A 57,355-nucleotide genomic window follows, 5' to 3' on the forward strand; every position below is an offset into this window, starting at 1 on the left:
GATTAGTAAGGACGCCTCCACTGTGCATCGCCTCATATATCGAAGTTAATTTTTCCTGAGAAATTCCAGGACCATCGTCTTTCACTTCCACCTTCAGGAACCCTTCATTACCCGTTGGCTTGATGGAGACAGAAATCGTACAAGGCTCAGTCGTATTTCCAGCCCCATGAAGTACGGCATTTTCGATGAGCGGCTGGATCAGCAGCTTCGGAATCTTAACTTGATCCAGCTGTGGAGCTAGATCCAGTTCCCAGTTCAGATGGTCATCAAAGCGCATCTTCATGATGTCCATGTAATTTTCGATATGCTGCATCTCTGCTTTGATCGTAACCCAGTCTCCGTTCGTCTGTTTCGTAATGGTATAACGAAAAAGTTCTGACATGGAAACGACAAATTCAGCTAGTTCATCTTCATCCTTGTCCTCTAATGCCCATTTGAGTGCATCCAGAGTGTTAAATAGAAAATGGGGATTAATCTGCGCCTGCAATGCCTTCAGCTCACTCCGGCTGCGTGTAATTTCTTTTTGATAAACCATCTGTATTAAATGGTTGGTCTGCTTCGCCAGCTGATTATAGGTGCTGTTCAATTCATTGATTTCGTTTACGGTCGTCACACTTGGATTCATTGATAATGAGCCTGCACTGGCCTGCTGCATCGTTTTTGTCAATTTGATGATCGGCCGTGTGATAAAAGAAGAAAGTAACAGCGAACTGATTAAAAAGATCATGAACCCGATGATCCCCGAAATGATCATGACCATCCGCAGCACGCTGATTCCGGCCGTCAATTCCTTGATCGGCGTCAGGATAATCAGGGTCCAATCCGTGATTGGCGATGTCTTCCTTGTCACGATGTACTCAACATTATTCAAGATAATGCTTCCATCTTTATTTTTAACAATCGGTGTCAAAGGTTCTTCGTAATTGGATAGGATCGGCTCCATATCTTTATCAAATAAAAGCGAGTATTGGTTCGTCTGATGTGCTACATTTTCAAATTGCAAATAGTTGCGGTAGATACTGATGAGAAGATATCCACCTGTATCATAGCCCTTGCCCATCAAATTCACCCGGCGCAAAGCCAGCAGGTTATCGGAATTGCGAGGATCATCTCCTATCCAGATCAAGCCGCCGTTTGCCTTGTCGGCCTCGATGATCCATTTCTTGTCGATTCTTGTGACAAGGCTGGTATCATCCAGAGGCAGCAGGCGATTCATGTCGCGGGTATACATCTCAAAGGAAAAGATTCCATCTGTGTTGGCCTGGATATTGTTTACGACCCCTTCCAACTCCTGCCGCTCATTAAAATCAATGTCTTTCCCTTCATATGCTCTTTCAAGCACACCTTGAATGGTCCTGTTCGTCATCACCAGCTTGGAAGCGGTACTGATTTGTTTATACAGAGACTCCAGACGTCCGTTCGCTTCCATGGCGGTTTGTTCAATTTGTTTCTCTGCATTATTTTTCAGCAGGTTCGAAACCTGGTTGTAGGTAAGGATGCTGACCAATGCCAGTACAGTTGCCATGACAACCAAAAACACAAACGATATCTGATTTCGGAGTGTATTTAATTTGCGTAGTTTCTTCAACATGAGAATTTCGCCTTTCTACTTTTCTAAAATAGTTTTTTAGTTAACTATATCTTATTTCTTCAAAAACGTTAACACTATTCCTAAATATCAGAATTTGGTCTATAATGATAGACAGACTAAAATGTAAGCGCATAACGAAGGGGTCTTATCTTATGAATAATCGAGCAATGAGGGGGCTCTATTCCCTTACCGAGTGGATTACAAAGTTTGCCTATTTAAACATTTTATGGATTTGCTTCACCCTTTTGGGGCTCGTCGTTTTTGGATTGTTGCCGGCTACCGTTTCACTGTTTACTATTCTTCGCAAGTTGATCATGGGAGATTACGAGATTTCGATCCTGCAAACCTTTTGGACAACCTTTAGAAATGAGTTTTTCAAAAGTAATCTTCTAGGGGCAGTCTTTGCAGGAATGGCCGGCATTGTCTATCTGGACTTGCATTATATGAGTGTCAATGGCACCGATGGTTTCCAGGTTACTCATATTCCGCTTTACCTGATGATCGTCGCGATCGTGATGACTGTACTGTATACCATCCCGGTTTATGTTCACTACAATGTCGGATTTTTTCAGGTGTTAAAAAATGCTTTCCTGATCATGCTGTTGAACCCTGTCCCCACTATTCTCATGCTTGCAGGGGTCACCGCGACCCTGTTCGTCATGAATGCCCTGCCCGCTCTGCTGTTCATCTTCGGCGGCAGTTTCACGGCAGCGATCATCATGGCAGCCTGTTACCTGGCTTTTCAGCGAATCGATAAGAAACAAAAGGAAGCACAAACAACATAATGTGCTTCCTTCATCCATCAACGCTTTAAAGCACTAGGGGACAGTCCCCCGCTGCTTTAAAGCAGTAATGTGTTTTACTTTGCCAGTTTCATAAGCTCACTGACTGTGACGAGCTCATATCCTTGTTCCGTTAATTCTTCAACCAAAATCTTTACGGCTTCTATTGTCTGCGAGCGGTCCCCATATCCATCATGGAAAAGGAGGATGCTGCCGTTTTCAATGACACTCTTTGATTTTTCGAGTATAAAGTCCACTCCTGGCAGATCCCAGTCGGCTGCTTCCATGTTAACTGCCCCGATCATCTTCTGATAACCTTTTCCCTCAAGCAGCTGTGCCGTATGCTCATCAAAGTCGAGATAAGGCGGCCGGAAAAGAGCTGGCCTTTGCCCTGTCCATTTCTCTATTATCTTTGCTGTTTGATCGATTTCCGATTCTGCCTTTTCCCGGTTGATTTCCGTGAGTTTGGGATGTGAGTATGTATGATTCCCAATTTCATGACCAAGCTCTGCAGCCTTCTTGACCAGCTCAGGCGAGGTTTCCATTTGTTCTCCGATTATGAAAAATGTCGCTTTTCCGTTTACCTTTTGGAAGATTTCAAGGACCTGGGGAGTATAGACAGGGTTAGGCCCATCATCGAATGTGAAGGCGATGGCTTTTTTCGTTGTAGTCAGTTTGTTTAGTATGCAGCCGGACATTTGGATGCCCCCTTTTGAAATGTGGATATTTTTTTGACGCTTCTTGCCGGTGTTTTAACACACGAAAGTCATCCAAGACGCAATCGCTTGGCTGATTTAATCCGCTACTTCCCTAGCAGACACAAAAACAATAGAATCTGACGCAATTCCTGAATTGTGATTTGGATGAACTTGTCCAATCGAGACTTTTTGCGCTTGATACAAACCAGGGGTTTGGTGCCAGGTACACATTCAATGGTATAGTACCTGGCACGCAACGATTCACCCCTTTATATGCTAATCAATAAGCCCCGCGGATGAAATCCTTCACATTTTCTTCATAAAAACGCTGAAGCCTCTGCTGTTCTTCTGCTGTAAATGATTTTGTTTCCAGCGTGGACAGATTATCCTGCACCTGCTTCAGGTTTTTGAATCCCGGGATGATGGCTGTGATTTCTTTTTGATCCAAAATCCAGCGTAAGGATGCACTCGCCATTGAGTTTCGTCCTTCAGCAATCCACTTCAGCTGTTCAGCCAGCTCCACTCCTTTTTTGAATCCTAGGCCGGCAAATGTTTCCCCTACATTGAAGGCTTCCCCGTTCTCATTGAAGTTGCGGTGATCATCCTCTTCAAACACATGGTCCTTGCTGAATTTTCCTGTCAGCAGCCCACTTGCAAGCGGCAGTCTGACAAGAAGGCCGACTCCATTTTCATGTGCTTGCGGAATCAGTTTTTCCAATGGTTTCTGGCGGAACATATTGAAAATGATCTGCAGGCTTTTCACATTTGGATTCTTTAAGCTGATCAGGCCTTCTTCAACCGTCTCGACACTGACACCATAGTGGCGGATTTTCCCTTCTTCTTTCAAGCGGTCCAGTACTTCAAACACACTGCCATCTCTTAAAATTCCGGTTGCCGGGCAATGGATTTGATATAAATCGATGGCCTCCCTGTTCAATCGGCGCAGGCTGTCTTCACAATAGCTTCTTACCTGCTCATAACTGTAGGTCTGCGGGTCGAAGATGTCACCTTGGCGGCAGAATTTAGTGGCAATATAGATCTCGTCTTCCTTCCCTTTTGTCGCCTTTGCCAGTAATTCCTCACTGTGTCCGTCGCCATACACATCGGCCGTGTCAAAGAAATTGACACCGTTGTCCATTGCATATTCCAATGATTTCAATGCTTCAGCATCACTTGTCTTTCCCCAGGAGCCGCCGATGGCCCACGTCCCGAAACTGACCTCACTGATTTTGATTCCTGTGTTTCCCAGTTCACGATAATTCATATTATTTCTCCTCTCTTTCAATTCCAAATATAAAAGTGGTCGCAGAAGAATACTTTTCATGGACATCCAGAATCGTCGATGGAAATTGAGGATGATGAATGGCATCCGGATACCCTTGTGTTTCAAAGCAGATACCAAGATACTTCTCCCCTTTTCTACCGCCAACCTCTCCAGCAGAGTCCAAGGAATTTCCTGAATACACTACGACAGCCGGTTCATCGGTCTCGACTGTCAGGGTCCTCCCGCTCGGCGGATCGTATAAATGGATTTCCTTGTCATGGTGTGTGTTTAATATAAATGGATGATCATACCCATTCCCAACTAAACGATTTTGAGGATGCTCTGAAACCGTTCCTTCCCTGATCTCCCTGCTGTTTCTAAAATCAAAAGGCGTATCCTCGACATCAAGCAGAGTGCCTGTTGGGATGAATTCCTCATCAAGCTCCAGAAATTGGTCACTCTTCAGCTGAAGCCTATGCTGCAGGACATTTCTTTTTACATTTCCGCTCAAATTAAAATAAGAATGGTTGGTCAACGTCAAAATCGTCTTCTTATCCGTTTCCGCTTCATACTTCATGCTCAATCGATTCTGTTCATTGAGAGTATAAGTAACCCCGGCTTTCAAATTTCCAGGATACCCTTCCTCACCATCACGGCTGACGTAGGTAAAACGAACGCCGCGGTCCAGAATCTCCGCATTCCAGATTACTTTATTAAATCCTTTAACACCCCCATGCAAATGGTTATTTCCATTGTTCTGTGCAAGTGTATACGTTTCGCCATCAAGTTCGAACTCGCCTCCCCCGATACGGCCTCCAACTCTTCCTGCGACAGCTCCGAGGAACGCAGGATTGTCCGCATAATCGTCGAGGGAATCATAACCAAGCACAATATTCTCAAAGTGTCCCTTTTTGTCGGGAACAAGAATTGTGGTGATGATACAACCGTAGGTAATGGCTGTGATTTCTATCCCACTCTCATTCTTCAGTGTAAAAGCTTCTACTTCCCGGCCATCAATTTCTCCAAAGCTTTCTTTTAGAATCTCCATCATCTGTCCCCCTTTTTTTACCGATTCCAGTCAAAACCGATCTCTGCCAGAAACGCCCTGGCCAGCACCATGTGTCCGGCAGTTGAAGGATGCACCCGGTCCCAGGCAATGGCTGCAGGATAAAGGTTTGACAACACCCGATTGAATGCTGCCTGGGTATCGACGAACAAGCACCCTGTCTCCACGGCAATCTTCTGTGCAGCACGCCCAAACTGATCCATCGTATTACGCATGGCATCCTCTTCATTCGGTTCCAGGTAAAAAGGTGTCATCAGGATGATTTCTTTTACCTGAGGCTTGGTCTCGTCAATGAGAGATCTCAATGTAGTCTCATACTCCTCAATGTACACATGGCCCTCCGTTATGGATGGTGTATCATATTGACGCCAAACGTCATTAATGCCTATCATGACCGCCAGACAGTCAGGTTTCTGCTCCAGTACATCCTTTTGCCAACGGCTTTTCAAATCACGCACCGTATGCCCGTTGATTCCTTTATTCACCACACGTATCCCCAATTCCGGGTATACCGCCTGCAGCAGTCCATCGACAAATGATACATAACCGTTTCCCAGAGAGCCCGGAAGTCCTTCGCCTGCAGGTTTTGCCCGTTCACAATCTTTTACAGAATCTCCGATAAACAAGAGCTTGTGGCCATTTTGCAATTTCATACTTTTCCTCCTGTAAAAAAACAGAAGAGACCGTCAAACCGAGGGCATGAAAGGCTTCATCTGCTTCGTGTTGTGGGGCGGGCCTCACTTTCTAAACGCTCTCAACTGTTCATTCATTTCTTTTGTCTGATTGTAGACCTGCTGATAAACCGAGAAAACTTTTTTGTACGCTTCTACATTTTCAGGAATCGGATGATAGGTTTTGGATGACTGGATAAAGTCATCCGCACACTCCTTTAATGAGGAGTACCAGCCGCATCCGTACGCTGCCAGCATTGCAGCTCCCATTCCTGGTCCCTGTTCAAGCTTGAGTTTCTCCATTTTCGCATTGAAAATATCGGCCTGCATCTGCAGCCACGTTTCGTTCTTCGCCCCGCCGCCTATAGAGACGATGGTTTCAATCGTTTTTCCGCTGCTGCGGAAGATTTCCAGCGATTCATTCAAGGAGAAGGTGATTCCTTCAAGGACAGCACGGGAAAAATGCTTCCGATCATGCGATGCATCGATTCCGATAAAACTCCCGCGAATCGTTGAATCGGCATGCGGAGTCCGTTCCCCGACAATATAAGGAGTGAATACCAAGCCGTTGCTTCCCGGAGGTACAGCTTCGATTCCTTCTAAAACCCGGTCAAAAGAATCTTCGTTTGCAAATGTATCTTTATACCAGCTCAAGGAATAACCGGCAGCCAGCGTCACTCCCATAGTATAGAAAGCATTTTCTTCACCGTGGTTGAAGTAGTGGACCTTCCCTTCAAAATCAAGATCACTTCGGCCTTCATAGGAGAGCACGACCCCTGAAGTCCCGATGCTGCACAATGTCTTTCCTTCAGATAATATCCCTGACCCGATCGCACCGCAGGCATTGTCAGCGCCACCGGCAAAAATTTTCAACATATTGGATAAGCCGGTCTTTTCAGCTACCTCAGGCTTCAGGGTTCCGACAAAATCATGCGAATCAACCAATGGCGGGCAAAAATCCTCTGAGAGATTGAATTTCTCAAGAATTTCACTGCTCCACTCCCGTTTGGCCACATTCAGTAATAGTGTCCCTGCTGCATCCGAATACTCCATATGTATGGTTCCTGTCAGCCTGAATCGAAGGTAATCCTTTGGCAGCAAGAACACTTCGACGCGCTCAAACAACTCAGGTTCATTTTCTTTCACCCAAAGAATCTTTGGCAGTGTGAAACCTTCCAAGGCCGGGTTCTTGGTGATGTCCAGTAAATGGTCTTTACCGACTCTGTCGTAGATTTCCTGGCATTGCGGAGTGGTTCTGGTATCATTCCAGAGGATCGCATTCCGGAGAACTTCGTTTGTTTCATCGACTAATACAAGCCCGTGCATCTGTCCCGAGAAGCTGATTCCTTCTATATCCGTCACATCCCCGTCGAACTGCTGGGTGAGTTCTTTTAACCCTGCTATTGTTTGGCTTACCCATTCTTCAGGGTCCTGTTCACTGTAGCCTGATTTTTCAATGATGAGGGGATACGATTTGGATATTTCATTCGTGACTTCCCCGTTCTGATTGACAAGCAGGATTTTTACCGCACTTGTACCGAGGTCTACCCCGATGACATATTTCATTTCCATCTTCCTTTCTATGAAAATGTGCTGGAGTATACCTACTGCCAGCACATTCAGGTTCTATTAAAATGAGTTACGCCGTCACACTTGAAAGAGTTTCCAGGATGTATTGGTTGATGACCGCTTTCAGGCGTTCCGTTCTGCCTGATGTATTCTTGATTTCAGTTAACTGAAGGGCATGCTCTTCCAGTTCACGGAAACTCGTTCTGCCTTCGACGATGGCAAGCCCGATTCCCTCATTATAACTGCTGTAGCGGTCCTCTACGAAGCTATCAAGCACTTTATCTTCAATCAGTTTGTTCGCTACTTTCAAGCTGATTGCGAATGCGTCCATTCCAGCAATATGCGCATGGAACAGGTCATCAGCTTCAAATGAACCTCTTCTTACTTTTGCATCAAAGTTGAGGCCGCCTTTGCCAAGTCCGCCATTCTTAAGGATTTCATACATAGCCAGTGTGTTGGAGTAAATGTCAGTCGGGAATTCATCTGTATCCCATCCAAGCAGCATATCTCCCTGGTTGGCGTCAACAGAGCCCAGCATATCGTTGATGCGTGCCGTTCTTAACTCATGTTCAAATGTATGGCCGGCAAGTGTTGCATGGTTTGCTTCAATATTGAACTTGAAATAGTCTGTCAGATCATATTTTTGCAAGAATGCCAGACCCGTAGCCACATCAAAGTCATATTGATGCTTTGTCGGCTCTTTTGGTTTCGGTTCGATCAGGAATGGAACATCCAAACCGATTTCCTTCGCATAATCAACCGCCAAATGGAAGAAGCGTGCCAGGTTATCCTGTTCCAGTTTCATGTTGGTATTTAAAAGAGTTTCATAGCCTTCACGGCCGCCCCAGAATACATAGTTTTCCGCACCAAGCTCTTTCGCCACTTCCAAACCTTTTTTCACTTTCGCAGCAGAGTAGGCAAATACGTCTGCGTTTGGAGAAGTCGCAGCACCATGAACATAGCGAGGGTTCGTGAACATGTTCGCCGTGTTCCAAAGAAGCTTTGTTTTGCTTGTTTTCATGTACTCCTTGATCATGCCAAGAATGACATCCTGGTTTTCATTTGTTTCTTTCAGTGTTCTTCCTTCAGGTGCGATATCGACATCATGGAAAGCAAAGAATGGAACGTTCAGTTTTTCAAAAAGTTCGAAAGCCGCTTCAACGCGAGCTTTTGCCATATCCATTCCTTTCAGGTTATCCCATGGGCGAATGGCAGTACCTGCACCAAACGGATCAGAACCGTCTGCTGTAAACGTGTGCCAGTATGCAACGGAGAAACGCAGAATTTCTTCCATCGTCTGTCCACCGATCGTCTCTTCAGGATTGTAATACTTAAAAGCAAAAGGGTTTTTGGATGAAGCTCCTTCAAATTCAATTCTGTTAATGTTTTCAAAATAGGCCATTTGGTTTTCCCCCTATAAGTTAATCGTTGATTTAGTGGTATGTAAAGGCTTTCAAAACCTTTAGTTGAACTCATTATAGCACCGCTAACTTAGTTTGTCTATTAAATAAACTAAGTGATCATGAATATTTTTTGTCGGTTTTTTGCCGTCTGGAGATGCCTTTAGATTTCTCGTGCTGCCCAGTAAATCCAATTTACCTCTTTTACATTTGGGAAGTACCGCCGAGCTATTATAAGACGGATCCTTCCCATCATTCTTTTTTGGTTGCTGCCTGAGGCATTCATAAGACCAACTTTGCATCCTCTTTCTCTTTGCGTGTTTACTGAATTCTTCAAAGAGCTATTAAGATCATACGATCGGATACTGATGAGAGGGCTATCTGCTTTACTCCCTGAAACAAGCATCCAAGCTCCCTGGTTTGTATACCCATTAAACTAAGTGTGTGATATCATAGAGTTACTAACATATAAGGGGATTGACCATTGGGAACTATGACATGGAATCAGCAGACAGTTAAGAAAAATAACAAAGCACTCGTTTTACAACTCATTATGGAAAAGGAACCTATCTCCAGAGCCGATATCTCCCATGTCTCTGGTTTGCATAAAGCAACCGTCTCTTCATTAGTCAGTGAACTCCTTGAAGAGGAACTTATTTACGAATCAGGACCAGGTGCATCAAGCGGCGGCCGCCGTCCTGTGATTCTTCACTTCAACAAAGCTGCCGGGTATGCCATCGGCGTGGATATCGGGGTTCATTATGTCCGTTGCGTGATGACAGACCTGAAAGGGAATATTGCCAGCGAAAGACATCAATCCGTGGAGGAACCCCTCTACCCTGCAATCTTGGACGTGGTCCAGTATATGATAGAGTCACTCATGAAAGAAATGGCGGACAGCCGCTATGGTGTTGTCGGAATCGGTGTTGGAGTTCCAGGAATCATAAACAAAGAAGGATCCGTGCTTCTCGCCCCCAACCTTCATTGGGAAAATGCCAGTTTAAAAAAAGACCTGGTGGAAAGGTTTCATGTGCCGGTTGTCATCGAAAACGAGGCTAATGCAGGCGCAGTCGCTGAAATGCGATTCGGAGCAGGACAGGCAGACGAAACCATCCTCTACATCAGTGCTGGGATCGGCATTGGTGTCGGCATTATTTTAAATGGTGAGCTATTTCAAGGAAAAGACGGTTTTTCAGGGGAGATGGGCCATATGATCATTGATATGGACGGAAAACCGTGCAGCTGCGGCAGCCGGGGCTGCTGGGAAGCCTACGCTTCTGAACATGCCCTTCTTGACGATGCAGGCGGTGATGCATCATTGGAATCACTGATTGAGATGGTAAAAATGGGGAATGAACAGGTAAAAGCGCTTTTTGAAAAGATCGGTACCTATCTCGGTTTTGGCCTCAATAATATCATCAATACCTTCAATCCCGATCAGGTGATTATCGGAAACAGACTGGCTCTTGCACAAGAATGGATCCGCCAGCCGATCCTGAACACCGTCGAAACCCATACACTTGCGCTTCACCAGGATGAAATCCGTATCGGTTTTTCCCAGCTGCAGAATTATTCTACTGCTTTAGGCGTTGCTGCTTTTGTAGTGGAGAACTTTATCAAGGAAGAAGCAAAATCATCCTAATGCATTCGCCAACCCTGCTTAACCATCAGCAGGGTTTTCTTTTTATTACCCAATAAATAATCCAGCAAGAACATTCCGGTTTCACACTACATACTATATTCCATCCTGTAAAAAGGTGGTGAAGTGAATGAGTGCTGGCGGATACGGTTATGGATCAGGATTTGCTCTGATCGTTGTGTTGTTCATCCTTTTGATTATCATCGGTGCTTCCTGGGCAGGAGGCGGTTATGGATACTAAAAAAATCAATATTAATGATGAAAGGCAGGTCTGTTCAGACCTGTTTTTTTATGTTTTTTTCGGTCATTGCCTGGCCGATTATAAATGAGCTGAATTTTCCCGGGTCGGATCATATTAGGTTCCTCTTCCAGGATTAGACCGAATTTTTTCAAGAATAAAGAAGAGTTGGTCCCTTTCTTTTTGGAATGCACCATTTTTTCTTCACTTCCACAGAAATTTGGTTCCATTCCCTCTAGAATGCACCATTAATTAGTCCCTTTCTCTCCCCAAAAACCAATTCCCTGCATTCCCCAAAATAAGTTGATCATACTCCAGGGAATTGACCAAAATCCAGAATGCCTCCCAATCCCCCCTATTGATCCTTTTACTCCAAAATGGACTCTATTCCATGGCCATTTGACCAAACCCTTTTGAGGCTGCCTCATACTATGTATTATCCATCCCATACTTTTTTCTAGTTGCAATGAAAAATCCCCCAATGCCCGGGGGATTTTTTTGCTTCTCTATGGAAATTGTAATGATCAGCAGCCGCTTCCCGCGAAGGCTGCCCCTGTGATAATTAACGGCACATCGATCTGCACAAACGTAGATCCAGCGCCGTCTCCGCCGCAGTACTCATCATTGCTTTCCTTTCCGAGAGGATTGCACCGGAATTTTTAAAACTATATATAAAGATTGTCCTTGAGCCCATTCAATTCTGACACTTTACGATCCAGCCGAATCGGAAATCCTTTTCTGAGGTTTATTTACCAAAAAGATCCCGCAAAGAATGATGCTTCCGCCAATCAATGTGTTTACATGCAGCTGTTCATGTAATAGAAACCAGCCAGTGAGAACACCGAATAACGGGGCAAGGAATAAGAACGAACTCACCTTAGCCGGATCTTCTTTCTGCAAAAGATAAAACCAGATGGCGAATTGCACTATCGATGCCATTATCGCAAGCCACAGAATGATCATGATTGAGGTTGGAGTCAATCCAATCTTTACAGGCTCAAACAAAAGACTAAGAACCAGCAGGATGATCCCGCCGAATAACATTTGGTAAGCCGTCAACACCCACGTATCAAAGGCTCGCCCCCATTTCTTCATCACAAGTGTTGCAGACGCCCAAAAGACGGCACTCATCAATCCAAGTATGAAACCGGGCTGTCGGAAATCAAGGTCCGCACCCAGCGTGATGAAGACTCCCATTATCCCCAGCATCACCCCGAGCCATTGAATCCTTCGGTATTTCATCCCCATAAACAATGTTCCAAACACCACCACAAGGAGGGGATTTGTAAACGTAAGGATTGAAGACTCACCCGCTGTAATCGTTCGTAAGCTCAGAAAGATACAGCCCATGACCCCAGCCGTCTGCAGGCTTCCAACCAATAAGACTTTTGCCCACTCTTTGATCTCAGCGGGATGTGTCCTTCTGAACATTTTCACTGCCAATGCCATTATGATCCCTGCTATCGTGAACCGCAATGCAACCAGCATCAGCGGAGAAACGTATCCCAATCCGATTTTGCCGACAGCGAACGATGAGCCCATCAATCCTGTAGTGGTGATTAATAAAATGACAAACAATGTCCTATTCACGTTTTCCCAACCCCTATTTATCATCCATTCAATATCTCTTTACCAAGATATGTTTTTAAAAGTATATCAGGACAAGAGGGAACGTGGTAAATGAAATGACTTCACATCCTAAAAACACCTACATTCAGCCAGGGCTGTATACATATATTGTAAAAAAAGGCTGTTTTGTGTAGTGATCGCTGCTTTTTGAAAAATCACCCCGACTGGATTTCCCCCTTGATTCTAAGGCTATTCCTTCTTTTCTGGGCGGTAGATCCTATCAAAAAAGTTCACCAATAGAGCCTGGAAGAAACATTTTCTCACCTGAACCAGCACATTTATCCGTATCTGCCCATAAGGTAACTTATCTTTAAATTAGACTTATAAAAAGCAGCATGAATAAATTGGAGGATGATGTCATGACAAAAACGTTCAAAGTACCGAAGGGATACCAATCCAAGCTGGATTTGTTATATACGGAATTTGCTATCAATGAAGTGAAGAATCACTTCGAAGCAAAGCTGGCTAAGGCATTAAACTTGATAAAGGTGTCCGCACCGATACTTTTGAAGAGAGACAGCGGGATCAATGACAATTTGAATGGTGTGGAGCGAGTTGTTTCCTTTGACGCTCGGGATGTAATGGATGGAAATGTGGAAATTGTCCAGTCCCTGGCAAAATGGAAGAGGATTGCCCTTGCCCGGTACGGACTGCCCCTTGGCCAGGGACTCTATACCCAAATGAATGCGATAAGAAGAGATGAAGAGCTGGATAACCTCCATTCCATATATGTAGATCAGTGGGACTGGGAAAAGGTCATATCAAAAGAGGAACGTAACCTGATTACATTAAAAGAAGAGGTTGAAAAAATTTATGCTGCGATAAAAGCAACCGAGCATTACCTGTCAGAATTGCACTCATCCCTCACTCCGGTACTGCCCGATGACATTCATTTCATCACCTCTCAGGAGCTGGAGAACCGATATCCTGACCGGTCTCCAAAAGAAAGAGAAGACCTGATAGCCAAACAGCATGGAGCGGTCTTCATCATGCAGATCGGCGGCTTGCTGAAGTCCGGTGAGAAGCATGACGGGCGCGCACCAGATTACGATGACTGGATGCTGAACGGAGACATCATCCTCTGGAATCCAGTCCTTGAAACAGCATTCGAAGTGTCTTCTATGGGGATCCGCGTCGATGAGCAGTCGCTTCTGTACCAATTATGGGAAGCCGGAAATAATGAGCGAAAGTCCCTCCCTTATCACCAGGCAGTATTAAACGATGAGCTCCCTTATACCATTGGCGGGGGCATCGGACAGTCGCGCCTGTGTATGTTCTTGTTAAGAAAAGTGCATATCGGAGAGGTGCAGTCGTCTGTTTGGAACGAATCAATATTAAAAGAATGCAGGGAAAAGAATATCGAACTGTTATAAGCATGGCTCAGGGATTCAATCCCTGGGCTTTTTATATTCAAAAAAAGTTATGCATGAGTAAATATATTCAGGAAATACTATGGAAAAAATTAAAAGGTGAATGTACATTGGAAAAGCAAAGGCAAATGATTGATACACTTAATGAAAAACAACAAAAATTCACACAGGACTGGAATGAATACTGGCACGCGTTCTCTGCATACGATACATGGCAATTCTGGTTCCTGATCCTTCTTTTTGTCCTTCCGCTTATTGTTCTCTTTTTTAAACTGGATAGGATGCGGGCATTTCAAATCGGATTCTTCGGATTCAATATTCATGTCTGGCTAGGGTACATAGACCGTTTCGGTGTCAGCGAAGGCTACTGGGAATATCCTTATCAATGGTTCATCTTCCTGCCAAGCAATGTCTCATTGGATGCTTCTTTAATTCCTGTTTTATACATGCTTCTCTACCAATGGATCCTCGCTCATAAGAAAAATTATTATCTGTATATGATCCTTTTAAGTGCAGGGCTTTCCTTCATCTTCAAGCCGCTGCTTGTGCTTCATTACTTTCTGGCCTTTTATATCGACATGCCCTATCTTTTCTTATTTTCAGGGTATCTGGTCATCATTTTGCTTTCTAAATTGATAACAGATATTTTCCTCGGATTTTATAAAAAGGCTGCGACTTCACATACAGAGAAAAGGTGATGGTGGGTCCCCTTTTCCTGAATGTGATCGTGATACCTATTATTTAATTGAAATGAACCCCGGATTTCCTTTCAGAACTTTTCAGCCCTTTTTGATTCAAAGTCCATTTTCCATCCGCAACTTCCATTATAGGCAGGATAAATTCCTGTAAGAGTCCTTCACTTTATTAATCGGAATGACAACTCTTCCCTGCTCGTCTCCTTTTCGTACATTCTTGCCGATTTCATTTATACCTCACTTATTTCAACTTTATAGAAGGTAGAACACACACTTCCCTATCCATTTTAAGTTGTTTAGCCTTATTAAATCACACAACGTGTATAGCACCAGAACCGCAGCAGACTCTTTGCTGTATCACAAACCATCTTATGGGTTATTTTTCCTTTTCCCAAGAGTCCTTTGATTCCACTATGTTGTAGAAAGTTCAAGACAATTGACAAAAGATGGATTTGCTAAGAATTTTGTATTATGCAAAATTGACATGTGCTTTTTCAACTATAGGTAAACATCTATAGGGGCTAACATAATGGCCCACCACCTATTCTTTTGTGCTCTCGTCCATGTGAATACTAACGATCATTCACGAAAGGATCCAACGAAAAAAAGCTTATCTCTCAATGGATAAGCTTCCGGAATGATATTCCCGCTAGTAATGTCCTTATTTCTGTTGTAAACCAAACGAAGACTTCAACAACTCCCTTAAATCATCATCCATAGAGAAGTTGGTGCTCTTCCCTACAGCTGAGGTAAAAAGCTCCTTCAACTTCTCTGCTGCATACCGGACATTTTCAACTGATATGCGTTCCGGATAGGTAGAAAGGTACTCTTGTATGAATAAAGGGTTCAATGTCTCATATGCCTTGAACTGATGCAGCTTCTTGTCTTCGTTCAAGGCTTGGACGATCAGGGTGAAATCCCTCATCTCCTCGAGCATCCGTAGTGAATAAATCAAATTGTTCCGCTTCAATTCCTTTTCCAAGGACCTGGCATAGTACACAAATTCAAATGGCAAATCAAAACCGACATTATATTTTTCTGCTTTGTTATGAAACTGCTCATTCTCTACATTCATTTTCTCTGTCACCTTACCGGTTTTATCCACTATCACCTTCCACAAAGGCGACCGGACTGTCAGCCTATCTCTTGGGACAATCGAGATGTTGAATTCCATATCGTCTTTTAAAATCATAATCAATAAAAATATGTCTTGACTGAACAGTTTTTCTTTTATGTAAAGCGGCTTATACTCATTGAACACCTGTTTCACCAGGTCTTTTGTCTTCTCCGCATCCTCTACTCTTGCTGCCGCCACCATTAAGTCGATATCTGAAAACTCATCTTTATAGTTTTCGACTCCGGAACCAATCTGGATGATTCCTTCCACCGCATGAAAGGAATTTAGTTTATCGATTATATTTTTAAAATAAGCACTTCTTTCTCCTGGACTATACATAGAACACCTCTTTGTTTTTTATTTTGAAATTCAACTGATACAATCCTGTGCTCCCAAGGGCTCAGCCTGCTTGTCCCAATCCATTCTGTGAAAGGCCATCCCTCTTCCCGCATCATGAAGTTAATAACCTGAGACTTTCTCTTTTGAAACCAAGTCAAAATCACTGGAGATCAGCGTATTGCCCCGTCCTTCAAGGTTGTCCTTATCTTTTTTGTAAACTTTCTCATTTTTTCCGCTTTGAGAGATCCCTTCGAGTCCTTTAGCTATCCCGTTAAGTGACAGGATTGTCAAAGAGAAGAAAAGCATCGGAGCCATGAATATCCACCAGGCGTTGGAGATCGATTTGTAACTCGTGGCCATCAAGCCTGCCCATTCAAATACGATCGGTTTTGGCCGATCACAAAATGCGCCGTAACATACATCGGTCCCTCCGAAGAAAAGACTGAAGAATCCTAAATGGGCAATGATGAGTAATGCCTGAATGAGGACCTTCGGAAAGATGATGAACAGCCTTAGTTTCAAATGTGGAAGCAAATGTTTACGAAAAAGAAAGAATTTGCTCCCGCCCAGCACTCTTGCGCTTAGAATGAACTCTTTTTGTAAAATCTCCCTCGTTTCATTGGCGATCAATATCGCTGTCGTCGGAACGGTAATCACAGCCAGAATGATGATCTGCCATACTACCCTCTCGGTGAATGTCGTTGCAAAGCCTTCCATGGGTTCCCACAACAATGGATGCAAGACATTGTAAGCAATTATGGACTGCGGGATGAAATAAAAGGATGTGAATAGGGTCTGTGTTATGTAATTCGAGGTACTCCTGATGAAGCCGCCGGCTATTCCAATAACAAAGGAAATCAGGAAGCTCAGCAGCGAAATGACAATCGCCGCCCCCAGTGTATACTGCGCACCCTGGACAACTTTGTAGAGCATATCGTAGCCATCCCGGTCTGTACCTAACAGGAATTCACGTGAAGGTTCAAAAGGTGCTCCGTCGATGATCTTTCCATCCGCACTGTATTTAAGAATTGTCTGCGGGATTTCCGCTTCCAAAATATAGTTGAATACCAAGCTTCCTGTTACCATCAAAACGACAAAACCTGTGCAAAGAATGACAAGCCACTTATAAAATCCCTTTTCCATCACAGACTCATCTCCTTTCCGATCCTGCGCTTGATCAAGAACTGCAGTCCCTTGAGAAGTAAATATATCGGGATGAACAGCAGAATTGCCGTGATGGCAAAAATGGATGGCGTATTATAGGTAAATAAAAATGAAGTGACGCCAAACACATTAAAAAGATATTCCAAGATCAATAGATTTGACAGCATCATCCAGACGATCTGCTTCGCATGATAAGTCAGGCTGATGAGAATGTTTCGGATCATATGAAAGAAGAGCAGCCTGAACTTGCCCAAGCCCTTCCCTCTTGCAAGCTCTACATAAGGCAGATTCTGCTCTTCATTTATGAAGGAGACCATCAAGCCCAAGAAGAAAAAAGCAGGAACGATACTTAAAACTGCCGCCGGAAATAAAATGATCTGCTTCTCTCCTACAGACGCCACATCCACCAATAAGATGCCGGATTGCTTAAAAAACCAAATAACAAAAATCTGCATTGCGGAAATCACAAAAATATCAGGCAGTGAACTGATTAAAAATGCGAAGATATTAATCAATCCCCTGAACCACTTTCCTGCAGTGTAATAGAGTACAAGAATCAGCAGTGAAACTGAAATCGCCATGATCAAAGCTAAAAAAACGATCCTGATACTGCTGAAAAAAGCAACAAATATAATCGGAAAAAGGTTTCTTTCGATATCAGAATTCACATAAACGATGTCAGCAGGGTTTCCTAAATCCATTAAAACACTGATCAGGCTGTCCCAATAGGTAAAAAGCGAAAAGGATTGATCTTGAAACAAACCTGATGTGGCGCTGACTATTACGATGCCAAGTATGATGAGTAATGGTTCGAACAGGTTCTTCCCCGAGGCTTTCACCAATCTGCAAGCCCCCTTTACTTGTCTATAAATTTAAAATATTATTACAATAGTAACACATTTTTGTCATATTAAGGGAACTAAAATCCAATTTCCTTGGCTAGTCTTCTTTGCCTATCTCCGGCCCGGATATTCCTTTCAGCGTGCGGACGGGATACTGAAGATGACGGAATAGCAATGTCAACCAGCAACCGGATTTACAAGAAGGAGGACTAAAATCCTCCAGGATCTGGACTAGCCGCACTATTCCCCCAAAAAAATCCCCGCAATTCTTATACTCGGTATTGATATCAAAATAGTTAATAATCAAGATGGTTTCCTATCAATCAATCGAAAAGGACAAAATCATAAAAGATTTCGTCCTCCCTTCGTTCCTTATTTGAGCTGCAGCGTTACTAGGCAGCCCTTCGTAATCATGGACTATGTTCTACCATAAGCTTTTAAATCATTTTAAACGCCTGCCGTGATAATAAAGTGTCCACTACTCGTTAGATAAGATTTTCATCTAAATCAATTAGCGTGAAACATGGTTGGAGTACTTTATGGCTCTGTTCCAGCTCCTGCCCTCTGCCCATCCTCTGATGATTCTATAAGGTTTGTATATACCCCCTTCTTGTGCTAATCCCTCAGCCATTTTTGAGAACAGATGGAATACCCACATTCAGTGATTTTACAACTCGGGAAAACCTTGCATGCCATATTCAAGAACAGCATAATAAATTTCTTCTGGGGGATCCGCCTTTTAGCACCCCTCCCTAAATGGCTTCTTCAGAAACCATCTTTCTTCTTACCCATTTTTTAATTATAATTCCATGTGTTGGTGAGAAGAGGAAAACAAGCATAAAGATTCCCCCGGCAACTGCTATCATTGATCCGGCAATGGACGCATCTAGGATGTAGGCAAGGTAATAGCCTGCAATGGAACTGATGATGCCAATCACCATGCTGATCAGGATCATTCGGCTCAATTTTTCCGTCAACAGGTAGGCTGTCGCAGCCGGTACGATGATCATACCGACAACAAGGATGGCTCCGACACTTTCGAAAGATGCCACAGTTGTCAAAGAAACCATCCCCATCAAGATATAATGAAACAAGACAACCGGTATTCCCAGTGCTGCAGCCATGGCAGGATCAAAGGAACAAATTTTGAATTGTTTAAAAAACAAACCGACGATGAACAGATTTAAAAGAAAGGCCCCGCCGATCCCCCAGACGGCGGTCGGTCCCAGGCTCATGCCTCCTATGTGGAAGGTATCCCACGGTGCATAAGCGATTTCCCCGTAAAGGACACAATCCAGATCGAGGTCCACCTGTCTGGTAAAAATACTGACCAACACCACACCGACAGCAAACAATGCTGTAAAAACGACCCCGATGGAGGCATCTGACTGCACACCATTGTTTTGGAACATTTGAATTAGAAATACCGTCACTAATCCAATTGCTGCTGCCCCGATCATCATGAAAAGCGAGTCTCTTGAACCACTGAGCAAAAATGCAAGGACGATCCCTGGCAGTACCGAGTGGCTGATGGCATCTCCCACCATGGACATTTTCCTCAGGACAAGGAAACACCCCAAAATGCTGCACGAGCAGGCAACAAGAGCACCAATCAAAATAATCCAAAAATCATTCATGATGATTTCTCCTCTACCTTGGCATTTACATATACTTCTTGATAGTGCTGTTTGGCTTGGGTTCTTAATTTCACCTTGGCAATGACCCCTCTTGTTGGAGAAAATATGACGCTGATGACAAATATGGCCGTTGCTGACAAAACGACGAGGGGCCCAGTCGGCAGGTTGGACGCCATGGTACTGACAATTGTACCGGCAAAACCGCTTAGCGCCACGAACATCCCGGCCAGAATGACCATGATATGAAGCTTTTCTGTCCAGTACCGCGCAGCGACTGCCGGCGTGATCAATAAGGCTGCCATCAACACTACCCCGACGGCCTGAATTCCAATGACGACGGCTGTAACCAGCAGAATCATAATGAACTGATCCAGCAGAAAGACGGGCAGCCCTATCCCCTTCGCAAACCCCGGGTCAAAGGACAACAATTTGAATTCCTTGAAAAACAGAGCGGAAATCCCCACCAGGAAAAGACTGATGGCGGCCATTGTGTACACATCCGACTGGACCATCGACGCAGCCTGACCGAATAAGAACTTATCCAATCCGCTTTGGTTCCCGCTGTTGCTGTGCTGAATTTGGGTGAGCAGGACGATCCCCACCCCAAAAAAGACCGTTAATATAATCCCAAGGGCTGAATCCTGTTTAATTCTTGAGAAGTTGGTAATCAAGCTGATCAACAATGTTGCCAGCAGCCCTGCAACTATAGCTCCAATTAGAAAGAATACGATTGATTTAGTCCCTGTTAACATGAAAGCAACACACACACCAGGCAAAGCTGCATGCGACAGGGCATCCCCCATTAACGACTGCTTCCTCAAATAAGCGAAGCATCCGATAACCCCGCTGCTTAATCCAAGGAGCATTGAGCCCATGAGGATCCATTGTGTATTAGGATCTTGAAAGAAAGATAGCCATTCCAATTCCATCCACCTCAACTTCCTGCTGGAGTTGCAGATCCGGAGTCCAGCATCGTCAATTTCCCACCGTAAGTCTCTTGTAAAAACTCTTTTGTAAAAAGTTCTTCCGTAGGGCCAACTCCAATCAACTCTACATTCAGCAGCATGATCCAATCAAAATATTCTTTCACCGTATTAAGATCATGATGGACCACAAGCACCGTTTTCCCTTGTTGCTTCAGTTCGTTCAATAAGGAAATGATCGCTTTTTCTGTGGCTGCATCCACCCCTACGAACGGTTCATCCATAAAATATAAGTCTGCATCTTGTGCCAGTGCCCGCGCAAGGAAGACACGCTGCTGCTGCCCGCCTGAAAGCTGGCTGATCTGGCGGCTGGCAAAGTCGGCCATCCCGACTTTTTCAAGACAATCCATTGCGATCTGCCTATCCTTCTTCTTTGGGCGGTTCACCCATCCAAGATGACCGTAGCGTCCCATGGTCACTACGTCCAGTGCATCTGTCGGAAAATCCCAGTCGACGGATTCTCTTTGCGGAACATATCCAACTCGTTTTCTGGCTGCTTTATAAGAACTGCCGAATATCTCGACTTCCCCCGTTAATGAAGGAATCAGTTCGAGAATGGATTTGATCAATGTGGATTTACCGGCTCCATTAGGGCCGATAATTCCAATAAGTTTTCCTTCAGGCACACTGAATGTTATTTCTTTTAATACTGGCTTTTTTTGATAAGCGACAGCTAAATTTTTTACCTTTAAAGGTGAATTCATCATTATCCTCTCCTTCACTTCAATGCATTGACGATCGTATCAACGTTATGGCGGACCATTCCCAGGTACGTTCCTTCTTCGGTTCCAGCTTCACCCATTGCATCCGAGAATAGTTCTCCTCCGATTTTCACATCATGGCCTTTCTCTTCAGCCCCTTCAATGACCGCTTCAATCGCTTTTTTCGGAACACTTGACTCGACAAAAACGGCTTTGATTTCGTTGTCAACAAGGTAATCGCGAAGTTCGCTTACATCCCTGGAGCCTGACTCGGATGCCGTGCTGATTCCTTGCAGGCCCATCACTTTGATATTATAGGCAGTTCCAAAATATCCGAAGGCGTCATGGGCTGTGACAAGGACTCTTGTTTCGGCAGGAATGGCGGCGATCTGTTCTTTTGTATATTGATCAAGTTCTTCCAGCTTTTCGATGAATGCTTCTGCATTTTTTTTATAGTCATCTGTATTGGCTGAATCAAAGGCGGAAAGTTCCTCTGTGACGGTTTTCGCAGCGGTGATCCAGTTCTGAACGTTGAACCAGATATGCGGATCATATTGATAAGAACCGTCTGCAGGAGCTTGAAGGTCCGCTTCGGATATATCTTTCGAAACAGCGATGGTTGGCTTTTGATTCTCCATTTTCTCGAATATTTCCGTCATTTTCCCTTCCAAATGCAGCCCGTTATAAAAGATCAAATCTGCTTCTTCCAATTTTCGGATGTCCCCTTGGGATGCCTTATATAAATGCGGGTCTACTCCCGATTTCATCAAACCGACAGCTTCCACATGCTCTCCCCCAACATTCTCGACGATATCGTTAATCATCCCGATTGTAGAAGTCACTTTGATCTTTCCTGAATCTCCTTCATCCTCTGAGGGATTTTGTGAACATCCGCTTAACATCAGCATAATGGCTGCACCCGCAACAGCTGCATATCTCAATCGTTTCATGGTTTCATACCTCTTTACGCGTTTTTTCTTTAGACAATTCAGTTTCCTAACCGCCTAAAAGTTTGCCTGGTGCAACTTTTAGGCAAAAAAATATAAGCTGCTCTTCCAAGCTACACTTTACTCCTTTAAAGCACTGGGGGACAGTCCCCTATCGCTTTAAAGCGTTAAAATACTTTCTTCTTCTTTGATGATTCTTTTACAATTGTAGTCTACATAAACAAAATGTTTCCTTCAACCAAAATACATTATTAAATCCAATTTATTTACCTTAATGCAATTTAACACTCCCTTTTTAGCCTATTCCTTTCTGTCATTACCTTTACTTCCTTGTCTGTTAGTATTCCTAATGCTTTACATACACCAGCATATGTGTTGATCTTCTTTTGAATTCTGCCGGAAGGATACATCCCTCACCACCCCTTTACTTTGGTTTTAATCAATTATATTCATTGAGCTAAAAATGTTTCCTCTAACCAAAAAAATAAACATTGGTAAAGCCTATTGCAAGTTCATTAAATGACCTGAACCATTTTGCTGTTTGGAAAGTTGAGGTTGTGAATAGGAATATTGGTAGGGAAGAGGTAAGGCGTTGGAAGTTTCAATCAAAACGAAAAAGTTCATGGGCTGAAGTATGTGTAAGGCGAAAAAGAGTAATCAATTCGCCCTTCTTTCTAAACTTTGCCATCTGCAGCTTGCTAAGAACAGCAAAAAAGGATCAAGCTGTCAGCCTGACCCTTAGTATATTCAGGAATACTGCTGTGCAATCTTCAGCAGCCTCATCATCTCCTGTTTCTTCACCTTTCTCATTTCAGTACGGCACTCGCTGCAGTGCATCAAAATATTACCCTTATAATAAAAGGATTCAATTGAAAAAATATCTTCGCATCGCCTGCATATCTGTTCTTTACGATATCGCATGATACCCCTCCCAGTGACTGGATACATTAAATATTTTTTGACATCTTTCGGAAATTATTCCAATTTTGATTTTAAAGGTATATCTAATATAAACGTAAATAGAACACTGCTTACCTGGGAAAGATACTATCAACAAACCTACGGGAGGAAAAACAGTTATGAGTGAACGGCAGCTATCGATACTGGCCCTTGGCGGCTGTAATGAAATCGGAAAAAATATGTATGTGCTTCAATATGGAGACGACATCATCATTATTGATGCAGGCGGCAAATTTCCCGATGAAACCCTTATGGGCATTGATTTAATCATCCCGGATATCAGCTACTTGCAGGAGAATGCCGACAAAGTGAAAGCCCTTCTTGTCACCCATGGACATGAAGATCATATAGGCGGGGTACCGTATCTTTTAAAAAAATTGAATGTTCCCGTGTATGCAACCAACTTTACACTTGGACTCATCGAGCTGAAATTGGAAGAACACAAACTCCTGAGAGACACGACATTGATTCCGATAGATGCCGGCTCTACAGCAGAATTCGGTGAAATCAAAACATCTTTTTTCAACGTCAGCCACAGTATCCCCGATTGTCTGGGAATCGCTTTTGAAACCCCTGAAGGTACAGTTGTCCATACAGGCGACTTCAAGTTTGACTGGACTCCCCTGAATAGCCAGAAAGCAGATATACATAGGATGGCCGAGATAGGAAAAAATGGGGTCCTGGCACTGTTGTCGGAGAGCACAAATGCCGAACGTGCCGGGCTCTCGCCTTCAGAGCAAATCGTCAGCAGCCACATGGATGAAGCCTTCATGAAAGCAGACGGTAAAATTTTTGTATCAACTTTTGCTTCTAACGTTAACCGGGTGCAGCAGGTCGTCCATGCAGCTATGAAAACCAACCGGAAACTGGCGCTGTTAGGCAGGAGCATGGTGAATGTTGTCGGCGTTGCGATTGAAAGAGGTTACCTGAATGTCCCCGAAGGAATGATCATCAACCACAGGGATATTGACTCTTTTCATGCAGAAAAAGTAGCCATTCTATGCACAGGCAGCCAAGGAGAACAAATGGCTGCACTAGGGCGCCTGTCTTCTGGCCAGTTCCGCGATGTGACAATCGATCCTGGAGATACCGTCATTCTCGCCGCTTCCCCCATTCCCGGGAACGAGAAAGATGTTTCGAAAATAATTGATAATTTGTTTACTATCGGCGCCCATGTGATTTATGGAACGGGAAGCACGACCGGCATGCATGTTTCCGGTCACGGCTACCAGGAAGACCTGAAGCTGATGCTGACACTGATGAATCCAAAATATTTCATTCCTATCCATGGGGAAACCCGCATGCTGCATCATCACCGAATTCTGGCAGAATCGGTTGGCGTTGAACCGGGGAACACCTTCATCATTAAAAACGGGGAAGTCGTTGATATCGAACATGGCGAAGCTGTCCAAACCCGTTCCGTTCCAGCCGGTGATACCTATGTCGATGGAGTGAGCGTCGGGGATGTCGGTAACGTAGTGCTTCGCGACCGCCGGTTATTATCGGAAGATGGCATCCTGGTAATCGTCCTTACGCTGAGCAAACACGACCAGCGGTTATTGTCAGGACCGGATACCATTACTCGCGGTTTTGTATATGTAAAAGATTCCGAGGGCCTCATCAACAAAATCAATAACCTCGTCAGGGATGCCCTTGATGATCTTCCACCTGGCCAGCTTCAATGGAAGGTCATCAAACAAAGCATCATGAAATCAGTCGGACAGTACTTGTTCAAACAAACCAAACGAAAGCCGATGATTATACCGATTATCATCGAAGTATAAAAATAAAGAGACTTTCCCACTGGCTGATGCATGATGAGAAAGTCTCTCTTTTTAGGTTTTAAATGTATTTGGCATTACAACGGCAACAACTTCCCCCCGTGCACAAAGCTGATCCTCTGCATACACCTCTGTTTCCACCTTCCACTTCTTAGGATGGATTTCCGTCACGGTGCCGTATGCTATCAGCGGCACCTCTGCTGGAGTGGGCTTCAGAAAATCAACCTTTAAGGAACCGGTGACAAATCGGGGCGGCTCTTCTCCATCCCCGATCTCATGGCCATTTTTTTGGTGCAGGGCTATCGCTGCAGAACCAGTCCCATGACAGTCAATCATCGAGGCAATCACTCCGCCATACACAAACCCGGGCATTGCCATATGCTCTTCCTTCGGCTCATAAATAGTCAGGGTCTTTTCGCCGTCCCACCCAGTCCTGAAGTGGTGGCCCTTCTCATTCAATCGGCCGCACCCATGGCACCAGGCAAAATCATCCGGATAGCTATCTTGAATTGCTTTTTTGATTTCCTTCATTATAACCTTCCTTTTTGGTCGATTTTTTCACTTATGAATAGTACTTCTTTTAAACATCGTAGATTCCTGCCTTTTATGGGAGGTATTTCACTTTATATGGAGAAATAAGGGACAGGAGGTGCAAAATGATTTTCAAAAAGAGATCGGAATCCAAGGAATTACTAGCATTAAGGTCACTGAACATTCGCATGACATTAAGCCAAAAAGAAAAGCATTACTTTCTAAATCTTGAAAAAGGTTTTGAAGGTGAAGTGAAATTCGACCATCTGTCCGAAAAAGCTCTGGATAATAAGTTTGTCCTTAATGATTTACTCATCGAAGTGAATCACTCTTATTCTCAAATTGATACATTGAGTATTTCGGACGGGGCGGTCCATCTATTGAATATCAAAAATTATGAAGGCGACTGCTATTTCAAAGGCGATAAATTGTTTAGAATCCCCAACCAAAAAGAATATCAAAACCCACTCCTGCAGCTGCAAAGAAGTGCGACAATCATGCGACAGGCCCTCCACGATATCCAAGAAGATTATCTCGTAAAGCCATACGCTGTCTTCGTCAACCCGCAGTTCACTTTGTACCAAGCTCCTCTTCATCAGCCCATCATCTACCCAACCCAACTCACCAGCTTTTTGAAGGAACTTGAAAACAGCCCCTCCACGCTGAGTGCAAAAAACCGAAATCTCGCGAATAAGCTAGTCGCCATGCACCGGACTAAAAATCCTTTTACCCAACTGCCGAAATATCAGTATGATCAGCTGCAGAAGGGGGTGTTTTGTGAGGGGTGCCGTTCCTTTTCCGTTTCCAAAGTGAATTTTCGGTTTGTTTGTGTAAAATGCGGTAAGCACGAAACGTTTGAAAAGGCCATTTTAAGGCATACCGAGGAATTCAAATTGTTGTTTCCGGAGCGGAAAATTACTACAACCCGTATTCTTGAGTGGTGTGGTGGAGACTTACACCGGAGAACTATCTGCAGAGCATTAAGAAGAACCTTTACTTCTAAGGGAAGCACCAAAGATTTTTATTTTGAATGATTATAGTAATAGATTTATTTTCAGTCCGAACTACTTAGGGTTCGGACTCTTTTTATTTTTTTTAAATTAGAGTGGCTTTTCAACTGCCGTGATTGCTATTGGATCTTTTTAGTCCCGATTTCTTTAGAATCGCGACTCCCTCCACTCCTCTCCGGCCATGTCTGTCCCGATTCCACCCGAATCGCGACTCCCTCCACTCCTCTCCGGCCATTTCTGTCTCGATTCCACCCGAATCGCGACTCCCTCCACCCCTCTCTGGCCATTTCTGTCCCGATTTCTCCAGAATCGTGACTCCCTCCACCCCTCTCCAGCCATTTCTGTCCCGATTCCACCCGAATCGCGACTCCCTCGACTTCTCTCCGGCCATTTCTGTCCCGATTCTACCCGAATCGCGACTCCCTCCACTCCTCTCCGGCCATTTCTGTCCCGATTCCACCCGAATCGCGACTCCCTCCACTCCTCTCCGGCGGATTCTGTCCCGATTCCACCCGAATCGCGACTCCCTCCACCCCTCTCCAGCCATTTCTGTCCCGATTCCACCCGAATCGCGACTCCCTGACACTTTTCTACATTTTTTTGTCCCGATTCAGACCAAGTGTTTGCCCCCACCAAACAACCCCCGGTTTGTATACTATTTCCGAAGATTTCTGCATAAATTGTACAAGCGATTCCTTTTAAAGAGTCGCACTATATTTTTACATATCACACTCTGAATAAGCGAGGAGACGTTTGATGTTTGTTTTTATAGAAAAGGCCTTATTAGCTATGGTGGCGTTGAGGATTTTATCAGGGAGTATCGAGATCGGGGCGGCCCTGCTGATGTTGAAATTCAATGATTTGGAAAGGGCGTTTGCGATTAATTCTCTGCTTGCGCTTGTAGGGCCGACGATTTTCTTTTCGACCACGGCGATTGGCCTGATGGGCTTGTCCGGAAAGATTTCGCTGATGAAATCCGTCTGTTTGGTAGCCGGGGTTCTTCTGATTGGGCTCAGCCTGAAGATGAAGTAACTTTGAACAATGTCATATCCGCCTATTCCATGATCGGACATTCACCTAATTCTGTGACGGTAATATTCTGTTTACAGAGAGGAGGGTGTTTGAGATTGGCGTTATACCGCGAAGACGATCCTGAGATCAATGAATTGCCTGTTTGGCAGAGAGATGCCATCAGCCTTTTTTCAGATAAAATGACAAACCAAAAGAAGTTTCCCTGCATTCCCGCAACCCAGGCGTATGCTTTAAAGCAGCTGCGTTACGGATTTGCCGGACTTCCAACCGCAAGCTCATCAGCAGGCGAACTCGCTGAGATTTTAAAACAATTCACACTAAACTGCAGGGAATTCGGAAAATATACCACACTTGTCGTATTTTTTGACACACCATCCGCTCTGGTTAAAGAAACGACTGTAGAAGAATTCGAATGGATGTTTTGGGATTTGCTGAATCAATTGAATGAACTGGATGAGGTCGATTGGCCGAGCCACATTCCCCCCGATCCCGAAGAAAATGAGTGGGAATTCTGCTTTCACGGAGAACAGTACTTTATGTACTGCGCCACTCCTCGGCATCAGAACAGGGACAGCCGCTATTTTCCGTATATGATGATGGCCATCACGCCAAGATGGGTACTGCAGGAGTTCAATTCAAACCCGGGATATGCGGAAAAAATCCAGAAACAAATCCGAAAGAGACTTGAGGTTTACGATCAAGTCGATGCCCATCCTGAACTCAAAAAGTACGGGAGTGAGGATAATTTTGAGTGGAAGCAGTATTTTTTACGGGATGATGATACGGCACTCTCAAAGTGTCCATTCCATCAAATGATGAAGGCACAGAAAAAAAGCTGAGAGCAGCGCCGAACTTTTTGGTTCGGTTACATAAAAATGTCCCACAGCAAAAAAAATGACCCTCAAGAGAGTCATTTCATCCTTCTTTTTCAATCGAAATCCTTTTTACCAGAATGCGGTCAATGGATTTCATCCCAAGGACACTGACCTTATACCATAATGCACTATATAGGATAGAGAATGCCAGTGTTCCAAGAACCACATTCAGATTTAAAGAAGAGGAAACAGCAGGTCCCAGGATCGGAAAATGAATGATATACAAGAGGACCAAAATGCCTGCCGCCAGCCCCGTTCCCCCAAATAAAACTGCTCCATATGATTTTTTAAAAACTCTAAGGCCTACACCAAGACACACCCCTAACAGACCCGTGGTGAATGGAAACACCAGCAATTCACTTGGCTGCAAGACAATCAAAAGAAAAATTGTCACTACATAGGAAAGGACCCCGATACGGATGGAGATCATCGTTGCCAATACAATCGGAAAGGTCGTCAGGATACTGATGGCATATCCGATTCCTGAAAAAATCCCTGCGGACTGAAAGACGGCGGCCATTAATGCCAGCAAGGATCCCATAACAATCCGGGTCGTCTCGGTATAGTCAGTTAAGTACTCACGGTCATTGCTTTTCCATTTCATCTTTATCACCTCATATTAGGTAAATGCTAAAATGAGCGACTTTATACCAATCATGCGTTTTCCTTATATAGAATCGAGATCGGTGCCATTTCCAGCATATACTCCTGCAGAAGCAGCTGGTGCATCGTTTTTTCATGTACAACCGGAAAGGCCGCTAATGTGAGCTCCTTGTTTCCAAGAGACAAGCCAAGCTGCTCAGCAACCGCAAATGCGCCCATCGCCTTTTGGTTCATCGATAACAGCAGATGCATTCCCTGCCAAGAGCCGACTGCTCCACCAAGTGTATCCTGAAATGTCATCAACCCCTCTTCGATAACTGACAGAGTTGATCCCAATATCTTGTCTTTAACGCCATCTGCAGTTCTGCCAATCGTCTTGAACAACTCTTCTGCTGCCTTGGTATGATGCTTGGTTGCTCCGTGCATTTTTTTCAAGGCTTCTTTAATATGCGGTTCTTCGATGTCTCCAACTGCCTTAGGCATCAATGACTCAAAAGCGATTTGAGCTGTCAGTACGTGCTCCAGCCACTTTTCCGTTTCATTCAACTGCATAACCCTTGTAGCTTCATCTAATTCAATTAGTATAATTGGATTGTTTGCACTCATTGTTTTGTCACCTTCCATAAAACACCTGTGTGGCCATATGCTTGGATGTATCCTTTTGTTACCGGAGAATAGCCGAAATCAAGGACGTATAAACTCTTTCCATCGGGATGGAATTTGCAGTCGACCGGACGCTCGATACCACCATTTTCATGATATGAAGCAGGGCCGGACTGCCTATTCTTCAAGAAAACGTCGGATTTGCCTGTTTTTACATCAACACTGACAATTTGAAAACCGTTATCCAGGTCTTTTTCATGAGGACTGTTCAATGGTGCATAGGTTCCCCACTCTGTTACAAACAGCTTGCCTTTGTGACCAAAATTGTCCGATTGACAGAAATCCATCTTTGTCATAGCTGAATGAGGCTTTTCTAAATAGACAGGCGGACCTGCCCACTCTGGAGTGTTCTCGATCAGCTTTTCAGGAGGCTTTCCTTTCGCTGGTTTGCAACGCTCATCCCATACAGGTACTCCATCGGCCCTCATATCGGGAAAGCCGTACCAATCCGGTTTTTTCACCGAACCATGGGGAGTTTTGGCATTGCGGATGTGCCAGATGCGATCAGGATCACCTGCAATTGACCGCTCGCCCTTCTCTTCCAGGCAATTATCAGAAGCATACAGCTCCCCTTCCTCATTAAAAGCAAGTCCGTACGGATTTCTCAGCCCCCAGGCAAGCAGCTCCACTTCGCTGCCATCCGGTTTGGAACGCCAAAGCCCTGTTGAACACCACAATTCCCCTTTCAGTTTCTCCCCCTTTTCAGCTGGTGTACCAAATGGCTTGAATGCCCCCGTCTCTGTAAGAAAGGGAAATGGCATCAAAGGATTCCTGGAAGTCACATTGTGACCTGTCAATGTGATATCTTCACCCGGTACATCATGAGCATGAGGGTGTTTGGCTAAATCCACGGTAAATCCTGCTGGCAGGCAGATCCCGTTCTGTGAAACAGAGCCATTGGCGAAATACATGAGCCCATCAACCGGACTGAAAACCGGCCCGCCTGGTTCATGCCAGCCTCCGCTTGGAATCTTTTCAATAAGCACTTCCCGTTCACGGGTTTCCACATTATAACGGACCACACGTGCCAAGTATCCACCTTTGCAGCTGACATAGATGTATCCATCTTTATAGGTGACACCACGCGGCCCCCCAAGTGTTTCAACCGCAAACACTTCGAGGTTCCCATTCGGATGCAGCCTTAGAATCCTTGGAGGGAGTGCAGGCCTCGTCGGCCATGTACTTCCCCCTTCCAAAATATAGAGGGTCCCGTCATCAGCGAATCCCATTCCCGTGGGAAAGGATAGTCCAGCGGCCACAACCTCCACTTTATATCCTTCCGGCGCCTCCACATCATCAGGATTCACCACCGGCCTGGCACTCATCGGCAGCTTCAATACTCTCTCATTCACTTGGCTTGTCGCAATCTGTTTCATGTTTTCTTACACCCTTTCAACTGGATCCGTTCTAAATTTTTTATACTATATCAGTGATATCCAAGGGCGGCGGTATCTATTCTTATAGAAAAATTTCATGTGTGTTATTGTAACTACTTTTGCAGGCTTGGTATGCGGCTTTGGCGGAAAATTGAACAAAAAGGAAAACCTGCCTGATGGGCATTCAGACAAAAAGACCAGCCTCGTTTTACTTTAAAAAACGATTCTGCCTTTTTCATTTCCCGTTTTATGAAAAGGTGTAGATTTCCGTTCCAGGTGTGCGCCTCCGCGGGGCGGGCGTTGAGCCTCCTCGGCTTCATAAAAAGCGGAAGCGGCCGTTCAGCGACGTACAGAATGGAGGGCGCTCGTATGAGATAAAGGAAACACGACGAACATAGTGAGTCGATGCTGACTTATCGCAAGAAGAGAGTCCGAAATCTGCTAGTCGCTGGCCGCTGGAGCTGGCTTCGCCTGCGGGGTTACGTTCCAGTGGGTACGTAACCTTGGTCTCACCTGTCCCGCTAGTCCCGCAGGAGGTCGCACACCTTCCACTCCAATCAACGCAGCAAAAAAAAGAACTACCTACTAACAAAGCCTTACTTTATAATAGAAATATCAATAACAGTGGGTGGTTTCCAATGATTCAGCAACAACAATCAATGATGTTCAGTAAGTATACGGATCTATATGATATCGTCGTTCCCCAGGACAATATGTTACGCATAATTAATGATTTAATCGACTTTTCCTTCATTTTTGAAGAGTTGAAGGATAAATACTGTCATGATAACGGACGGAATGCCATTGATCCTATACGCATGTTCAAATATCTGTTTTTGAAAACCATTCGCCTCGACCTGTCCGTTTTGCTTGGCTGGACCCTTGCTATTATCTGCCTGATAGGCTTTGCTCCCCGTTTTTCTCCATCCTTGCCATCCCGGCCCGGGGTATCGTTGCATTCCTCTACCTGTTCAATCTCTATTCCCTGCTTCTTAAGCATCCATCGAACGACCTAAGATCAGTCATTCTATTTTTAAAACCATTCTACTTCTCGTATTATTCTTAATTATATCCCCTCTTATTTTTATCGAGACGACTGCGGCCTTATAAAAAGTCTGTTTTCGCATTCATTGTTGCTTTCCGAAAGATCCCAAGAACCGGATTTTCCCCTGTCTTCCATTGATTTCCCCTCGAAAAAGGGAGGGGAGCCCTTTTTGTTCCTGCTTACAGGGGGTATAAGGTGAATAGCCAAAAAAGTATTTGACATACCTATTGAGTAGCAACAAAGGTTACGAAAAGATATTGTCATTCCTCGTATTTCAGGCTTGTTTCTGTTCCAAATACGTGAACTTTCATTTAAAGTCCATAAAAAAAAGCCTGACTAATATCATCAGACTTTCATGACTTAAATTTTCGTAACAAACTCTTGCGCCTGCTTGTCCAAATCGCGAGCAGAATTGGAAATCTCATCGAATTCCTGCATGGCAGTATCGATCTGTTCCTGGCTTTCATCGACACTATGGGTTATGCGGGCTATACTGTCTGTAACTTTTCCAACCTCTTTTACAATGCTATCGATGTTATCCTTTACTTCGGTAATGGACAGTGCCACTTTTTCCGAAAGTTTTCGGACTTCTTTGGCGACAACATCGAAGCCTCTACCATGCTCACCGGCACGTGCGGCTTCAATAGCGGCATTAAGTGCAAGGAGATTGGTTTGAGAAGCGATGTCTTTGATCGTTTTGACGATTCCGGTGATGAAGTTAGCCTGATTTTGGAGGTTTTCCAGATTGGTTCCATTTTCCTTGGATTCATGAGAGATCCGCTCGATCGTAGACAGGAGCTCCTTACTTCTGATCATCCCCATTTCAGAACGGCTATTGAGCTGCTGCGACATGTCTTTCAGGTGGTCAGCCATCTTGACGATTTGGTTTTGCCTCTCTGTAATATTAGTGGCAACTTTTGATACCCCGATCACTTGACTTCCGTCTTCTGAATAGACCGGCATATATGTTGCTTCCAGCCACAGCCTGTTGCCATGGGCATCGATTCGTTCGATTTTCCCCTGATAGCTTTTGCCTGCTAACAGATGTCCCCAGAATTCTTCATACTCAAGGCTGTTTGCAAATGACGGATAGCAGAATTTCTTATGATGCATGCCCTGCATTTCCCTTGAATGGTAACCCATCGTATTTGCGAACAATTCATTCACAAATGCCACACGGCGATTCACATCAAAACGTATGATGGCCAAATGTTGTTCTATTGCCCTTACGACTAATTCGTCTGTGACTAAATGTTGATGCTGTTCCTTAAATGTCCCGTTCATATAAGTCCCCCCTATCAAAATCAGTATAAAATTTTATTATTTTGTCTATTGTTTTATAGTATATTATACCCAGGACTTATTCAACATGCGATGTGCTGAGACATGTTGGATAACCGCCGCTTGATACTGAAGAAAGATCATGACCTTTTAAAGGATTGCTGCTCCTGGAAAATACCAAGGGACGGACTTTCCCTTGGATACCGGGCTTTGCTACCTGAAAAACAGCTCTCTTTTTCTTTGCCTTTCTGGAGAGTTTCGGTAAATCACGACGAGATATTCTACCTATTTAATAGCGACAAAGTTTACCAAAGGGCAAAAAAAAAACCGGGAAGCGGATACTTCACGGTTTAAAGTCTATTATTCTTGCATCCATTCCGGCTTGCCAAATCCTTTGAATTCATCATCGATTGTGGCTTCAAATCCATCAGATTCCACCACTTCTTTTATATCTTCAGCTAATTGTGAATCGATATCGGAAGTATTCATCACGACACGGTTACGGTACTGGTCAGGCATGTTTTCCAATTGAAGTGCATCCAGCAGATCCATTTTTGCCGCCAATGCAAAATTCCCCGGTACTGCCGAAAGGTCTGTGCTTTCCACTGATCTTGGAAGCTGAGCTGCTTCAATCGGCTGGAACTTTAGGTTTTTTACGTTTTCCTTTACATCTTTTTCAGAAACTGTCAGTGGATCTGAGTCCGGATTCAGTGTGATCAATCCAGCATCCTGAAAAATTTGGAAAGCGCGGGCAGCATTCGTTGGATCATTCGGAATGGCAATCGCACTTCCGTCCTCAATCGCATCTAGAGAATCAAATTGATTGGAATAGATGCCCATTGGTGCTGTCGGTACAACAATCAATTCTGAAAGCCCCAGTCCGTTTTGTTCTGCGAAGGTCTCCATGTAAATTTTATGCTGAAACAAGTTGGCATCCAGGTCGCCTTCAGCAAGAGCATTATTCGGCTGAATGTAATCACTGAATTCTTTTACCTCGACTTTGTAACCCTTGTCTTCAAGACCCGGTTTAATTGCTTTGGTGACCATATCACTGTATGGCCCTGCTGTTGCGCCGATTGTGATTTCCTTGCTTTCACCTTCCGAACTATCAGCTTCTTCTCCTCCACAGGCAGCCAATAGACTTACAATTGATGCAATTGTTAAAAATAAAATCCATTTCTTCATATAAATCTCCCCCTACTATGTTTATCTCTTATCTACTAACCTTGCAAAAATATCACCTGCGTACTGGATGACCTGCACTAAACAAATCAGGATGACAACTGTCGTCACCATGATGACATTGTCATAGCGGTAATAACCGAACCGTATCGCTAAATCCCCGACACCCCCGCCGCCGACAATGCCTGCCATTGCCGAAAAGGCGACAAGGCTGATGGTCGTGATGGTAACCGCCTGAATAATAGCCGGGCGTGCTTCTGGAAGAAGGACATCCTTTATGATCATCCAAGGGCTCGCACCTACTGAAACTGAAGCTTCGATGACCCCTTTGTCAATTTCCCTTAAGGAGGTCTCCACCATCCTTGCGAAGAAAGGGATCCCTGCTACGGATAAAGATACGGAAGCAGCTGTAGGTCCTATCGTCGTTCCTGTCAAGAGTTTTGTCAGCGGCAGGAGGGCCACAAGTAAAATGATGAATGGAACAGAACGGATCATATTAACGATGAAACCGACGATTTTTTTGATGAATCTGTTCTGAAGAAACAGTCCTTTATCCGTTACAAACAGCAGGATTCCAAGCGGGAGCCCAATAAGGATCGAAACGGCAAGCGATATGCCCACCATGTAAATGGTTTCAAAGAACGCTTTATTCAACTCAGGTAGAATCGCTGTCAATGATTCAGGCAGCATGATTCAGCACCTCCAGACTTTGTGTCCTAAGGCTGATATAGCCCAAGGCTGCTTCAATCTCTCCCGGGTCCCCAATCAGTTCCATGATAAAGATTCCAAGCGGGACATCCTGAATATATTCAATTTTTCCGTGAAGGATGTTACCCCTGACTTTGTATTTTTGGAACACATCCGAGACAATACTTTCTTCAGCAATGGATCCTTTGAATTGTATTTTAATCAACTTGCCTTTCCGTGCCTGAAGCAAATGCGGAGGCAGTTCAAACTGCAGGATGTTCTCAATGAACTGCCTTGTCAATGGCTGGTGAGGATCTGAAAACAATTCATACACCGGCCCTTCTTCCACGATTTTCCCATCCTGCATGACCGCCATTCTGTCACAGATTTCTTTTACCACTTCCATTTCATGAGTGATCAGAACAATTGTCAGGCCCATTTCTTTGTTGATCTCCTTCAGCAATTTCAAAATTGCCTTTGTCGTGCTGGGATCCAGGGCGGATGTCGCCTCATCACACAAGAGCACTGAAGGGTTGTTCGCCAAAGCCCTGGCAATCCCTACCCTCTGCTTCTGCCCCCCGCTCAACTGGGAGGGGTAGGCATCTGCTTTATCGCTTAGCCCCACCTTTTCAAGCAATTCTGTGACCCTTGGTTTAATTGCGGATTTGGGGACACGTGCAGCCTTTAAAGCAAACGCGAGATTATCAGAAACCGTCTTCGCCTTGATTAAATGAAAATGCTGAAAAATCATGCTGATTTTTTGCCGCGCCTTTCTTAACTCTCCTGAAGGAAGCTTTGTCAGGTCCTGCCCATCAATGATGATTTCTCCCGAAGTTGGTTTTTCCAGAAGGTTCAAGCAGCGGATCAGTGAACTTTTTCCCGCGCCGCTGTACCCGACGATTCCGAAAATCTCTCCCTTATTAATTGTTACTGACACATCATCGACCCCGATGACAGTCTGTTTTTTAGTCTTGTATTCTTTTACAAGATTCTTGATCTCAATCATTGGATACACCCCTCATATTTAGAAATTGGCTCAATTAAAGGTATTATCTAATTAAAAAATGAAGGCATCGTCTCATGGGGCCAAGCGGGACAGCTGAACCCAACATAACACCGCTGGCTTATCTGCCTCCACCAAGCACGGGAAGACGGGTACTTAAAGACTGAATCAACAGCTTTTTCCAGCGCCTAAATAAAAAAATGCCCCTTTCAACTGAAAGAAGCATCTGTATATCGATCACTTATCTTTCAGAATGAAATCATTCTGCAGGACTTGGCACCGTTCCTTTACGGAGGTTGCCGGACGTCTTAGGGCCTGATCCCTCGGTCACTCTTGATAATTGAATTTATGAAATTGTCAAATTAATTTGCCTACATTGGATATTAATCCCTTTAGCGCTGTAAGTCAATAAAGATTTTTCCACTAAATTGATGTAAGCGTTGTCTTTGTTTCTATATCAATGAAAAAAATTTTATAGTTATAAGCCATGAAAAATGATGAGGAAGGTGATCCTGACGTAGAAAATAGCACTGTTAAGGAATGAATGAATGATTCTTCAGAAAGCTTGGCCGCCATCCCACTTTCAATACTATGACCTATGAAACCAGAATGGTGCCTTCTTTTAAAAGTACTGCCTTGTTTCAGTATAGGATGGTGAACAAATAGTCGGATATGTATACACGAATATTCCTCCAAAACAAGCTTTAGATAATAGTTTTCTACATTTTTTGATCTTTCACCAGCAGTGGGTGACTATGTTGGATACTTGTCTGTTTTTCATTAAAGCAGGATGCAGGCAGTATGAGGCAGAATCAATCCTTTCCGTATGTCAATGGTATGGCTGAAACAATATGCTGATATTCATGATGCCCTTATCAAAGTTTTATCGGTCATCAACACGCCTTGGAGTTTTACAAGCGGTCAGGGTTCGAAGCAGCCATGACATTTTGGATGGAAGTGAACGAAACAAGCTCAGCACTGACGCAGAGCTATTCAAGTCAATAATAGGTGCTGCTGCTTGGACGGATTATGTTTTTCCAGCCATCTATCGGCCTCCTCAATCATCCAACGGCCAAACCGCTCCTTCAGAAATACGGTTAGCCTCCTGCTATCCTCTGTAGGGTTAATGGCATAATGCAAAGCTTCTTCCATTTCTCTTTCTTTTCCAGGGTAATGGCGTGAGAATAGTTGGCATGCCGGGTACAGGTCCCTGGTGTAGGTATTTTCTTCTGCCACTACCAGCGCCATTCCACAACGGATGATTATCTTCATAATCCATGTGCAGCAATCTTTAATATCTTCCTTGTCTTCGTTTCCCTCTAAGTCCTTTAATGCCATTTCCATTTGGGACTGAAGATTCACAATGTGCTCGTTCGCCAGCTTTTCATCAGCTTTGTACTGAGGCAGTTTTTCCTGCAGGTTGATACCAAAAAGGGGGATGCTGTATGACTTGATCATAAATGGGACCATTTGAAAATGAGCGTTATCACTTACTTCTTCTATCGTAATAAAGCCTGCCTCTATCCCGTTGACAAAGGGAAACTTCTTTCCTATCTTCTCCTCCATTTCTGCAACACAGTCTTGGATAACCCTTTTTTCGGGAGAATTGTATACCACGACGAGAAGGTCTATGTCTGATACTCCCTCCATTCCAAGTCCTCTCGGCAGCGATCCTCTTAAATAAATGCTATGTAATTGATGGGTGAATCCTATTTTCACTAAATCAACGACCTGATGGATGGCAGATTGGTAGTTTTGATTCACTTTTTCCCAGCTGGTTTCATTAAGAATGTATCCATTTAAATCAGTTTTTGCCACATTTCCAATGTTTTTGATTCTGATCATTTCAGTCCTCCTTACGAATGTTTTCATATTGACAAGTTTAGGAAACCCATCGTGATTTATGAACCCCTTGCAAATAGCTGTCTCTTTTGCAAGGGGTTTACTAAATTGCCTGAAATTTTCTGCAAAAAGCAGGTGAATAGGTGTGTCCTTCTGTTTTTACCGTAGCCGCTTGCTACTTTATACTTATCTGTACTATGAGGCATGCACTCCGAAAACGAACTCTGCTGCTTATACTACATAACTTCCATTCGGTTTGTCTTTTGAATGTGATTCCCCTCCTCAAATAAAGTGGCCCCCTCCAAGACAGGGAGATGAGCCAAAGATTCATCCCTGAATATCCCGCCGGTTGTAGCCTGCAAATCCTGCAGCCGTCACAACCAACGCAATTCCCGTAAGGATACTTATTTTCACTAAATTCATCTCTTCTATCGGCAATTCCGGTATATGCGCGAAAGGAGAAAGATTGCCCACCCATTCGTCAAACTGGAACATTCCTCCCAGGTAAACCACAAAGAAGGAATAGCCCAAATACAGCCAGGCAACCCCTGTCAGATTGGGGAGGAAACCAACCAGCAGGACGCCAAGCGCCAGCGATGCCCAAATGGAAGGAAGGTAAACCATACCAGCTCCAAGGAACGTCGTAAAAGGTATTCCATCCTCCATCACAGATACAGCGGCTGCCCCAAGCCCAATTGCTGCTGCACCTTGCATTATGGCTGAAATGATAAGCGCAAGAGCTAGATAACTTCCCAATAATCTGGTTCTCGAGATGGTGCGTGCAAGGAGATGTTCCGTTCGGTACGCCTTTTCTTCTCCTTTAAGCTTAAAAATGACCATAAGAGCAGGCACTGTACTGATCATGGCGATTATGGACATGATTTTGGCGGTGAATTGTTCTGTTAAAGAAAACCCGTCGGCTGAAGGAAGCAGCTGCTGCATCATCTCTATTTCGCTGAAAAAGGATTCTAAATCACCAAAAATCGAGCCATAGGATGCACCGATCAGAAACATTCCGACTGCCCAGGATATCATCCCGGTGCGCTGCAGCCTGACGGCAAGACCAAAAGGACTTTGCAAAAAATGTGAAGCGTATTTCTTGCCTGGTTTTGAAGGCAGAAATCCCGAACCCATATCTCTGAGAGCGTTTAGATAAAAAGACAGTATCATCAACAGCAGGGAAACAACGGCAGTCAGTGCGATCGGCCACCAGTAGTTGCTGACATACACTTCAGAACCAAGCACCCATCCCAGCGGTGAAATCCAGGAAAGTGCCTCATTGCTGACGTCACCTACCGCCCTGACCAGGTACGCAACCCCTAATAATGTAAAAGACATACCGATTGTCCCTCTTGAAGATTCAGAAATCTGTGCAAATACAGCAGTGGCCCCTGCAAAGAAAAGGCCAGTGGCACCAAGCGCAAAACCATAAAGAAGGGAACCATTCAATTCCATGCTTTCTATCCCCATTGTGTATAATCCCAACCCGACTAAAAGTCCCAGCAGCACATTGGTCAGAACCAAAGAAAGAAGTGCTGCACTCAGGTTAGCCAGCCTGCCGGCAGGAAGCGACCGGACCATTTCAATCCGTCCATCCTCCTCTTCTGACCGTGTATGACGGGCTGTGAAAAGAATGCTCATGATTGCCACGGCTATAGCTGTGAATAGAAGCATTTCGTGAGCAAACATGGCTCCATAGGTATAGTCAGCAATTCCGTACCCCTTGCCCAGCATGGCTGTCATGGCAGGATTCATCATGGTTTCAGCGATTGCCTGCCTGCTTTCCTTAGTTGGATATAATCCTTCAAAAGAGCCGGCAGTCAATAGCGATAGAACCCCCAGGGAGATAATCCAAACTGGGATACGGATACGGTCTTGCCGCAGGATGAACCCCAGCAACATCCCGGTTTTGTTGAATAGTGAGCTGCCCATCAGGATTCACCCCCGGCTTTTTTCGTTCCTTTCCCTCCTGCATCATAATGGCGCATGAACAAGTCTTCCAGTGTCGGGGGTGCACTTTCAATTCTCTTGATTCCAAATCCACTGACATAACGGACCACACTATCAAGCTCTTTAGAATCCACCTGAAAAGAAACCTCGCCCCCGTTTTCCTTTATCTCATGAACACCTTTCAACTCATGAAGGGAAGCAACCGGCTGAGATGTTTCCAGCAGTAAATGTGTTCTGGTTAAATGACGTAATTCATTCATGGTGCCTGTTTCAATAATCTCGCCATCGCGAATGATTCCGACCCTGTCACAAAGTTTTTCTACTTCTGATAGGATGTGGCTTGATAACAGTACACTTTTCCCTTCTGCTTTCACTTCCCCCACACATTCCTGAAAAACATGCTCCATCAACGGGTCAAGACCGGAAGTTGGTTCATCAAGGATATATAAGTCTGCACCTGAAGCAAATGCTGCAATGAGGGCGACTTTCTGTCGATTTCCTTTTGAATAGGTCCTGCACTTTTTAGTGGGATCAAGCTTGAACCGTTCGATAAGCTCTTCACGTTTTCCCCTGTTCACCGAACTTCTCAGTTTCATGAATAAATCAACCACTTCACCGCCTGTCAAATTCGGCCAGAGGTTCACATCCCCCGGGACATACGCAATTCGCTTATGGATTTCAACTGCCTCTTTCCAAGTGTCCATGCCAAAGATGGCAGCCTCCCCTTTGGTTGCTTTCAGTGCCCCAAGCAAAATGCGGATTGTTGTTGATTTACCAGCCCCATTCGGGCCGATGAATCCATAGACCTCTCCTTGATTCACCTCAATATTGACTCCGTTCAATGCGGTGAATTTGCCGAATGTCTTTGTTAAGTGATTTGTTTTTAAAACAGCCATACACGCTCCTCCTCTTCAAAAAAAACACTATTTATAAAATGAATTCTTTAACACTTCCAGATAATCTTCCATTTCCGAAAGTGTGTCATCAATAGTTATTTCTTTGATATCCATCCCTTTTACCTTTGCCTGCATTCTGTTCGCGAATCCTTCCAAGGACCAGGTAATGATGTCTTTTGCTTTCTCGACATCCACACCTTCTTTGAATTTACTGGTATCGATATTTTTCATCATTTCCTTGTAGTTGCTATTGAGAAACTCGTTTTTACGCTTTTCCAACTCCTGGCTGATCTCAGGATCCTCTTCAAAGAAGATGCCCGTAAAGAAGGCGAACACCTGAGGGTATTGGTGAAACATTTCAATTTTCACCGAGGCCAATTCGCGGTTGCGTTCAAAGATATCCTTTATTTCCCAGTTGACCTCCTTTTTCATCTTTTCGATCAAAATTTGAACAAAATGATCAAAGAGGAAAAGGTATAAGTCTTTTTTATTATTAAAATAGTGGAATAATGCCCCCTTTGAAATTCCTGCCCCTTTCACCATTTCATTTGTAGAGGCATTTTTATATCCCTTTCGAGCAAATTCATTCAGTGCTGCATTCAATATCCTGTCTTGTTTTTCTTGTTCGAGATTAAAAAATCTGTCATCCATCTGGACACCTCCTTGAAATGCTTAAATCATCTTTTGACCACCTTGGTCAATTTCATCTTACACCTATTGACCAACCCGGTCAATAGGATGTTTTGTCGAAAAAAATAAAAACAACCCGGCGATTGAGTTGTTTTTGAGATATCACTTCTCTTCATTAGTCATGAAAAAAATTATTCTGCTGGCATGCCTGGAGGATAGTAATATGGCGGCACCTTCAGCCAGCCTCGTTTCCTCATAAGGGTTTTCAGGGTTGTTCCAAAATTCGTCCACTCCGTATAAAACTCAAACCACATAAGACCCATATCATTTCTGATTGCATCTGCCTGCCCTTTGGCACAAGAATTCATGCATGTTACCAATTTAAAAGCAATGCCATTGGTTATTTCAACATCAGTTAATTTGACGCCGAGGGGAATTGAATTTGGTTGGGACTCCGGTTTTGCTGACGTCACATCTGGAAGCGGGATCCCCTCTGCTTTCATGAAATTGCTCAATTTGGCAACCTGTGCTTCACAAAGGCGCACCACATCGACGAGCATTTCCTTCACTTCATCATCCGTTGTCGTGTTTAAACCAATTTCTTCATATCGAATGAATTCTTCCATCAATGTGGCATATGTCCAGCAGTCTCCAGCCTCCACAATATGTAACGGGGCTTTCGGTTCGTCCGTACTATCGATTGCTGTTTTCAGCGTATTCCAAACGGCTTCAAATGGATTTGCCATTCCCAACACCTCCTGCCTTACTATTATTTCTAATTAACTGGAAAAAATGTAAATATTCTAGTCTTTTAAATGATTCTCTGGCATGTATGTAATTTGATTCACAGGAAAAAATGATAGCAACAGGAGGGGTTTGTTATGACGAACATTTTTTCAGCTATTAAAGATTATTTACAAATGCAACTGGATGACGAGCCAAAGAATCCTCTTCATGTCGGAGAAGTGATGAGCTGCTGGATGTACCTGGCGCTGATGGATGAAGCGACCGTATACCTTCAAATCGGTGTAAATACAACCAATGATGATGAAGTCCAGAAAATTTTGAATGATAGCATGAAACAATGTGATGTACACGGGAAGCGGTTTAAAGAATTCATGAAGACAGAAGGAGTGCATCTTCCTCCTACAAGTGAACAACGCCCCAACTCTGATCCAAACAGTGTTCCACTTGGGGTAAAAATGACAGATGATGAGATTATGAACGGCCTCAGCTTGAAAACAGTCGCTGCTGTCATGCATTGTGCTGCCTCTGCCAGTCAGTCTATCCGTAATGACGTCGGTATGATGTTCACTCATGCCATGATTGAAAAAATGAAGTTTGGGACGGAAGTAAAAGAAATGATGAGGAAAAGAGGCTGGATCAAGGTCCCCCCTTACTATTATCCACCAGGAATGCCGAAACAGCGTTGAGCGGAAGAGAAATCCGTTTTGGGTTTTTCTTTTTTCTTTTTGGGGGTAACTAATGGTATTGAAATATTCAGCTAAAAAGGAGGTTTTCCAATGTTTCAGGCTGCATTATGGGGAGGACTTGCCAGTTTGTCACTGTTCATCGGTGCCATTGCAGGCATCTACTTGAAAATCCCCCGGAGGATTGTAGGCTATATCATGGCCCTTGGAACCGGCTTGATCATCGGATCGGCCACCTTTGATTTACTCAGTGAAGCTCAAGGAAATGCAAATTTGATTTTGATCACATGTATGTTTTTGTTAGGTGCCCTGATTTTTACCGTTTTTGAATTATTCATCAGCAGAAACGGTGGAAATGAGCGAAAGCGATCCAAAAAAAATCCTCATGGTCATGCCGGATTGGCCATCTATGTTGGAACCCTGATGGATGCCATTCCAGAATCGATCATTATCGGAATCAGTTTCATCGGCAGCCAGCCGATTCAATGGGTATTTATCTTTGCCATATTTATCAGTAACCTCCCTGAATCATTGTCCAGTTCCATCGGGTTGCGTAAAGATAATTACAGTGTAAGAAAAATCCTATTCTTGTGGGGAAGTGTCGTGGTTTTATCTTCTGTAAGTTCGATGATGGGGTATCTGTTCCTGCAGGGTTCCTCTGAGAGTGTCAGTTATTTAATCGGTGCTTTCGGGGCAGGAGGTTTAATGGCAATGGTGTCCTCAACCATGCTACCCGAGGCTTTTGAGCAAGGAGGGCCGATCGTTGGCTTTGTTTCATCGCTGGGAATCATTCTTTCGTTTATCTTAACCAACCTTCAGGGTCCTGCATTTTAGGATAGAGAAAAGAGCCTTCCTGGTTGAGAAGGCTCTTTTCTGTTTTGGCTTACGGCTCAGCCGCCCATCTTCCGGCGGGTGACATTTGCTTTTTTCGCCTGCTGGCTCTTCAAGCGCTGGTTACCGGCTGGACCATTGTTTTGCTGCTTGCCGCTCCCTTGTGCTTGTTTCTTTCGTTCAAGCTGCTGTTTCATTGCTTCTTGTAAACTGATCTTTTTTTGGCCGTCTGCCATTGGACTGTTCTCCTTCACAAGACATGGATGTCTATGATTTACTTTATATCCTTATTATAAAGCATGGCCAGAAATAAAACATCAACATTTTACAGTCCTTTACTGCACTGCCGTAACAGGGGACAGTCCCCTGTTACGGCAGTGCAGCAGAGTGCTAGCACAAATATATCAAGATGATAGATGCTTGGTTTGGTTGAATTCCTTGAGGTTCCATTTGTTTTCTTGGAAGTGAATGGTGTTGATGCATGCATTGACCAGGTGAGTTTCGCCGTATACGAATTGTTCTGGTGACAGGTGTGCCAGGAGGATTCCAATCAATGCACCGTGTGCGACCAACAGAACATTTTTATCAGGGAATCGTTGTTGAATTTCCTCTATACCATTTACTGCACGGGCCATTACTTCCTCTCTGCTTTCCTGGCCAGGGCTGTCTCCGTTCGGATATTTTTTCCGGCTTTCTTCAATCAGCATCCCTTCCGCTTCCCCGAAATACCTTTCTGCAAACTCTTCCATCTCTATCAAAGGAAGATGCAATTCCTCATTAATGATTTCCGCTGTTCGCTTTGCTCTTTTTAAAGGAGACGTAATAATAGCATCCCACTCTCCGTTCTTCAAAAAGTCTCTTGCCTGTCCGGCTTGCAGCTTTCCGGTTTCATTTAATTCAATATCTGTTTTGCCCTGGAGCCTTCTCTCTTTATTCCAATCGGTTTGTCCATGGCGGACAATGCAAATCTTTGTCATGCGTTTCTCCTCCGTTTCTCTAGCTTTCCCTCTAATATCGTACCATAATCAGTGACCTAGGCAGTATAAATGTGCATGGACAGCTGAGACCTGTAACTCCTTTGTGTAATGGCTGTTTTCGCATTAATTGGTGCTTTCAGAAAAATTCCATGAGCCGATTTTTTCCCCTGTATCCCCGGATATCCCCTCGAAAAAGCGAGAGCAGCTCATTTCTTTCCTGCTTACAGGGGGTTATCCGGTGGATGACCATCTTCATATTGAATAGCAACAAAGTTTACGGAAAAGCCTTATAAAGAAGGAACCCCTTCTAACAAAATATTTTTTCATGCAGGATGCCCGTCCACAATTTTTATAAACTTCCACATACCTTAATAGTAAGTGAAAGGGAAAGATCTCAACTTGATTGAACACTTGTTTATTTATCGAAAAAAAAAGGAGTGAAAGTATGAGCGGAAAATATACCTTCCCAGGACACAGCACGAAAAAGCATTGCAAAAAATCAAAAGTCAAGCATGTTACTTGCAAAACAGAATCGTATAAAGTGTTCGGCGGCACTTATGTACCTGTCATTCTTGCCCACGTTAACCTTCAGACCGATATTGCTTCACATGTAAAGCTGCCTTCCTACGCAAAGGAAATCAAATCCATCAAGAAAAATGTATCCATTAAACAGTGTGAGGTGTTGAAACACCCTGCTTCACGCAACAAAGCGAAAATCTTTGTGAAAGGTACCATTCACAAGAACATTCAGTATGTTGAATCCTGTAACGGGTATTTAAGAGATTACAGTGTGGATGTCCCTTTCACATGTATTGACGAGGTTTATCTGTCTCAAGCTGACAGACAACTTGATAGTCAAAAAAGCTCGTTGACACATGAATACAAATACACATCAAAAAATAAGCATGGTGCAGACAAATCAAAGTATGGTTCCTACACCTATGAGAATTTCAATGAACCTATTGAGTGTGTATTAAAATCGTCGGATATTTTCGAGATTGACCTGACCAAAGACTATGACAAGACGGGCCGTTTCATGAATCTCACAGAAAGAATGGATGTTAATTTGTGGTTCATGCTTGTCCAAAATCAAGAACGCTATGAATCTTTCGGTGAAGATCACCATGATGCTCCATCCATGAAGGATAATCAAGAAAATTCTTTTGTGGAAGAGTCACCGATTAAGAATTTTAAGCAAAAATCTTTATTGGACTTGATCCAAGATAGAATTGACCAATTGAAGCTGTAGAAAACAAATGGGTGTCTCATTGAAAGACACCCATTTTACACTTGTAAGGTAACCGTTTGTTCCTGGACTGCTTCTATGGTTATCTTCGCTGTTCCAAGGACCCCCAGCAGCGACTTCTCATGCTTGGATTTTTTTACCTCGTCATGCGAAATCATGCTAAACGATTCTAGGTTAACCTTGATGGGGGATACCAATTTCTCCTCCCATACTCTGTGTGTTGAAACAAAGAGACTGCTGTTATCTGTAAAATCATATTCAGCACTTCTCGTAAAAGGTAATTCGGGTTCAGAAATCCAGGTGCCTTTCACAGTTCTTTGCAAAGGTACATAAATTTTCACAGTCTGTAAGCGGCCATTTTTTTGTGAAATAAATTCCAAATCTGCACATAAGACAAGCTCTAAGAAAAGTTTATCTGATGGCAGTGCTGCACAGCCTTTGAAATGATGAACTGACCATTCTATTTTTGTAATGGAGGAAAGCGGCATCAGCAAAGTAAAACTATCAAAAATATCAAGGGTGACATCTTCTTTTATCAGCACCACCGGGAGTTGGGCCCTTATATACTTAGAAGACCCTGCAGACTTATCAAGGCGGCATTCTTCCTTCTTCTTTTCACATATATCTGGTTCTTCCTTTTCTGCGAGAAGGGACTCACCTTCTATTTCTGCTACATTCAATTCCTTCGATTCCTCTTGTTTGTCTTCCATTACTTCTTCATCACTCGGAGGTATCTCGGGCATTTCTGTTTTTTTATAGAGCAGTTCATCATCATCTTCGGGGAGAGAAATGATCTCATCCTCTTTCTTTCGTTTTAAAGGCTTCCCCTTGGATTCCAGGCTTTCGGGTTCACTCTTCTTCCTCTCAGTTGAAAATGTCTGAGGAGGAGGCAGGATTAGCGGCCCTCCACTCTTCTTCTTATCATTGTCTGTTGAGATTACACTATTCCTGTTTCCGTTATCGATGCTGTGACGATAAAATGAACTGGGATAAAGATTTCTGCCGCTCGTTCTTTCCGGTAAGGACGGTTTCGGATGGTCATCTCTTCTGATTCTTCTGTCACTTAGGCGCTGCAATCTGCTATTTCTAGCAGCCATGTTTTCACCTCCTTTGTAAAAAAGGAATAGGGATTATACTATTAGTTAGCATAACCCCGTTCCGTGCCTTTTTAGTAGTGATCGTCCTCATCGCAATCATGGTGATGGTGATCATCATTAGTAGTGGAGGCAACGCGAATCTGTTGGTCCTGGATCACTTTTATAGTGAAGTCCAAAACCATTTTTTCTTCGATCGTCTTAAAGACTCCTTCTGCAATGGGGGCGTCCTTGCCGATTTTTTTCCTGTCTATGGCTTCATCCCATTCAATGATACTGCTGGATACAAGCTCACAGTATGGCAGCTCATTATAGTATTGGGTGCTGGATTGGTGGAATTGTGACAAATCACTTGATAAGAGTTCATCCTTTTCAGGGAATCCTGATGGAAGCGGCTGCGCAACAAAGAAATCAAACTCTTCTCTGGAATTCATCTTTGGTTGTACAGGAGCAGATAGATACTTCTTGATTTCCGTAACAACCTGGAACGGTATGTCGATCGTATAGGAGTGCAGGTCAGATGCAATGGATTGATGGGTTGCATGCTCGATATCTCCTGACGGACTTGCATATTGGATGTTTTTGCGGACAAAACCGCTGACAAATAATTTATTGGAAGGAAGAAGAAGGCGGCATTGCGTGATCTTCACGCGTTTTTTGACATCTTTGATTTCCAATACAGGCTCAGGGAATGTAATCTTTGCGGTCATATCTGCCTGCAATGCCAGTTCGGCAAGCACAACAGGAACTTTCGTTACCAGCTTTCCAATGTTCACATTCGGTTGATGATGTTTAGGTTTACAGTAGCTTTCATTGCTCTCTTTGTATGATTCAGACATTTATAGTCCTCCTTAAAAATCAAGATAGTTCAATGTATGTTGTGCGTTCGTCTATGTATAGGCATACGCCCATGGGCAAGTTGGAAATTTTGGTTGAATATCACGGGTGGCAGTGTACGAAATCAATGCCAACAGATGGTTCGATTCGTTTTTCATTTGGGCACTGGATAGGATGCTACGGTTCTTTTAGAGGCTTTTCTGCCTGTCCGGACCTGTTTTGAATACTTAGACTTCTAGACAAATTTTTCTTCAATCTCGATCTGTTTTAAACTCTAAAACCTCCTATGCCCATCACGCTTTCATCTTTATTCCTATGTATCCTCATTTCACTAAATACAAAAAAACACTGCCCCCGGGCGGGAGAAGTGTTTTCTTCCTTAACTATGAAATTTAAGCGTCGTCGCCAGTAGTAACGTTAAGCTGCTGGTTCTGAAGGACTTTAACTGTAAATGTAACAATCATTTTTTCAACTATTTTGGTAAAGCAGCCCTCTCCCACCGGACCACCGTGGTAGCTGTGGCGGTTTGTGGCTTCATCCCACTCAAGAATTGAGCTGGAAAGCAATTCACAGAATGGCAGTTGATTGTAAAATTGTGTGCTGAACTGATGGAACTGAGAAATGTCGCTGGACAAGAATTGGTCTTTTTCAGGGTATCCTTTACCAAGATCCTGCTCTCTGTAATAGTCGAACTCAGTGCGTGTGTTTGATACAGGCAGTTGAACCGGTGCATCCAAAGGAATGTTGGAAACACATTCAAATGGAACCCTGACTGTTAAAGATTTGATATCTGATGCAACACAATTCCCTTCTTTATTATAAACCGGTGTAGCATATTGGATATTTTTGCGGACAAATCCTTTGATGACGAGTGGGAATGTTCCATTATCAGAAAATGCTGGTGCAGCAACTGGCGGAGTCAAAAGACGGCATTGCACGATTTCGACTCTCTTTTTGACATCCTTGATTTCCATTACCGGTTCCGGGAAGTTTACTTCTGCAACAAGATTGGAGGTGATTTCTCTGACAGCCAGCTGCACAGGGACCCTGATGGTTCTTGTGACGTCATCAGGGACAATTAAAGTATCGCCTTCGACGTTGGTGCATTCCCCAACGTTAGCTGTTTGATTTACTTCGATACAATCTCGTTTAGGATGTTGATGTTTATCACTCATTGTTTTTCCTCCTTATATTTTCCTTCACTTCATCCTATGCATACATGTCTATTAAGCTTGGTCATATGAATCAGTACAAGCGTGGAATTTCACGATATATCAAGGCTTTTTTGCTAAGATCCATAAAAATTAAACCTATGTACATGCACCTGGGCACCTCTTCCTCCATAGGATTCAAAGGAGGAGGAGATACTAATGAAATCGTCCAATTTCTTTGCCGTTGATATCGGCAACAGCTGGTATAAGGTCCTCGCCTCTGATGGCGGGGAACTCTCAGATTATCAAATGCCCAACGCAATTGCTTTATTTGATGAAGAATTCTATGAGATGCCCTATGAGGAAGAAGATGTGGAACTGGAAGAGAATTTAATTGTTGAGGTCAAGAGCCAGGCTGTCATGAATAGAAGAGATATTTTTTATACAGGAAGATCAGCAGCCAGACAAAGAAATGTCAGCCTGACTTCCGTTAACAATCAGAAGGTGGATGAATTGCGTACTTATATTCTTTTGTTTTCGATAACCGCCTACCACGCCCTGATGATCAGCCAGGATGAAACTGATATAGTATATGAAATTGATCAGCTGGCTGTCTCACTTCCGACAACCCAATATAAAGGAAAGAAAGACCTGTTGAAGGAACGGTTGCTTGGCACTCACACCATCATCCTTCATAAAGTACCAGGCGTTCCGGAGCCGAAGGAGGTTTGCGTTAAACTGACCATCAAGAACGTCATTGTCGGCGCAGAAGGGGCTTGTGCATACCTTGGTTTAACCAGAGATCAGGAAACTCTCGGCATCAAAGACGATGAGCTGGTAAAGGACTCATTAAAAGGTGTACTGATCGGCGACCTTGGCGGTGACTCTGTTGATTTCGTCGGCATCAAAAATAACAAACCTGTTGCCTCTGTGGAAGGTGAACATTTTGGAATCAATCAATTCCTGGATATCATTATCCAAAAGGTCAGCAAAAATGAATTATATAAATTTGATTCTCGTGCAGAGTTGGAAGAAAAGCTGGCAGCCGGCCCATCAGAATGGTATGTGGAGCCTTTCGCAGGTGTTCGGAAAGACATCAGCAAATATATAACTCCGCAATTGAAATCCATGGCCATCAAATATCTGGAGCTGTTTGATAAGGTCAGGAGCAGTTCTAATGAAATCAAAGGAGCTTCCCGCTATATAGCTGTCGGTGGTGCAGCCAAACTTGCACAGAAACAAATCCAGGAAGCAGCTGTTAAATGGAGTGAAAAAGGCCGTCCTATCAACCTTGACTTTCCGGAAGATTTGGAAAAGTTAAATGTCCTGGGATTGCTGATCCTTGCAAAGATGAGTCATTTGAAACGACAACAACAAGATGAAATGACGAATCTCGCAGCCATAAGAGGTTGAGCCATATGGGAGAAACATATACTGATTACGTCAATCGGGTGGCTATTACGATTCCAGATAACTATATCGATATCAAGACAGGCAACTCCCATGCTGTTTCAAGGCTGATTCAGGAACAGATTGAGTATCATGCCCATAACCACACTTTGGTCCATCTCCTGTTCTCTGCCCTTGACCAGTATTTCAAGCCTGCCTCCGCCAAAAGCGGCACAAACACGGACATCATGCACGAACTCGAAACCATTAAAGCGATGCTCCAGCGTGGAATTGTTCCAGGAATCCAGAATCATCACCCAACGCCACCCCTGCAGCAGTCCCCCAAACCTTTGGAAATTCAAGAACTGAATGACATTCTGGAAGCCTTCGGGGGCTGACACCCTGGAGGTTTTTTTATTTGGGCGACAGGCATGACCCGAAATTTGTCAAACGTCCCTATGTTTCTTTGAAGGTATTATTATCTATACCGGAACTATACCTGATTTTGGTGATTATCATGGGGGTAGCTATTCTTTCCTTTAAGCCAGAACCCACTACCCTGAATGTATTTTGAGGTACCCTTTCCCCTTCTGTATTCCAACGGTTTTGATGGATCTGCCTGGATGCAGAAATCAATCTTTCTATGATCACTACAGGACACTACAAAAAAACCGGTTCCCCATCAGGAACCGGTTTGTGATTGGTGGTAGTATGTAGGCCGCATTTGCCGTAAATCGTTTAAGAAAGTTTTAAACCACCACTCCTCAAAGTGGGGGTTTGCAGAAACGTTCCTGTCTTCCGCAATCCATGGCGGCCTGACATTCCGGCTTCGATATAAAACTCCCTATTACAGCTTAAAGGTTAAAACTTTATTATCATTACGTACAATGCAGCTTGTATTAATATAATACCTCATCATCTTTTTATTATCAACAGCAGTTTTTTCCATTATTCCGTAATGCCCGCGTTCCAGATGGGATCAGAAATAGAAATTGAAAAACCAGCTCCCGACTGGAAACTGGTTTGTGAAAAATCAATATTAGCAGGCCGCAATTGCCGTAAATCGTCTAAGAAAGTTTTAAACCACCACTCCTCAAAGTGGGTGTTTGCAGAAACGTTCCTGTCTTCCGCAATCCATGGCGGCCTGACATTCCGGCTTCGATATAAAACTCCCTATTACAGCTTAAAGGTTAAAACTTTATTATCATTACGTACAATGCAGCTTGTATTCGTATAATATCGTATCCTTCGAAGAATATCAAGCACAAGATTTTCCTCCTAACCTTTTTTCGGTTTCCTCCTTCCCCTTATATTTTTCAACCGGCTTATGAAAAAAATTTCCATGCTATGAATTTCGCTATTCGACAAACTAATCTAATACCGCAAAAATTGTTACAGTCTTTATTATCCCAAAATAATATCGCCTTTTTCGTTTCAGGGTCTTTTCGACAAAAACCGGGTTGTGCCTGTCACATATCCTGACAAGCAGAATATGTGACAAATCCCCGGGCTAAAGATATTCTATTTATATCTTATAGGAATACTGTTATTTTTTTCCCTTTACTAACAGGATAAGGAGGTGAATGAATGAAGGTCATTTTAGCCTCTCCAGACTTTCATCAACAGCGGGGAAATACGGTAACGGTTCAGAGGATTGCAGATGGTCTTAAAAAGTATGGAGTAGAGACAGAGATTGTTTCAACGACGGAAGATACGGAACTCCCTTCCCTTCCTGAAGCAGATCTAATTCATGGATTTCATGCTTATAAATTTTATACGTTTAAAGAAAAGCTGAACGAAAACCGGACGCCATTTGTCATTACGATGACAGGGACTGATTTGAATCATGATTTACTTGACGAAAACCGAAGCGGTAAGGTTGAAGCTTGTTTGCAGGAAGCCCGTGCAATTACGGTTTTTGACAAAGATGCCAAAGAAACCTTAATAAAGCAGATAGATGGAATCAGCTCGAAAATCCATGTCATTCATCAGGGCACAAGTGATTTGAAGACAGCCGCTGCAAGTATCCCTAAAGAAGATGGCACCTTCCTATTCGTTCTCCCTGCAGGAATCAGGAAAGTAAAGAACATACCCTTTGCTATCAAGGCTTTACAGAAGCTTCTTGATCGGCATCCCGAGATCCGCCTTTTACTTGTCGGCCCCATGCTTGAAGAACATGAGGGCGGGCTGGTTGAAGATCTTGTTGAAAAGAACAGCGGCTGGGTTTCCTATATCGGTCAGCTTCCTCACCAAGAAATGGGAGCTGTCTACCAGATTGCAGATGCCGTACTCAATACATCCCTCTCAGAAGGACAGCCTGCTGCAATCTTAGAAGCAATGGAATACGGGCTTCCTGTCATTGCTTCCGACAATACCGGAAACCGGAATATTGTTACACATGGGAAAACGGGTTTTGTATACACTAATGAAAGCGAATTTCTTGATTATGCAGAAACTTTGCTGAATAATAACGGAATGAGGAAAGAATTTGGCAGTTCAGCCAAATCTTACATCCTTGATTTCCATTCCAGGGAGTACGAGGCTCACACCATGTTTATGATGTACAACCAGGTACTGAAAAATCAAGCTCTGCAATCCATTCATAAGGAGTGATTCTATATGACAAACAAAGAAATTTTCAAGCTGACATCTCTGTCTTCAAAAGGCGGCTGAGGATGCAAAATTGGTCCTGAAGACCTGGCGCAGGTTCTGCGTCATTTACCACGCTCTGTAGAAGATCCTAATTTACTAGTCGGCCTTGATACATCTGATGATGCGGGTGTGTATAAGATCAATGATGAAACAGCTCTCGTTCAAACATTGGATTATTTCACCCCGATTGTGGACGACCCATATATGTTCGGCCAAATTGCCGCTGCTAATGCCTTAAGCGATGTCTATGCAATGGGCGGCAAACCGATCACGGTTATGAATATCGTCGGCTTCCCTATCTCGACTCTTGATAAAAGCATCCTTGCCGATATTCTATCAGGTGCTTCCGATAAGGTGGTCGAATCAGGAGCCGTTTTAGTCGGCGGCCACTCAATCGATGATCAGGAGCCGAAATTCGGCTTATCGGTCACCGGTATTGTACACCCTGATCGTGTCCGTTCCAATGCAGCAGCACAGCCCGGTGACAAACTGATTCTTACGAAGCCGATCGGTGTAGGCATTTTGACAACAGCTATCAAAAATGACAAACTCCCTCAAGAAAATATCAATGAGGTTATGAAGACAATGGCTGGATTGAACAAAGATGCAGCTGAAGCGATGGAAGCATTCCCTGTCAATGCATGTACGGATGTCACCGGCTTTGGCCTTTTGGGTCATGCCATGGAAATTGCTGAAGGAAGCAAGAACGGCATCACAATTGAAAAAGATGCAGTTCCTGTACTGGATAAAACAAGGGAACTGGCAGAACAAAACGTCATTCCCGGCGGTACCCGCAAAAACCATAAATGGCTTTCAGACAGAATTGATTACGGGGACTCGATATCTGAAATCGACCAGCTGATTCTATGTGATGCCATCACTTCCGGCGGGCTGCTTATCTCCGTTCCGGAAGAACATGCAGAAGCACTGCAAAACGCACTGATAAGCAAGAATCTGAACTCTGCTGTCATCGGAACAGTAACAGCAGAAAATCCAGGAAGGATACGTGTTAAGTAAAAAGGGCTCATGACGAGTCCTTTTTACACATTAATACTCTGAAAAAAAGTAAGTCTTACTGAATAACGCTACTTAATGTGAACGTACTAAATATATAGGGGTGCAATTATGAAAAAAAGCATATTTCTAACAATGTTAATCTCCCTTTCCCTGTTCATCGCAGCATGCGGCAGCAACGGGAATTCCAATACCAATAACTCTGATGGCCCTGAGAAAGAGGATAAAACCGCCAGCAGTGAAGCCTTTACCATCGGCGTCATCCCTGTGCAGACAGAAGGGGCCATGGAAGAGGCCATGGACAAGCTGCAGACCATTCTTACTGATAAGCTTGGCAGGGATGTCGAGGTCGAAGTCTATCCTGATTATAATGGCGTCGTGGAAGCAATGAATTACGACAAGATCGATATGGCTTATTTTGGACCTTTATCTTATGTCATTGCGAATGAGAAAAGCGGTGCTAAAGCGATCATCACTCAATTGATAGATGGTGAGCCGTTCTACCATTCCTATATCATCACCCACAAGGATAATCCGTGGAATTCGATTGAAGAATTACTTGATGACAGCAAGGAAGTGAATTTTGCTTTCGGTGACCCCAACTCTACTTCCGGATCCCTTATTCCTTCCATTGAACTTCAGGACCGCGGTGCATATCAGTCTGAAGATGAGCATGAATTCAAATCCGTTCGCTTTACAGGCTCACATGACGCAACAGCTTTAGCTGTGCAAAATAAACAAGTCGATGCCGGCGCAGTCGACAGTGCCATCTTCAATCAGCTTGTCGAATCAGGAAAAGTGGACGGTGAACAGATAAAGACCATTTGGGAATCCGAGAAACTTTTCCAATACCCATGGGCAGTACACAAGGATACAGATGAAGAAACGATAGAAGCATTGCGGTCTGCATTTCTTGAAATCAAGGATCAGAAAGTCCTCGATGCATTTGGAGCCACTGGCTTTACTGAGGCATCCAATGAAGACTACGAGAGCATAAGGCAGGCAGCCCTGAAGCAGGGACTTATCGAAGAATAGAGTGATGCACCGTGTGGTTTAAAAAGAGAAGCATCTTTACTTTTCTAATCTTGATCATCTTGGTCTACTTCAGTATGAAGCTGACCGAATTTGATTTATCAAAGTTCAAAGACTTCCGTAATATGATCGACTTTCTATCACAATGGTTCCCGATGGACTTTTCCCTCTTGCCAAGGATGGTTCAGGACGGGGTGGAAACACTGGCAATGGCGTTCCTGGGAAGCTTTTTCGCCCTCCTGATCGCCTTGCCCCTGAGTTTTATCTCAGCCAGAAATACATCCCCTTCCCCCCTGCTCTATCATTTTTCAAGAGTGGCATTAAGTTTTGTCAGGTCCATTCCTGAAATCGTCATTGGCTTGATCCTTCTGACAGCGCTGGGACTCGGACCATTCCCTGCAGTCATTGCCATCATGATTCATAACATCGGTGTATTGGGGAAATTGATTTCTGAACTTATCGAGGCTTCTGATTCGGGGCCGCAGGATGCGATGAAGGCCGTTGGAGCCAAGAAGTGGTTTGCCTACTTCTTCAGCATCATTCCCCAAATCTGGCCCAATGTCCTTTCCCACTACTTCTATCGGTTTGAAGTAGCAATCAGAACTTCCCTTGTACTCGGGTTCATTGGGGGCGGCGGAATAGGACAGCGTCTATTCAACGATTTCAAGACATTTCAGTACTCTTCCGTTTCACTTGATGTTCTCATCATCATGATCATGGTCATCGCTGTGGATTTCCTGGGAAGCTATGTCCGGAATAAAGTCATATAGGGGGCAGCCAGCATGTTAAAATTAGAAGATATCAGCGTCCAATACAGAGGCTCAGCTCATCCTGCGCTTTCTTCTGTTGATCTTTCTTTTGAAAAAGGCGATTTTGTTTGTATACTGGGGAAAAGCGGAGCAGGCAAATCCACCCTCATACGCACGATCAATGGTCTGCAGTCCTTGTCACAAGGCGAAGTATATTGGAATGGCCATCCCCTTTCCGCCAAATCAGAAGAAGAAGCCAGAAAAGTGCGGAGGGAAATGGGGATGATCTTCCAGCATTTCAACCTTGTCCCCCGCCTTACTGTTCTTCAAAATGTATTGACAGGGATGTTCGGGTATCGATCTTCCCTAAAAAATCTGATTGGCTGGTTTACAGCAGAAGAAGTAGAACGGGCCAAAGCAGTCATTGCCGAAGTCGGGCTCTCCGAATTTGCCGGCAGACGTGTTGAACATTTAAGTGGTGGACAGAAACAACGTGTCGGCATTGCAAGGGCCCTCGTTCAGACTCCACAGGTGCTTTTAGGGGATGAACCTGTTGCGAGCTTGGATCCCGGAACCTCCAACCATATATTTTCTTTGATTAAACAAATGCATGACCAGCATGACTTGTTGACCATCATTAATGTGCATGATGTTTCATTGGCAAAGAAATTTGCTGACCGCATCATTGCTTTGAGGGATGGAAGGGTTATTTTTAATGGTCAGGCAGCCGATTTTACAGAGCAGGAATATGTAGAAACTTACGGATCTGAGGACTATGAACTAGTATAAATGAAAGGAGCTTGCTTTATGCAAAAAAGCCCATGAGTGGTTGATTGCACAAGGGTCGTGTACGACTCTGAGGATGATAATGTAATCACCAGACTACCTGAAACCCAGCCAAAATCTGTCATGCTGACCTTTGATGATGGTCCGGCAAGAGCACTAACTGAGATCCTGGACATTCTTAAGCAGGAAGAAGTGCAGGCTGCTTTCTTTTGGCAGTCAAGGCTCCTCCATCCTAAACGTCCCTGGAAGAGGGTGCTTGATGAAGGGCATCTAATAGGCAGCCACTCCACTCATCACAAAAATCTTGCCCGGCTTTCCTATGAAGGTCAACTAGCCGATCTATCCAGCAGCATAAAAAAAATCGATGGTGTGACAGGACAGGAGACAAAATACTTCCGCCCTCCCTTCGGCCAATACAATGAGGATACGATTGCCGCTGCACAAGAACTAGGCATGAAGACAGTAATGTGGAGGATTT

At 43.9% G+C, this 57,355-nt stretch carries 55 protein-coding genes, 2 other RNA genes, 3 pseudogenes and 1 riboswitch (2 of these 61 cut by a window edge); of the genes and pseudogenes, 22 read left to right on the forward strand and 38 right to left on the reverse strand.

The genetic code is table 11. The annotated features are described in order from the left end of the window. Nucleotides 1-1,591, reverse strand: the 5' portion of a protein-coding gene (locus tag AC4E8A_RS13135; protein ID WP_490193602.1) for a sensor histidine kinase. 179 nt of this gene lie to the left of the window's left edge; 1,591 of the gene's 1,770 nt are visible here — the first part of the coding sequence; its start codon is at nt 1,589-1,591; its stop codon lies beyond the left edge, outside the window. Between the two features lie 152 nt (nt 1,592-1,743). On the opposite strand from AC4E8A_RS13135, the gene AC4E8A_RS13140 reads away from it, so the two are divergent. Then, complete coding sequence (locus AC4E8A_RS13140; RefSeq protein ID WP_490193603.1) at nt 1,744-2,376, forward strand: YesL family protein; 633 nt, start codon at nt 1,744-1,746, stop codon at nt 2,374-2,376. 74 nt (nt 2,377-2,450) lie between these two features. On the opposite strand, the gene AC4E8A_RS13145 is transcribed toward AC4E8A_RS13140, so the two are convergent. From AC4E8A_RS13145 to xylA, 6 genes are all read right to left on the reverse strand, one after another. Beyond that, nucleotides 2,451-3,071 (reverse strand): polysaccharide deacetylase family protein, encoded by a 621-nt coding sequence (locus AC4E8A_RS13145; protein WP_490193604.1) that lies wholly within the window; start codon nt 3,069-3,071, stop codon nt 2,451-2,453. A 280-nt stretch (nt 3,072-3,351) separates the two neighbouring features. After that, nucleotides 3,352-4,335 carry an aldo/keto reductase gene (locus tag AC4E8A_RS13150; RefSeq protein ID WP_490193605.1) on the reverse strand — a complete coding sequence of 328 codons (984 nt, stop codon included), beginning with the start codon at nt 4,333-4,335 and terminating at the stop codon, nt 3,352-3,354. 1 nt (nt 4,336) lies between these two features. Then, on the reverse strand, nt 4,337-5,383 hold the full coding sequence (locus AC4E8A_RS13155; protein ID WP_490198865.1) for an aldose epimerase family protein: 1,047 nt from the start codon (nt 5,381-5,383) through the stop codon (nt 4,337-4,339). A gap of 17 nt (nt 5,384-5,400) precedes the next feature. Next, nucleotides 5,401-6,054 carry an SGNH/GDSL hydrolase family protein gene (locus AC4E8A_RS13160; RefSeq protein ID WP_490193606.1) on the reverse strand — a complete coding sequence of 218 codons (654 nt, stop codon included), beginning with the start codon at nt 6,052-6,054 and terminating at the stop codon, nt 5,401-5,403. Between the two features lie 84 nt (nt 6,055-6,138). Beyond that, nucleotides 6,139-7,638, reverse strand: a complete 1,500-nt coding sequence (gene xylB / locus AC4E8A_RS13165) for a xylulokinase (protein WP_490193607.1) — start codon at nt 7,636-7,638, stop codon at nt 6,139-6,141. Between the two features lie 73 nt (nt 7,639-7,711). After that, entirely contained in the window at nt 7,712-9,043 is a 1,332-nt protein-coding gene (gene xylA, locus AC4E8A_RS13170; RefSeq protein ID WP_490193608.1) for a xylose isomerase, read from the reverse strand. A gap of 491 nt (nt 9,044-9,534) precedes the next feature. Between xylA and AC4E8A_RS13175 the strand changes: the two genes are divergently transcribed. Together AC4E8A_RS13175 and AC4E8A_RS13180 are read left to right on the forward strand one after the other, a co-directional pair. Beyond that, nucleotides 9,535-10,683: an ROK family protein gene (locus tag AC4E8A_RS13175; RefSeq protein WP_490198866.1), complete on the forward strand. Its 1,149-nt coding sequence runs from the start codon at nt 9,535-9,537 to the stop codon at nt 10,681-10,683. 127 nt (nt 10,684-10,810) lie between these two features. Next, nucleotides 10,811-10,921: a YjcZ family sporulation protein gene (locus tag AC4E8A_RS13180; RefSeq protein ID WP_490193609.1), complete on the forward strand. Its 111-nt coding sequence runs from the start codon at nt 10,811-10,813 to the stop codon at nt 10,919-10,921. A gap of 705 nt (nt 10,922-11,626) precedes the next feature. Here AC4E8A_RS13180 and AC4E8A_RS13185 read toward each other — a convergent pair. After that, nucleotides 11,627-12,508, reverse strand: coding sequence for a DMT family transporter (locus tag AC4E8A_RS13185; RefSeq protein ID WP_490193610.1), 882 nt, complete (start codon nt 12,506-12,508; stop codon nt 11,627-11,629). A 398-nt stretch (nt 12,509-12,906) separates the two neighbouring features. Between AC4E8A_RS13185 and asnA the strand changes: the two genes are divergently transcribed. Both asnA and AC4E8A_RS13195 read left to right on the forward strand, forming a co-directional pair. After that, on the forward strand, nt 12,907-13,920 hold the full coding sequence (gene asnA, locus AC4E8A_RS13190; RefSeq protein ID WP_490193611.1) for an aspartate--ammonia ligase: 1,014 nt from the start codon (nt 12,907-12,909) through the stop codon (nt 13,918-13,920). 107 nt (nt 13,921-14,027) lie between these two features. Then, entirely contained in the window at nt 14,028-14,615 is a 588-nt protein-coding gene (locus AC4E8A_RS13195; protein WP_490193612.1) for a hypothetical protein, read from the forward strand. 658 nt (nt 14,616-15,273) lie between these two features. Here the strand turns inward: AC4E8A_RS13195 and AC4E8A_RS13200 are convergent. The 8 genes from AC4E8A_RS13200 to AC4E8A_RS13235 all read right to left on the reverse strand — a co-directional run bounded on the left by AC4E8A_RS13200 (nt 15,274) and on the right by AC4E8A_RS13235 (nt 23,263). Then, nucleotides 15,274-16,068, reverse strand: coding sequence for an aminoglycoside 6-adenylyltransferase (locus tag AC4E8A_RS13200; RefSeq protein ID WP_490193613.1), 795 nt, complete (start codon nt 16,066-16,068; stop codon nt 15,274-15,276). A gap of 120 nt (nt 16,069-16,188) precedes the next feature. Then, nucleotides 16,189-17,211 carry an ABC transporter permease gene (locus AC4E8A_RS13205; RefSeq protein ID WP_490193614.1) on the reverse strand — a complete coding sequence of 341 codons (1,023 nt, stop codon included), beginning with the start codon at nt 17,209-17,211 and terminating at the stop codon, nt 16,189-16,191. Then, entirely contained in the window at nt 17,211-18,071 is an 861-nt protein-coding gene (locus AC4E8A_RS13210) for an ABC transporter permease subunit (RefSeq protein ID WP_490198867.1), read from the reverse strand. The genes AC4E8A_RS13205 and AC4E8A_RS13210 overlap by 1 nt, the downstream gene beginning before the upstream one ends. Nucleotides 18,072-18,826: 755 nt before the next feature. Next, entirely contained in the window at nt 18,827-19,711 is an 885-nt protein-coding gene (locus AC4E8A_RS13215; protein ID WP_490193615.1) for a metal ABC transporter permease, read from the reverse strand. Continuing rightward, complete coding sequence (locus AC4E8A_RS13220; RefSeq protein ID WP_490193616.1) at nt 19,708-20,640, reverse strand: metal ABC transporter permease; 933 nt, start codon at nt 20,638-20,640, stop codon at nt 19,708-19,710. Before AC4E8A_RS13220 ends, AC4E8A_RS13215 begins: the two co-directional genes overlap by 4 nt. A 5-nt stretch (nt 20,641-20,645) precedes the next feature. Next, nucleotides 20,646-21,398: a metal ABC transporter ATP-binding protein gene (locus AC4E8A_RS13225; protein ID WP_490198868.1), complete on the reverse strand. Its 753-nt coding sequence runs from the start codon at nt 21,396-21,398 to the stop codon at nt 20,646-20,648. Nucleotides 21,399-21,412: 14 nt separating this feature from the next. Further along, a complete protein-coding gene (locus AC4E8A_RS13230) occupies nt 21,413-22,345 on the reverse strand; it encodes a metal ABC transporter solute-binding protein, Zn/Mn family (RefSeq protein WP_490193617.1) in 933 nt (310 codons plus the stop codon). Nucleotides 22,346-23,089: 744 nt separating this feature from the next. Continuing rightward, complete coding sequence (locus AC4E8A_RS13235) at nt 23,090-23,263, reverse strand: hypothetical protein (RefSeq protein ID WP_490193618.1); 174 nt, start codon at nt 23,261-23,263, stop codon at nt 23,090-23,092. Between the two features lie 158 nt (nt 23,264-23,421). Here AC4E8A_RS13235 and AC4E8A_RS13240 point away from each other — a divergent pair, with 158 nt between their 5' ends. After that, nucleotides 23,422-25,086, forward strand: coding sequence for a ribonuclease J (locus AC4E8A_RS13240; protein ID WP_490193619.1), 1,665 nt, complete (start codon nt 23,422-23,424; stop codon nt 25,084-25,086). A 51-nt stretch (nt 25,087-25,137) separates the two neighbouring features. Here the strand turns inward: AC4E8A_RS13240 and AC4E8A_RS13245 are convergent, their stop codons facing one another. Beyond that, nucleotides 25,138-25,614, reverse strand: a complete 477-nt coding sequence (locus tag AC4E8A_RS13245) for a PaaI family thioesterase (protein ID WP_490193620.1) — start codon at nt 25,612-25,614, stop codon at nt 25,138-25,140. Nucleotides 25,615-25,739: 125 nt separating this feature from the next. On the opposite strand from AC4E8A_RS13245, the gene AC4E8A_RS13250 reads away from it, so the two are divergent. Then, nucleotides 25,740-26,648 (forward strand): nuclease-related domain-containing protein, encoded by a 909-nt coding sequence (locus AC4E8A_RS13250; protein WP_490193621.1) that lies wholly within the window; start codon nt 25,740-25,742, stop codon nt 26,646-26,648. A gap of 123 nt (nt 26,649-26,771) precedes the next feature. Here AC4E8A_RS13250 and AC4E8A_RS13255 read toward each other — a convergent pair whose 3' ends face one another. Next, entirely contained in the window at nt 26,772-27,257 is a 486-nt protein-coding gene (locus AC4E8A_RS13255) for a hypothetical protein (RefSeq protein WP_490193622.1), read from the reverse strand. 123 nt (nt 27,258-27,380) lie between these two features. On the opposite strand from AC4E8A_RS13255, the gene AC4E8A_RS13260 reads away from it, so the two are divergent. After that, on the forward strand, nt 27,381-27,656 hold the full coding sequence (locus AC4E8A_RS13260; protein ID WP_490193623.1) for a YqhV family protein: 276 nt from the start codon (nt 27,381-27,383) through the stop codon (nt 27,654-27,656). A gap of 95 nt (nt 27,657-27,751) precedes the next feature. Beyond that, nucleotides 27,752-28,495 carry a YqcI/YcgG family protein gene (locus AC4E8A_RS13265; protein ID WP_490193624.1) on the forward strand — a complete coding sequence of 248 codons (744 nt, stop codon included), beginning with the start codon at nt 27,752-27,754 and terminating at the stop codon, nt 28,493-28,495. Nucleotides 28,496-28,571: 76 nt separating this feature from the next. Here AC4E8A_RS13265 and AC4E8A_RS13270 read toward each other — a convergent pair whose 3' ends face one another. Genes AC4E8A_RS13270 through AC4E8A_RS13280 form a run of 3 tightly spaced genes read right to left on the reverse strand, consistent with a single transcriptional unit; the run spans nt 28,572 to nt 31,173 of the window. Next, nucleotides 28,572-29,135: a hypothetical protein gene (locus AC4E8A_RS13270; protein WP_490193625.1), complete on the reverse strand. Its 564-nt coding sequence runs from the start codon at nt 29,133-29,135 to the stop codon at nt 28,572-28,574. Between the two features lie 50 nt (nt 29,136-29,185). Beyond that, a complete protein-coding gene (locus tag AC4E8A_RS13275; protein ID WP_490193626.1) occupies nt 29,186-29,740 on the reverse strand; it encodes a DUF892 family protein in 555 nt (184 codons plus the stop codon). Continuing rightward, nucleotides 29,737-31,173, reverse strand: a complete 1,437-nt coding sequence (locus AC4E8A_RS13280; RefSeq protein ID WP_490193627.1) for a PQQ-dependent sugar dehydrogenase — start codon at nt 31,171-31,173, stop codon at nt 29,737-29,739. Before AC4E8A_RS13280 ends, AC4E8A_RS13275 begins: the two co-directional genes overlap by 4 nt. Before the next feature lie 638 nt (nt 31,174-31,811). On the opposite strand from AC4E8A_RS13280, the pseudogene AC4E8A_RS13285 reads away from it, so the two are divergent. Then, nucleotides 31,812-32,021, forward strand: a pseudogene (locus AC4E8A_RS13285) (transposase); the annotation flags it as partial. A 557-nt stretch (nt 32,022-32,578) separates the two neighbouring features. Here AC4E8A_RS13285 and AC4E8A_RS13290 read toward each other — a convergent pair. Both AC4E8A_RS13290 and AC4E8A_RS13295 read right to left on the reverse strand, forming a co-directional pair. Then, nucleotides 32,579-32,911, reverse strand: a pseudogene (locus AC4E8A_RS13290) (methyl-accepting chemotaxis protein); the annotation flags it as partial. A 204-nt stretch (nt 32,912-33,115) separates the two neighbouring features. Then, nucleotides 33,116-33,502: pseudogene (locus AC4E8A_RS13295) on the reverse strand (PAS domain-containing protein); the annotation flags it as partial. A gap of 120 nt (nt 33,503-33,622) precedes the next feature. Here AC4E8A_RS13295 and AC4E8A_RS13300 point away from each other — a divergent pair. After that, nucleotides 33,623-33,853 carry a hypothetical protein gene (locus AC4E8A_RS13300; protein WP_490193628.1) on the forward strand — a complete coding sequence of 77 codons (231 nt, stop codon included), beginning with the start codon at nt 33,623-33,625 and terminating at the stop codon, nt 33,851-33,853. Between the two features lie 6 nt (nt 33,854-33,859). On the opposite strand, the gene AC4E8A_RS13305 is transcribed toward AC4E8A_RS13300, so the two are convergent. From AC4E8A_RS13305 to AC4E8A_RS13340, 8 genes are all read right to left on the reverse strand, one after another. Next, nucleotides 33,860-34,684 (reverse strand): MetQ/NlpA family ABC transporter substrate-binding protein, encoded by an 825-nt coding sequence (locus AC4E8A_RS13305; RefSeq protein ID WP_490193629.1) that lies wholly within the window; start codon nt 34,682-34,684, stop codon nt 33,860-33,862. 21 nt (nt 34,685-34,705) lie between these two features. Next, nucleotides 34,706-35,371, reverse strand: coding sequence for a methionine ABC transporter permease (locus AC4E8A_RS13310; RefSeq protein ID WP_490193630.1), 666 nt, complete (start codon nt 35,369-35,371; stop codon nt 34,706-34,708). Then, entirely contained in the window at nt 35,361-36,374 is a 1,014-nt protein-coding gene (locus tag AC4E8A_RS13315) for a methionine ABC transporter ATP-binding protein (RefSeq protein WP_490193631.1), read from the reverse strand. The genes AC4E8A_RS13310 and AC4E8A_RS13315 overlap by 11 nt, the downstream gene beginning before the upstream one ends. A gap of 235 nt (nt 36,375-36,609) precedes the next feature. Continuing rightward, a riboswitch (SAM riboswitch) is annotated at nt 36,610-36,714 on the reverse strand. A gap of 650 nt (nt 36,715-37,364) precedes the next feature. Next, on the reverse strand, nt 37,365-38,216 hold the full coding sequence (locus AC4E8A_RS13320; protein WP_490193632.1) for a nucleotidyltransferase domain-containing protein: 852 nt from the start codon (nt 38,214-38,216) through the stop codon (nt 37,365-37,367). Between the two features lie 324 nt (nt 38,217-38,540). Then, nucleotides 38,541-40,145, reverse strand: a complete 1,605-nt coding sequence (locus AC4E8A_RS13325; RefSeq protein ID WP_490193633.1) for an ABC transporter permease — start codon at nt 40,143-40,145, stop codon at nt 38,541-38,543. Then, complete coding sequence (locus AC4E8A_RS13330; protein ID WP_490193634.1) at nt 40,145-41,059, reverse strand: ABC transporter ATP-binding protein; 915 nt, start codon at nt 41,057-41,059, stop codon at nt 40,145-40,147. Before AC4E8A_RS13330 ends, AC4E8A_RS13325 begins: the two co-directional genes overlap by 1 nt. A 27-nt stretch (nt 41,060-41,086) precedes the next feature. Then, entirely contained in the window at nt 41,087-41,710 is a 624-nt protein-coding gene (locus AC4E8A_RS13335) for a TetR/AcrR family transcriptional regulator (protein ID WP_490193635.1), read from the reverse strand. Between the two features lie 170 nt (nt 41,711-41,880). After that, nucleotides 41,881-42,435, reverse strand: a complete 555-nt coding sequence (locus tag AC4E8A_RS13340; RefSeq protein ID WP_490193636.1) for a DUF3231 family protein — start codon at nt 42,433-42,435, stop codon at nt 41,881-41,883. A gap of 135 nt (nt 42,436-42,570) precedes the next feature. On the opposite strand from AC4E8A_RS13340, the gene AC4E8A_RS13345 reads away from it, so the two are divergent. Together AC4E8A_RS13345 and AC4E8A_RS13350 are read left to right on the forward strand one after the other, a co-directional pair. Continuing rightward, nucleotides 42,571-43,122, forward strand: coding sequence for a DUF3231 family protein (locus AC4E8A_RS13345; RefSeq protein ID WP_490193637.1), 552 nt, complete (start codon nt 42,571-42,573; stop codon nt 43,120-43,122). Nucleotides 43,123-43,212: 90 nt separating this feature from the next. Next, entirely contained in the window at nt 43,213-43,953 is a 741-nt protein-coding gene (locus AC4E8A_RS13350; protein ID WP_490193638.1) for a ZIP family metal transporter, read from the forward strand. Between the two features lie 56 nt (nt 43,954-44,009). Here the strand turns inward: AC4E8A_RS13350 and AC4E8A_RS13355 are convergent, their stop codons facing one another. Together AC4E8A_RS13355 and AC4E8A_RS13360 are read right to left on the reverse strand one after the other, a co-directional pair. After that, nucleotides 44,010-44,186 (reverse strand): hypothetical protein, encoded by a 177-nt coding sequence (locus tag AC4E8A_RS13355; RefSeq protein WP_490193639.1) that lies wholly within the window; start codon nt 44,184-44,186, stop codon nt 44,010-44,012. Nucleotides 44,187-44,354: 168 nt separating this feature from the next. Continuing rightward, on the reverse strand, nt 44,355-44,927 hold the full coding sequence (locus AC4E8A_RS13360; RefSeq protein ID WP_490193640.1) for a histidine phosphatase family protein: 573 nt from the start codon (nt 44,925-44,927) through the stop codon (nt 44,355-44,357). A gap of 445 nt (nt 44,928-45,372) precedes the next feature. Here AC4E8A_RS13360 and AC4E8A_RS13365 point away from each other — a divergent pair, with 445 nt between their 5' ends. Continuing rightward, a complete protein-coding gene (locus AC4E8A_RS13365; RefSeq protein WP_490193641.1) occupies nt 45,373-46,176 on the forward strand; it encodes a CsxC family protein in 804 nt (267 codons plus the stop codon). Nucleotides 46,177-46,211: 35 nt separating this feature from the next. On the opposite strand, the gene AC4E8A_RS13370 is transcribed toward AC4E8A_RS13365, so the two are convergent. The 3 genes from AC4E8A_RS13370 to AC4E8A_RS13380 all read right to left on the reverse strand — a co-directional run bounded on the left by AC4E8A_RS13370 (nt 46,212) and on the right by AC4E8A_RS13380 (nt 49,279). Then, entirely contained in the window at nt 46,212-47,270 is a 1,059-nt protein-coding gene (locus AC4E8A_RS13370) for a hypothetical protein (RefSeq protein ID WP_490193642.1), read from the reverse strand. 71 nt (nt 47,271-47,341) lie between these two features. After that, on the reverse strand, nt 47,342-48,106 hold the full coding sequence (locus AC4E8A_RS13375) for a CsxC family protein (protein ID WP_490193643.1): 765 nt from the start codon (nt 48,104-48,106) through the stop codon (nt 47,342-47,344). Nucleotides 48,107-48,496: 390 nt separating this feature from the next. Further along, nucleotides 48,497-49,279 (reverse strand): CsxC family protein, encoded by a 783-nt coding sequence (locus AC4E8A_RS13380; protein ID WP_490193644.1) that lies wholly within the window; start codon nt 49,277-49,279, stop codon nt 48,497-48,499. 195 nt (nt 49,280-49,474) lie between these two features. Here AC4E8A_RS13380 and AC4E8A_RS13385 point away from each other — a divergent pair, with 195 nt between their 5' ends. Together AC4E8A_RS13385 and AC4E8A_RS13390 are read left to right on the forward strand one after the other, a co-directional pair. Then, nucleotides 49,475-50,668, forward strand: a complete 1,194-nt coding sequence (locus tag AC4E8A_RS13385; protein WP_490193645.1) for a ParM/StbA family protein — start codon at nt 49,475-49,477, stop codon at nt 50,666-50,668. 5 nt (nt 50,669-50,673) lie between these two features. Further along, entirely contained in the window at nt 50,674-51,042 is a 369-nt protein-coding gene (locus AC4E8A_RS13390) for a hypothetical protein (protein WP_490193646.1), read from the forward strand. 313 nt (nt 51,043-51,355) lie between these two features. Here the strand turns inward: AC4E8A_RS13390 and ssrS (AC4E8A_RS13395) are convergent. Together ssrS (AC4E8A_RS13395) and ssrS (AC4E8A_RS13400) are read right to left on the reverse strand one after the other, a co-directional pair. Next, nucleotides 51,356-51,543: non-coding RNA, 6S RNA (gene ssrS, locus AC4E8A_RS13395), on the reverse strand. A gap of 141 nt (nt 51,544-51,684) precedes the next feature. Continuing rightward, nucleotides 51,685-51,872: non-coding RNA, 6S RNA (gene ssrS, locus AC4E8A_RS13400), on the reverse strand. 359 nt (nt 51,873-52,231) lie between these two features. Between ssrS (AC4E8A_RS13400) and AC4E8A_RS13405 the strand changes: the two genes are divergently transcribed. The 6 genes from AC4E8A_RS13405 to AC4E8A_RS13430 form a co-directional block, all read left to right on the forward strand. Then, nucleotides 52,232-53,257: a glycosyltransferase gene (locus tag AC4E8A_RS13405; RefSeq protein WP_490193647.1), complete on the forward strand. Its 1,026-nt coding sequence runs from the start codon at nt 52,232-52,234 to the stop codon at nt 53,255-53,257. 6 nt (nt 53,258-53,263) lie between these two features. Beyond that, nucleotides 53,264-54,313, forward strand: coding sequence for a selenide, water dikinase SelD (gene selD / locus AC4E8A_RS13410; protein ID WP_490193648.1), 1,050 nt, complete (start codon nt 53,264-53,266; stop codon nt 54,311-54,313). Between the two features lie 108 nt (nt 54,314-54,421). After that, nucleotides 54,422-55,345, forward strand: coding sequence for a phosphate/phosphite/phosphonate ABC transporter substrate-binding protein (gene phnD / locus AC4E8A_RS13415; RefSeq protein WP_490193649.1), 924 nt, complete (start codon nt 54,422-54,424; stop codon nt 55,343-55,345). Between the two features lie 11 nt (nt 55,346-55,356). Next, nucleotides 55,357-56,112 carry a phosphonate ABC transporter, permease protein PhnE gene (phnE, locus tag AC4E8A_RS13420; protein ID WP_490193650.1) on the forward strand — a complete coding sequence of 252 codons (756 nt, stop codon included), beginning with the start codon at nt 55,357-55,359 and terminating at the stop codon, nt 56,110-56,112. Between the two features lie 12 nt (nt 56,113-56,124). Continuing rightward, complete coding sequence (gene phnC / locus AC4E8A_RS13425) at nt 56,125-56,880, forward strand: phosphonate ABC transporter ATP-binding protein (protein ID WP_490193651.1); 756 nt, start codon at nt 56,125-56,127, stop codon at nt 56,878-56,880. A 36-nt stretch (nt 56,881-56,916) separates the two neighbouring features. Further along, nucleotides 56,917-57,355: the 5' portion of a polysaccharide deacetylase family protein gene (locus AC4E8A_RS13430; protein ID WP_490193652.1), read on the forward strand. It continues 182 nt past the right edge of the window; only the first 439 of its 621 coding nucleotides appear in the window; it begins with the start codon at nt 56,917-56,919; its stop codon lies off the right edge, out of view.

It is taken from the genome of Bacillus sp. SRL337 (assembly GCF_984799155.1).

What these genes read in the sequence shown, in the direction of transcription:
- AC4E8A_RS13375 (WP_490193643.1), bottom strand. Translation starts at nt 48,106, where the DNA reads ATGTCTGAATCATACAAAGAGAGCAATGAAAGCTACTGTAAACCTAAA.
- xylA (WP_490193608.1), bottom strand. Translation starts at nt 9,043, where the DNA reads ATGGCCTATTTTGAAAACATTAACAGAATTGAATTTGAAGGAGCTTCA.
- AC4E8A_RS13145 (WP_490193604.1), bottom strand. Translation starts at nt 3,071, where the DNA reads ATGTCCGGCTGCATACTAAACAAACTGACTACAACGAAAAAAGCCATC.
- AC4E8A_RS13320 (WP_490193632.1), bottom strand. Translation starts at nt 38,216, where the DNA reads ATGATCAGAATCAAAAACATTGGAAATGTGGCAAAAACTGATTTAAAT.
- AC4E8A_RS13360 (WP_490193640.1), bottom strand. Translation starts at nt 44,927, where the DNA reads ATGACAAAGATTTGCATTGTCCGCCATGGACAAACCGATTGGAATAAA.
- AC4E8A_RS13330 (WP_490193634.1), bottom strand. Translation starts at nt 41,059, where the DNA reads ATGGCTGTTTTAAAAACAAATCACTTAACAAAGACATTCGGCAAATTC.
- phnC (WP_490193651.1), top strand. Translation starts at nt 56,125, where the DNA reads ATGTTAAAATTAGAAGATATCAGCGTCCAATACAGAGGCTCAGCTCAT.
- asnA (WP_490193611.1), top strand. Translation starts at nt 12,907, where the DNA reads ATGACAAAAACGTTCAAAGTACCGAAGGGATACCAATCCAAGCTGGAT.
- AC4E8A_RS13280 (WP_490193627.1), bottom strand. Translation starts at nt 31,173, where the DNA reads ATGAAACAGATTGCGACAAGCCAAGTGAATGAGAGAGTATTGAAGCTG.
- AC4E8A_RS13350 (WP_490193638.1), top strand. Translation starts at nt 43,213, where the DNA reads ATGTTTCAGGCTGCATTATGGGGAGGACTTGCCAGTTTGTCACTGTTC.
- AC4E8A_RS13355 (WP_490193639.1), bottom strand. Translation starts at nt 44,186, where the DNA reads ATGGCAGACGGCCAAAAAAAGATCAGTTTACAAGAAGCAATGAAACAG.
- AC4E8A_RS13340 (WP_490193636.1), bottom strand. Translation starts at nt 42,435, where the DNA reads ATGGCAAATCCATTTGAAGCCGTTTGGAATACGCTGAAAACAGCAATC.
- AC4E8A_RS13155 (WP_490198865.1), bottom strand. Translation starts at nt 5,383, where the DNA reads ATGGAGATTCTAAAAGAAAGCTTTGGAGAAATTGATGGCCGGGAAGTA.
- AC4E8A_RS13370 (WP_490193642.1), bottom strand. Translation starts at nt 47,270, where the DNA reads ATGGCTGCTAGAAATAGCAGATTGCAGCGCCTAAGTGACAGAAGAATC.
- AC4E8A_RS13390 (WP_490193646.1), top strand. Translation starts at nt 50,674, where the DNA reads ATGGGAGAAACATATACTGATTACGTCAATCGGGTGGCTATTACGATT.
- AC4E8A_RS13180 (WP_490193609.1), top strand. Translation starts at nt 10,811, where the DNA reads ATGAGTGCTGGCGGATACGGTTATGGATCAGGATTTGCTCTGATCGTT.
- AC4E8A_RS13325 (WP_490193633.1), bottom strand. Translation starts at nt 40,145, where the DNA reads ATGGGCAGCTCACTATTCAACAAAACCGGGATGTTGCTGGGGTTCATC.
- AC4E8A_RS13380 (WP_490193644.1), bottom strand. Translation starts at nt 49,279, where the DNA reads ATGAGTGATAAACATCAACATCCTAAACGAGATTGTATCGAAGTAAAT.
- AC4E8A_RS13225 (WP_490198868.1), bottom strand. Translation starts at nt 21,398, where the DNA reads ATGAATTCACCTTTAAAGGTAAAAAATTTAGCTGTCGCTTATCAAAAA.
- AC4E8A_RS13160 (WP_490193606.1), bottom strand. Translation starts at nt 6,054, where the DNA reads ATGAAATTGCAAAATGGCCACAAGCTCTTGTTTATCGGAGATTCTGTA.
- AC4E8A_RS13240 (WP_490193619.1), top strand. Translation starts at nt 23,422, where the DNA reads ATGAGTGAACGGCAGCTATCGATACTGGCCCTTGGCGGCTGTAATGAA.
- AC4E8A_RS13140 (WP_490193603.1), top strand. Translation starts at nt 1,744, where the DNA reads ATGAATAATCGAGCAATGAGGGGGCTCTATTCCCTTACCGAGTGGATT.
- AC4E8A_RS13335 (WP_490193635.1), bottom strand. Translation starts at nt 41,710, where the DNA reads ATGGATGACAGATTTTTTAATCTCGAACAAGAAAAACAAGACAGGATA.
- AC4E8A_RS13385 (WP_490193645.1), top strand. Translation starts at nt 49,475, where the DNA reads ATGAAATCGTCCAATTTCTTTGCCGTTGATATCGGCAACAGCTGGTAT.
- AC4E8A_RS13260 (WP_490193623.1), top strand. Translation starts at nt 27,381, where the DNA reads ATGTTTGTTTTTATAGAAAAGGCCTTATTAGCTATGGTGGCGTTGAGG.
- AC4E8A_RS13235 (WP_490193618.1), bottom strand. Translation starts at nt 23,263, where the DNA reads ATGCGATATCGTAAAGAACAGATATGCAGGCGATGCGAAGATATTTTT.
- AC4E8A_RS13270 (WP_490193625.1), bottom strand. Translation starts at nt 29,135, where the DNA reads ATGAAATGGAAAAGCAATGACCGTGAGTACTTAACTGACTATACCGAG.
- AC4E8A_RS13405 (WP_490193647.1), top strand. Translation starts at nt 52,232, where the DNA reads ATGAAGGTCATTTTAGCCTCTCCAGACTTTCATCAACAGCGGGGAAAT.
- AC4E8A_RS13200 (WP_490193613.1), bottom strand. Translation starts at nt 16,068, where the DNA reads ATGTATAGTCCAGGAGAAAGAAGTGCTTATTTTAAAAATATAATCGAT.
- AC4E8A_RS13220 (WP_490193616.1), bottom strand. Translation starts at nt 20,640, where the DNA reads ATGGAATTGGAATGGCTATCTTTCTTTCAAGATCCTAATACACAATGG.
- AC4E8A_RS13345 (WP_490193637.1), top strand. Translation starts at nt 42,571, where the DNA reads ATGACGAACATTTTTTCAGCTATTAAAGATTATTTACAAATGCAACTG.
- AC4E8A_RS13310 (WP_490193630.1), bottom strand. Translation starts at nt 35,371, where the DNA reads ATGCTGCCTGAATCATTGACAGCGATTCTACCTGAGTTGAATAAAGCG.
- AC4E8A_RS13175 (WP_490198866.1), top strand. Translation starts at nt 9,535, where the DNA reads ATGACATGGAATCAGCAGACAGTTAAGAAAAATAACAAAGCACTCGTT.
- AC4E8A_RS13305 (WP_490193629.1), bottom strand. Translation starts at nt 34,684, where the DNA reads ATGAAGAAATGGATTTTATTTTTAACAATTGCATCAATTGTAAGTCTA.
- AC4E8A_RS13250 (WP_490193621.1), top strand. Translation starts at nt 25,740, where the DNA reads ATGATTTTCAAAAAGAGATCGGAATCCAAGGAATTACTAGCATTAAGG.
- AC4E8A_RS13315 (WP_490193631.1), bottom strand. Translation starts at nt 36,374, where the DNA reads ATGATTGAGATCAAGAATCTTGTAAAAGAATACAAGACTAAAAAACAG.
- AC4E8A_RS13365 (WP_490193641.1), top strand. Translation starts at nt 45,373, where the DNA reads ATGAGCGGAAAATATACCTTCCCAGGACACAGCACGAAAAAGCATTGC.
- AC4E8A_RS13215 (WP_490193615.1), bottom strand. Translation starts at nt 19,711, where the DNA reads ATGAATGATTTTTGGATTATTTTGATTGGTGCTCTTGTTGCCTGCTCG.
- phnD (WP_490193649.1), top strand. Translation starts at nt 54,422, where the DNA reads ATGAAAAAAAGCATATTTCTAACAATGTTAATCTCCCTTTCCCTGTTC.
- AC4E8A_RS13230 (WP_490193617.1), bottom strand. Translation starts at nt 22,345, where the DNA reads ATGAAACGATTGAGATATGCAGCTGTTGCGGGTGCAGCCATTATGCTG.
- AC4E8A_RS13205 (WP_490193614.1), bottom strand. Translation starts at nt 17,211, where the DNA reads ATGGAAAAGGGATTTTATAAGTGGCTTGTCATTCTTTGCACAGGTTTT.
- AC4E8A_RS13245 (WP_490193620.1), bottom strand. Translation starts at nt 25,614, where the DNA reads ATGAAGGAAATCAAAAAAGCAATTCAAGATAGCTATCCGGATGATTTT.
- AC4E8A_RS13150 (WP_490193605.1), bottom strand. Translation starts at nt 4,335, where the DNA reads ATGAATTATCGTGAACTGGGAAACACAGGAATCAAAATCAGTGAGGTC.
- AC4E8A_RS13275 (WP_490193626.1), bottom strand. Translation starts at nt 29,740, where the DNA reads ATGAGTGCAAACAATCCAATTATACTAATTGAATTAGATGAAGCTACA.
- xylB (WP_490193607.1), bottom strand. Translation starts at nt 7,638, where the DNA reads ATGAAATATGTCATCGGGGTAGACCTCGGTACAAGTGCGGTAAAAATC.